General features: G+C 71.9%; 52 protein-coding genes (2 of these 52 running past the window's edge). 28 read left to right on the forward strand and 24 right to left on the reverse strand.

Translation table 11 applies throughout. The features are described from left to right. The 4 genes from AB0D99_RS12710 to AB0D99_RS12725 all read left to right on the forward strand — a co-directional run. A protein-coding gene (locus AB0D99_RS12710; protein WP_362359582.1) for a hypothetical protein crosses the window boundary here: on the forward strand, window positions 1–826 show its 3' portion. 278 nt of this gene lie to the left of the window's left edge; the window shows 826 of its 1,104 coding nt (coding positions 279–1,104); its start codon lies beyond the left edge, outside the window; its stop codon occupies window positions 824–826. Between the two features lie 257 nt (window positions 827–1,083). Then, on the forward strand, window positions 1,084–2,532 hold the full coding sequence (locus AB0D99_RS12715) for a DUF2252 domain-containing protein (protein ID WP_362359584.1): 1,449 nt from the start codon (window positions 1,084–1,086) through the stop codon (window positions 2,530–2,532). Between the two features lie 133 nt (window positions 2,533–2,665). Then, window positions 2,666–3,490, forward strand: coding sequence for a J domain-containing protein (locus AB0D99_RS12720; protein ID WP_362359779.1), 825 nt, complete (start codon window positions 2,666–2,668; stop codon window positions 3,488–3,490). A 43-nt stretch (window positions 3,491–3,533) separates the two neighbouring features. After that, on the forward strand, window positions 3,534–3,878 hold the full coding sequence (locus AB0D99_RS12725) for a rhodanese-like domain-containing protein (RefSeq protein ID WP_362359586.1): 345 nt from the start codon (window positions 3,534–3,536) through the stop codon (window positions 3,876–3,878). An 8-nt stretch (window positions 3,879–3,886) separates the two neighbouring features. On the opposite strand, the gene AB0D99_RS12730 is transcribed toward AB0D99_RS12725, so the two are convergent. The 6 genes from AB0D99_RS12730 to paaA all read right to left on the reverse strand — a co-directional run bounded on the left by AB0D99_RS12730 (window position 3,887) and on the right by paaA (window position 8,717). Continuing rightward, window positions 3,887–5,020 (reverse strand): acyl-CoA dehydrogenase family protein, encoded by a 1,134-nt coding sequence (locus AB0D99_RS12730; RefSeq protein ID WP_362359781.1) that lies wholly within the window; start codon window positions 5,018–5,020, stop codon window positions 3,887–3,889. A gap of 79 nt (window positions 5,021–5,099) precedes the next feature. Then, window positions 5,100–6,188: a 2Fe-2S iron-sulfur cluster-binding protein gene (locus AB0D99_RS12735; RefSeq protein WP_362359588.1), complete on the reverse strand. Its 1,089-nt coding sequence runs from the start codon at window positions 6,186–6,188 to the stop codon at window positions 5,100–5,102. Next, window positions 6,189–6,686, reverse strand: a complete 498-nt coding sequence (gene paaD / locus AB0D99_RS12740; RefSeq protein WP_362359590.1) for a 1,2-phenylacetyl-CoA epoxidase subunit PaaD — start codon at window positions 6,684–6,686, stop codon at window positions 6,189–6,191. Next, window positions 6,680–7,405 carry a 1,2-phenylacetyl-CoA epoxidase subunit PaaC gene (gene paaC / locus AB0D99_RS12745; RefSeq protein WP_362359592.1) on the reverse strand — a complete coding sequence of 242 codons (726 nt, stop codon included), beginning with the start codon at window positions 7,403–7,405 and terminating at the stop codon, window positions 6,680–6,682. Before paaC ends, paaD begins: the two co-directional genes overlap by 7 nt. Beyond that, window positions 7,402–7,689, reverse strand: coding sequence for a 1,2-phenylacetyl-CoA epoxidase subunit PaaB (gene paaB / locus AB0D99_RS12750; protein WP_260228409.1), 288 nt, complete (start codon window positions 7,687–7,689; stop codon window positions 7,402–7,404). Before paaB ends, paaC begins: the two co-directional genes overlap by 4 nt. After that, window positions 7,686–8,717: a 1,2-phenylacetyl-CoA epoxidase subunit PaaA gene (gene paaA, locus AB0D99_RS12755; protein WP_362359594.1), complete on the reverse strand. Its 1,032-nt coding sequence runs from the start codon at window positions 8,715–8,717 to the stop codon at window positions 7,686–7,688. The genes paaB and paaA overlap by 4 nt, the downstream gene beginning before the upstream one ends. 113 nt (window positions 8,718–8,830) lie before the next feature. Between paaA and AB0D99_RS12760 the strand changes: the two genes are divergently transcribed. The 3 genes from AB0D99_RS12760 (at window position 8,831) to AB0D99_RS12770 (ending at window position 11,609) form a co-directional block, all read left to right on the forward strand. Further along, window positions 8,831–9,559 (forward strand): DUF5819 family protein, encoded by a 729-nt coding sequence (locus tag AB0D99_RS12760; protein ID WP_362359596.1) that lies wholly within the window; start codon window positions 8,831–8,833, stop codon window positions 9,557–9,559. Between the two features lie 200 nt (window positions 9,560–9,759). Then, window positions 9,760–10,932, forward strand: a complete 1,173-nt coding sequence (locus AB0D99_RS12765; protein ID WP_362359783.1) for an HTTM domain-containing protein — start codon at window positions 9,760–9,762, stop codon at window positions 10,930–10,932. Beyond that, window positions 10,929–11,609, forward strand: a complete 681-nt coding sequence (locus tag AB0D99_RS12770) for a TrmH family RNA methyltransferase (RefSeq protein ID WP_362359599.1) — start codon at window positions 10,929–10,931, stop codon at window positions 11,607–11,609. The genes AB0D99_RS12765 and AB0D99_RS12770 overlap by 4 nt, the downstream gene beginning before the upstream one ends. A 20-nt stretch (window positions 11,610–11,629) precedes the next feature. Here AB0D99_RS12770 and paaN read toward each other — a convergent pair whose 3' ends face one another. Then, window positions 11,630–13,327, reverse strand: a complete 1,698-nt coding sequence (gene paaN / locus AB0D99_RS12775; protein ID WP_362359601.1) for a phenylacetic acid degradation protein PaaN — start codon at window positions 13,325–13,327, stop codon at window positions 11,630–11,632. Between the two features lie 124 nt (window positions 13,328–13,451). On the opposite strand from paaN, the gene AB0D99_RS12780 reads away from it, so the two are divergent. Together AB0D99_RS12780 and AB0D99_RS12785 are read left to right on the forward strand one after the other, a co-directional pair. Continuing rightward, the gene (locus tag AB0D99_RS12780; protein WP_362359603.1) at window positions 13,452–15,077 is read left to right on the forward strand and encodes a 3-hydroxyacyl-CoA dehydrogenase; all 1,626 of its coding nucleotides are present in this window, start codon (window positions 13,452–13,454) and stop codon (window positions 15,075–15,077) included. Then, on the forward strand, window positions 15,074–15,667 hold the full coding sequence (locus tag AB0D99_RS12785) for a TetR/AcrR family transcriptional regulator (RefSeq protein ID WP_362359605.1): 594 nt from the start codon (window positions 15,074–15,076) through the stop codon (window positions 15,665–15,667). The genes AB0D99_RS12780 and AB0D99_RS12785 overlap by 4 nt, the downstream gene beginning before the upstream one ends. A 233-nt stretch (window positions 15,668–15,900) precedes the next feature. Here AB0D99_RS12785 and AB0D99_RS12790 read toward each other — a convergent pair whose 3' ends face one another. Then, on the reverse strand, window positions 15,901–16,431 hold the full coding sequence (locus AB0D99_RS12790) for an Lrp/AsnC family transcriptional regulator (RefSeq protein WP_362359785.1): 531 nt from the start codon (window positions 16,429–16,431) through the stop codon (window positions 15,901–15,903). A 190-nt stretch (window positions 16,432–16,621) separates the two neighbouring features. Between AB0D99_RS12790 and pdhA (AB0D99_RS12795) the strand changes: the two genes are divergently transcribed. The 7 genes from pdhA (AB0D99_RS12795) to AB0D99_RS12825 all read left to right on the forward strand — a co-directional run bounded on the left by pdhA (AB0D99_RS12795) (window position 16,622) and on the right by AB0D99_RS12825 (window position 24,921). Further along, window positions 16,622–17,782: a pyruvate dehydrogenase (acetyl-transferring) E1 component subunit alpha gene (gene pdhA / locus AB0D99_RS12795; RefSeq protein WP_362359607.1), complete on the forward strand. Its 1,161-nt coding sequence runs from the start codon at window positions 16,622–16,624 to the stop codon at window positions 17,780–17,782. Beyond that, window positions 17,782–18,807 carry an alpha-ketoacid dehydrogenase subunit beta gene (locus AB0D99_RS12800; protein WP_362359609.1) on the forward strand — a complete coding sequence of 342 codons (1,026 nt, stop codon included), beginning with the start codon at window positions 17,782–17,784 and terminating at the stop codon, window positions 18,805–18,807. The genes pdhA (AB0D99_RS12795) and AB0D99_RS12800 overlap by 1 nt, the downstream gene beginning before the upstream one ends. Beyond that, complete coding sequence (locus AB0D99_RS12805; RefSeq protein WP_362359611.1) at window positions 18,807–20,153, forward strand: dihydrolipoamide acetyltransferase family protein; 1,347 nt, start codon at window positions 18,807–18,809, stop codon at window positions 20,151–20,153. The genes AB0D99_RS12800 and AB0D99_RS12805 overlap by 1 nt, the downstream gene beginning before the upstream one ends. A gap of 134 nt (window positions 20,154–20,287) precedes the next feature. Beyond that, window positions 20,288–21,166: a DUF6457 domain-containing protein gene (locus tag AB0D99_RS12810; RefSeq protein WP_362359613.1), complete on the forward strand. Its 879-nt coding sequence runs from the start codon at window positions 20,288–20,290 to the stop codon at window positions 21,164–21,166. Continuing rightward, on the forward strand, window positions 21,163–22,842 hold the full coding sequence (locus AB0D99_RS12815) for a molybdopterin-binding protein (RefSeq protein ID WP_362359615.1): 1,680 nt from the start codon (window positions 21,163–21,165) through the stop codon (window positions 22,840–22,842). The genes AB0D99_RS12810 and AB0D99_RS12815 overlap by 4 nt, the downstream gene beginning before the upstream one ends. Continuing rightward, window positions 22,839–23,924, forward strand: coding sequence for a potassium channel family protein (locus AB0D99_RS12820; protein WP_362359617.1), 1,086 nt, complete (start codon window positions 22,839–22,841; stop codon window positions 23,922–23,924). The genes AB0D99_RS12815 and AB0D99_RS12820 overlap by 4 nt, the downstream gene beginning before the upstream one ends. A gap of 10 nt (window positions 23,925–23,934) precedes the next feature. Next, window positions 23,935–24,921 (forward strand): NAD(P)H-quinone oxidoreductase, encoded by a 987-nt coding sequence (locus tag AB0D99_RS12825; protein WP_362359619.1) that lies wholly within the window; start codon window positions 23,935–23,937, stop codon window positions 24,919–24,921. A 269-nt stretch (window positions 24,922–25,190) separates the two neighbouring features. Here the strand turns inward: AB0D99_RS12825 and AB0D99_RS12830 are convergent, their stop codons facing one another. From AB0D99_RS12830 to AB0D99_RS12855, 6 genes are all read right to left on the reverse strand, one after another. After that, window positions 25,191–25,733 (reverse strand): bacterial proteasome activator family protein, encoded by a 543-nt coding sequence (locus AB0D99_RS12830; protein ID WP_362359621.1) that lies wholly within the window; start codon window positions 25,731–25,733, stop codon window positions 25,191–25,193. A gap of 101 nt (window positions 25,734–25,834) precedes the next feature. Next, on the reverse strand, window positions 25,835–28,690 hold the full coding sequence (locus AB0D99_RS12835; RefSeq protein WP_362359623.1) for an ABC transporter permease: 2,856 nt from the start codon (window positions 28,688–28,690) through the stop codon (window positions 25,835–25,837). Beyond that, window positions 28,687–29,421, reverse strand: a complete 735-nt coding sequence (locus AB0D99_RS12840) for an ABC transporter ATP-binding protein (RefSeq protein WP_329118566.1) — start codon at window positions 29,419–29,421, stop codon at window positions 28,687–28,689. The genes AB0D99_RS12835 and AB0D99_RS12840 overlap by 4 nt, the downstream gene beginning before the upstream one ends. Window positions 29,422–29,561: 140 nt before the next feature. Continuing rightward, window positions 29,562–30,227, reverse strand: coding sequence for a PadR family transcriptional regulator (locus AB0D99_RS12845; protein WP_362359626.1), 666 nt, complete (start codon window positions 30,225–30,227; stop codon window positions 29,562–29,564). 96 nt (window positions 30,228–30,323) lie between these two features. Then, window positions 30,324–30,737 (reverse strand): hypothetical protein, encoded by a 414-nt coding sequence (locus tag AB0D99_RS12850; protein WP_362359628.1) that lies wholly within the window; start codon window positions 30,735–30,737, stop codon window positions 30,324–30,326. Between the two features lie 630 nt (window positions 30,738–31,367). After that, complete coding sequence (locus AB0D99_RS12855) at window positions 31,368–32,984, reverse strand: protein kinase (RefSeq protein ID WP_362359630.1); 1,617 nt, start codon at window positions 32,982–32,984, stop codon at window positions 31,368–31,370. A 270-nt stretch (window positions 32,985–33,254) separates the two neighbouring features. Between AB0D99_RS12855 and AB0D99_RS12860 the strand changes: the two genes are divergently transcribed. Continuing rightward, window positions 33,255–34,922 (forward strand): protein kinase, encoded by a 1,668-nt coding sequence (locus tag AB0D99_RS12860; RefSeq protein ID WP_362359632.1) that lies wholly within the window; start codon window positions 33,255–33,257, stop codon window positions 34,920–34,922. 15 nt (window positions 34,923–34,937) lie between these two features. Here the strand turns inward: AB0D99_RS12860 and AB0D99_RS12865 are convergent, their stop codons facing one another. From AB0D99_RS12865 to AB0D99_RS12875, 3 genes are all read right to left on the reverse strand, one after another. Further along, complete coding sequence (locus AB0D99_RS12865; RefSeq protein ID WP_362359634.1) at window positions 34,938–35,954, reverse strand: phosphotransferase; 1,017 nt, start codon at window positions 35,952–35,954, stop codon at window positions 34,938–34,940. 15 nt (window positions 35,955–35,969) lie between these two features. Continuing rightward, window positions 35,970–36,386 carry a pyridoxamine 5'-phosphate oxidase family protein gene (locus tag AB0D99_RS12870; protein WP_362359636.1) on the reverse strand — a complete coding sequence of 139 codons (417 nt, stop codon included), beginning with the start codon at window positions 36,384–36,386 and terminating at the stop codon, window positions 35,970–35,972. 132 nt (window positions 36,387–36,518) lie between these two features. Further along, window positions 36,519–37,178: a response regulator transcription factor gene (locus AB0D99_RS12875; RefSeq protein WP_362359638.1), complete on the reverse strand. Its 660-nt coding sequence runs from the start codon at window positions 37,176–37,178 to the stop codon at window positions 36,519–36,521. A gap of 335 nt (window positions 37,179–37,513) precedes the next feature. On the opposite strand from AB0D99_RS12875, the gene pdhA (AB0D99_RS12880) reads away from it, so the two are divergent. From pdhA (AB0D99_RS12880) to AB0D99_RS12890, 3 genes are read left to right on the forward strand one after another with little or no spacing between them, the layout of a single operon-like run. Then, the gene (gene pdhA / locus AB0D99_RS12880) at window positions 37,514–38,674 is read left to right on the forward strand and encodes a pyruvate dehydrogenase (acetyl-transferring) E1 component subunit alpha (protein ID WP_362359640.1); all 1,161 of its coding nucleotides are present in this window, start codon (window positions 37,514–37,516) and stop codon (window positions 38,672–38,674) included. A gap of 2 nt (window positions 38,675–38,676) precedes the next feature. Beyond that, complete coding sequence (locus AB0D99_RS12885; protein ID WP_362359642.1) at window positions 38,677–39,657, forward strand: alpha-ketoacid dehydrogenase subunit beta; 981 nt, start codon at window positions 38,677–38,679, stop codon at window positions 39,655–39,657. A gap of 31 nt (window positions 39,658–39,688) precedes the next feature. Beyond that, window positions 39,689–41,056, forward strand: a complete 1,368-nt coding sequence (locus tag AB0D99_RS12890; protein ID WP_362359787.1) for a dihydrolipoamide acetyltransferase family protein — start codon at window positions 39,689–39,691, stop codon at window positions 41,054–41,056. A 79-nt stretch (window positions 41,057–41,135) separates the two neighbouring features. On the opposite strand, the gene AB0D99_RS12895 is transcribed toward AB0D99_RS12890, so the two are convergent. Further along, window positions 41,136–41,981: an NAD(P)H-binding protein gene (locus tag AB0D99_RS12895; RefSeq protein ID WP_362359645.1), complete on the reverse strand. Its 846-nt coding sequence runs from the start codon at window positions 41,979–41,981 to the stop codon at window positions 41,136–41,138. A gap of 99 nt (window positions 41,982–42,080) precedes the next feature. Here AB0D99_RS12895 and AB0D99_RS12900 point away from each other — a divergent pair, with 99 nt between their 5' ends. From AB0D99_RS12900 to AB0D99_RS12910, 3 genes are all read left to right on the forward strand, one after another. Then, window positions 42,081–42,473, forward strand: coding sequence for a helix-turn-helix domain-containing protein (locus AB0D99_RS12900; protein ID WP_362359647.1), 393 nt, complete (start codon window positions 42,081–42,083; stop codon window positions 42,471–42,473). A gap of 68 nt (window positions 42,474–42,541) precedes the next feature. Continuing rightward, the gene (locus AB0D99_RS12905; RefSeq protein WP_362359649.1) at window positions 42,542–43,183 is read left to right on the forward strand and encodes a GntR family transcriptional regulator; all 642 of its coding nucleotides are present in this window, start codon (window positions 42,542–42,544) and stop codon (window positions 43,181–43,183) included. Further along, window positions 43,180–44,493: an MFS transporter gene (locus AB0D99_RS12910; RefSeq protein ID WP_362359652.1), complete on the forward strand. Its 1,314-nt coding sequence runs from the start codon at window positions 43,180–43,182 to the stop codon at window positions 44,491–44,493. The genes AB0D99_RS12905 and AB0D99_RS12910 overlap by 4 nt, the downstream gene beginning before the upstream one ends. Window positions 44,494–44,683: 190 nt before the next feature. On the opposite strand, the gene AB0D99_RS12915 is transcribed toward AB0D99_RS12910, so the two are convergent. After that, a complete protein-coding gene (locus AB0D99_RS12915) occupies window positions 44,684–45,511 on the reverse strand; it encodes a maleylpyruvate isomerase family mycothiol-dependent enzyme (protein ID WP_362359654.1) in 828 nt (275 codons plus the stop codon). 155 nt (window positions 45,512–45,666) lie between these two features. Here AB0D99_RS12915 and AB0D99_RS12920 point away from each other — a divergent pair, with 155 nt between their 5' ends. Further along, a complete protein-coding gene (locus tag AB0D99_RS12920) occupies window positions 45,667–46,464 on the forward strand; it encodes a carbon-nitrogen family hydrolase (protein ID WP_362359656.1) in 798 nt (265 codons plus the stop codon). Window positions 46,465–46,820: 356 nt separating this feature from the next. Here the strand turns inward: AB0D99_RS12920 and AB0D99_RS12925 are convergent, their stop codons facing one another. Continuing rightward, on the reverse strand, window positions 46,821–47,312 hold the full coding sequence (locus AB0D99_RS12925; protein ID WP_362359658.1) for an LURP-one-related family protein: 492 nt from the start codon (window positions 47,310–47,312) through the stop codon (window positions 46,821–46,823). A gap of 97 nt (window positions 47,313–47,409) precedes the next feature. Between AB0D99_RS12925 and AB0D99_RS12930 the strand changes: the two genes are divergently transcribed. Beyond that, on the forward strand, window positions 47,410–49,209 hold the full coding sequence (locus AB0D99_RS12930; RefSeq protein WP_362359660.1) for an NHL domain-containing thioredoxin family protein: 1,800 nt from the start codon (window positions 47,410–47,412) through the stop codon (window positions 49,207–49,209). Window positions 49,210–49,319: 110 nt separating this feature from the next. Here the strand turns inward: AB0D99_RS12930 and AB0D99_RS12935 are convergent, their stop codons facing one another. From AB0D99_RS12935 to AB0D99_RS12950, 4 genes are all read right to left on the reverse strand, one after another. Next, a complete protein-coding gene (locus AB0D99_RS12935; protein WP_362359662.1) occupies window positions 49,320–49,664 on the reverse strand; it encodes a hypothetical protein in 345 nt (114 codons plus the stop codon). Window positions 49,665–49,829: 165 nt separating this feature from the next. After that, window positions 49,830–50,057 (reverse strand): DUF6458 family protein, encoded by a 228-nt coding sequence (locus tag AB0D99_RS12940; RefSeq protein ID WP_362359664.1) that lies wholly within the window; start codon window positions 50,055–50,057, stop codon window positions 49,830–49,832. A gap of 53 nt (window positions 50,058–50,110) precedes the next feature. Beyond that, window positions 50,111–51,400, reverse strand: a complete 1,290-nt coding sequence (locus AB0D99_RS12945; RefSeq protein ID WP_362359666.1) for a M18 family aminopeptidase — start codon at window positions 51,398–51,400, stop codon at window positions 50,111–50,113. Window positions 51,401–51,509: 109 nt separating this feature from the next. Further along, on the reverse strand, window positions 51,510–53,339 hold the full coding sequence (locus AB0D99_RS12950) for an acyl-CoA dehydrogenase (RefSeq protein WP_362359668.1): 1,830 nt from the start codon (window positions 53,337–53,339) through the stop codon (window positions 51,510–51,512). A 346-nt stretch (window positions 53,340–53,685) separates the two neighbouring features. On the opposite strand from AB0D99_RS12950, the gene AB0D99_RS12955 reads away from it, so the two are divergent. The 3 genes from AB0D99_RS12955 to AB0D99_RS12965 form a co-directional block, all read left to right on the forward strand. Beyond that, entirely contained in the window at window positions 53,686–54,189 is a 504-nt protein-coding gene (locus AB0D99_RS12955) for an SseB family protein (protein ID WP_362359670.1), read from the forward strand. A gap of 114 nt (window positions 54,190–54,303) precedes the next feature. Then, window positions 54,304–55,266: a pirin family protein gene (locus tag AB0D99_RS12960; protein WP_362359672.1), complete on the forward strand. Its 963-nt coding sequence runs from the start codon at window positions 54,304–54,306 to the stop codon at window positions 55,264–55,266. Between the two features lie 323 nt (window positions 55,267–55,589). Continuing rightward, a protein-coding gene (locus tag AB0D99_RS12965) for an AI-2E family transporter (RefSeq protein WP_362359674.1) crosses the window boundary here: on the forward strand, window positions 55,590–55,770 show its start. The gene runs 908 nt beyond the window's last position; 181 of the gene's 1,089 nt are visible here — the first part of the coding sequence; the start codon lies at window positions 55,590–55,592; the stop codon falls past the right edge of the window.

Here is a 55,770-nt window from a genome sequence, read left to right on the forward strand (position 1 = left end):
GGCCTACATCCCCGGCCCCCACCCCGAACTCCTCGTCGCCACCGCCTCCTCGGACACCAGCGCCATGGCCGTCGAGAAGGTCTTCACCAAGGTCGCCGCGGGACAGGACGCGCCCCTCGAAGTCACCGACGTCGCCCCCGTCTCCGACGGCGACCCCACCGGACAGGGCGTCTTCTTCCTGCTCGTCGCCCTCAGCATCGGCTCGTACGCCTCCGTCGCCGTCATCGGCGGCGCGGGCGCCGTCCTCCCCCTGCGGATCCGCGCCCTGCTCGCCGCCGGAACATCGCTCGCCGTCAGCCTCATCGGCACCGCCTTCGCCGGACCGATGTTCCACCTCGTCGACCACGGACTCGGCGGAGTCTGGGCGATGTCATGGCTCTACTCGGCCGGGATCCTGCTGATCGGCGTGGGCCTCCACACCTTCCTGCGCCGCTGGACCACCCTCGGGGTGATGGTGCTGTTCGTCATGCTCAACTTCACCAGCTCCGGCGGCATCTACCGCCCCGAACTCCAGCCCGGCCTCTTCGCCGCCCTGCACGCCTTCTGGAACGGCGCCGGCTTCGTCGAGGGCGTCCGCAGCCACGTCTACTTCGACGGCCACGCGCTCGGCGGACACCTCCTCGTCCTCGCCCTGTGGCTCCTCGCCGGAGTCGCCCTCATGACCGTCGCGGCGCTCGCCGAGGCACGCCGACGAACCGCCGCCGAACCGGACCGGGCCGCCGAAGCCGCCACGGCGCACGGCATCGCCGAGGGCGGCGCGAAGACGCCGACGACCGAGGAGGAACGCACGGCGGAGGAGGAGCTGGAGGAGACCGTCGGGGTCTGAGCCTCCCTCGGCGTCCACGGCTCGTGGGCCAGGGCTCGCTTCCCACGCCCGTGCTCACCGCTCGCCGTCCACGGTCCGTCCTCCCCAGGGTGTCGTCGACGGCACGTCGTCCACCGACCGTTGTCCACCGACCGTTGTCCACCGACCGTTGTCCACAGAGCGTTGTCCACAGGGGAAGACGGGCCACCTGACCCGGCGGTACCGTCATGCCCGGTTGATGTTGAACAGCGCCACACCAAGTCGGGGGAGGACGTCTCATGGGCGAGATCCGGGCGGTCGTACCGGAACAGCGAGGCACGGACAGCGGACGCGTCCCGCACGTGCCCGGCTTCGCACAGCGGGCAGCCGCAGGGGCGACCAACACCCCCAAGGAGCAGGGCAAGTTCCTGCGCGACCGCGTCCCACGCTCCACCCACAGCACGCTCGACCTCACCGACGACCGGCCCGACGCCGTCCGCGCCGTCGAGGAATCCAGCCGCGACCGCGTCAAGGAACTCGCACCGATACGGGTCGGCCGAATGGCCGCCAGCCCCTTCGCTTTCCTGCGCGGCTCCGCCGGACTCATGGCCCACGACCTCGTCGGCTCCCCCGTCACCGGCATCGCCGCCCAGATATGCGGCGACGCGCACGCGGCCAACTTCGGCCTCTACGGCGACGCCCGCGGCCGCCTCGTCATCGACCTCAACGACTTCGACGAAACCGTCGTCGGCCCCTGGGAGTGGGACCTCAAGCGCCTCGCCACCTCCCTCGTGCTCGCCGGACGGGAAGCGGGAGCGAGCGAAGACACCTGCCGGGCCGCCGCCTTCGACACCGTCGGCGCCTACCGCCGCACGATGCGCCTGCTCGCCAAGCTCCCCGCACTCGACGCCTGGAACGCGATCGCCGACGAGGAACTCGTCTCCCACACCGACGCCCGCGACCTGCTCGGCACCCTCGAACGGGTCTCGGAGAAGGCCCGGAACAACACCAGCGCACGCTTCGCCGCCAAGTCGACCGAGTCCGTGACCGACGCCGACGGCGGAGGCCGGCGCTTCGTCGACGCACCACCGGTACTGCGCCGCGTACCGGACCAGGAAGCGGAGGCGGTCGCCGCCTCCCTCGGCGACTACCTGGCCACCGTCTCCGAGGACCGGCTGCCGCTGCTCGCCCGGTACGCCGTCCACGACGTCGCCTTCCGTGTCGTCGGAACCGGCAGCGTCGGCACCCGCTCCTACGTCGTGCTGCTCCTCGACCACCGGGGAGAGCCCCTGGTCCTGCAGGTGAAGGAAGCCCGGCCCTCGGCCCTGCTCCCCCACCTGCCGGCCGTCGGCTTCGCCGTCCCGGACGAGAGCCACGAAGGACGGCGTGTGGTCCTCGGCCAGAAGCGGATGCAGGTCGTGAGCGACATCCTGCTCGGCTGGACCACCGTGCAGGGGCGCCCCTTCCAGGTGCGCCAGTTCCGCAACCGCAAGGGCAGCGTCGACCCGGCCGCCCTCGCACCCGACCAGGTCGACGACTACGGCCGCATGACCGGCGCGCTGCTGGCCCGCGCGCACGCGCACAGCGCCGACCCGCGCCTGATAGCCGGCTACTGCGGAAAGAACGAGGAGCTCGACGAGGCGATCGCGGCCTTCGCCGTCGCGTACGCCGACCGCACCACGGCGGACCACACCGACCTGGTCACAGCGGTGAACAACGGCCGGATAGCGGCCGAGCTCGGAGTGTGACGGCCGACGCCTGCCCGCCCACGGGCCGACGTCGCCGACAGGGGGACGGGGGCGGGGCGGGGGGAGGGAGGGGGAGGGGCCCCCGAAGGGATCGTAGGCTGGTGGGGTGACGGACCGGAGCGAGGACGTAGGCGTGGACCAGGACGTGGAGCCGGGCGCGAGCCCGGGTGCTGACGCCGGCGCGGAGCGGCCCGAGGCGCGGCTGGAGAAGGCCGTGCGGGTGGCCGAGCAGGCGCTGATCGAGTTCGAGATCGCGGTCGAGACGTTCCGGGTCGAGGTGGACAACTTCTCCCGGCTGCATCACCAGCGGCTCGGCCCGATGTACACCCGTCTCGACGAGCTGGACGCGCAGATCGCCGAGGCGCGGGCGGCGAAGACCGGGGATCCTGAGGATCTGCGGCGGGCGCAGGAGGCGCGGGCCGTCGTGATGCCGATGCCCGGCGTCGAGGAGCTCTTCCACGACTGGATCGACTCCGACGGGCTCTCCCCCGAGGCCGCCGCGATGCTGACCGAGCAGCCGGTGCAGCCGCCCAAGCGGGTCCGGCCCAGCGAGGAGGCCCGGAAGCAGTATCGCGAGCTGGCTCGGCAGGCCCACCCGGATCTGGCGCGCGACGAGGACGAGCGCAAGCGGCGCGAGGCGTTCATCACGCGCGTGAACGCCGCGTACGCGCGTGGCGACGTGGCGCTGCTGCGTGAGCTGTCCGCCGAGTGGGCCGCGGGTCCGGTGCCGGAGGAGGAGCGGCTCAGCGAGAGCGAGGAGCTGTATGCCCGCCTTGAGTGGCTGACGCAGCGCAAGGAGCTGTTGACGCTGGTGGCGCGGGAGCTGGAGGAGAGCGCGATCGGCGCGATGCTGCGGATGGCGCCGGACGACCCGGACCAGTTGTTGGAGGAGATCGCCGAGCAGCTGCTGGCGCAGGTCTCCGAGCGTGAGGCGGAGCTGGCCGCGCTGGTGCAGTAGGTTTTTGTCCGACCTTGGTTCTGAACGAGAGAAGGCCCGTCCCATGAACTTCGCCCCGCTGCCCTCGGTGGAAGCGGCCTCCGTGCCGGCCGATGCCCTGGTGCTGGATGTCCGGGAGGACGACGAGTGGGCGGCGGGTCATGTCGTGGACGCGCTGCATGTGCCGATGAGTGACTTCGTGGCGCGGTTCGGTGAGGTGACCGAGGCGGTGGCGGACGGCCGTCGCGCGTATGTGATGTGCCGGGTCGGTGGCCGTTCGGCGCAGGTCACGCAGTATCTGGTGCAGCAGGGGATCGACGCGGTGAACGTCGACGGCGGGATGCTCGCCTGGGACGGTGCCGGGCGGCCGGTCGTGGGGAACGACGGCGGCCCGGGCTTCGTCCTGTAGGGGTCGGTTCAGCCGAGGGGGTGGGCGGCCAGGAGGTCGCCGAGGGCTTCCTCGTGGGCGGCGGCGGGGCCGAGGGCGAGTTCGAGCTGTTTGGCCCAAGCGTGGTAGCGGTGCAGGGGGTAGTCGGTGTCGGCGCCGAAGCCTCCGTGGAGGTGTTGGGCGGTCTGGACGACGCGGCGGACGCCTTCGGATGCCCAGATCTTGGCGACGGCGATGTCCGCGGCGGCGGGCAGTGGTCCGCCGGCTCCGGTGCTGATGCGCCAGGCGGCCTGCCAGAGGGTGACTTCCATGGCGCGCAGGTCGATGTAGCGGTCGGCGGCCTGGACGGCGACGGCCTGGAAGGTGGCCACGGGGTGGCCGAACTGTTCGCGTTTGCCGGTGTACTGGCTCGTCATGGTGAGGACGTTCTCGCCGAGGCCGAGGGCGAGGGCGCAGGTTCCGGTGGCGAGGACTCCGCGTAGCCATTCCCAGGCGTCCTCGGTGTCGATGACGTCGGCGCTGTCGAGGCGTACGGAGTCGAGGTGGAGTTCGGCGAGGAGTTCGCCGTTCGTGGAGTACTGCTCGGCCAGGGTGAGGCCGTCGTGGGTGCGGGGGAGCAGCGCGAGGACGGTGTGTCCGTCGGCGGTGTGGGCGGGGACGGCGATGCGGTCGGCGCCGTGGGCCCAGGGGACTGCGCTCTGGAGGCCGTCGAGGATCCAGTCGGTGCCGTCGTGGTGGGCGGTGACGGCGAGTTCGGCGGGGTCGTGGCCGGTGCGGCCGTTCGTGGCGGCGGTGAGGACGAGTTCGCCGCGGGCGACGCGGGGAAGGAGCGCGGCCGCTGTGTCGTCGGTGGCGTAGCGCTGGATGGTCATGGCGACCGCGCTGGTCTCCAGGAGGGGGACGCGGGCGAGGACGCGGGCGGATTCGCGCAGGACGAGGCAGAGGGCGGTGGTGTCGAGGCCGGCGCCGCCGTGTTCGGGGGCGAGGACGAGGCCGAGGAGGTCGGAGGCGGCGAGGCGGGACCAGAGGGGTCGGTCGAAGTCCTCGGCGACGGCGTGGGGGGTGAGCGCGGGGCTCGGTACGGCGTCGGGTGTGACGCCGGAGAAGACCGCTTTGGCCGCTTCGACGGCCGCCTGCTGTTCTTCGGTGAAGGTGAAGTCCACGGCCATGCCCTCCCATTGGCGATCTGACGGATCGTCAAGATAGAACAGGTTCTAGGTGAAGGGAATGGCCGCGGGGGCTTCAGCGGTCGAAGTCGAGTTCCACTTCCGCGGTGGCGGGGTGGGACTGGCAGGCCAGGACGTATCCGGCCTCGGTCTCTTCCGGTTCCAGGGCGAAGTTGCGGTCCATGCGGACCTCGCCGTCGACGACGAAGGCGCGGCAGGTGCCGCAGACTCCGCCCTTGCAGGCGTAGGGGGCGTCGGCGCGGGCGCGAAGGACGGTGTCGAGGAGCGTTTCGCCTTCCTGTACGGGCCAGTTGCCGGAGCGGCCGTGCAGGGTGGCGGTGAGGGTGGCGTGGACGGGTGCGTCGGCGCGGGGTGCCGGCGCGGGTGCCGAGCCGTCGTCGACGTGGAAGATCTCCTGGTGGATCCGGGTGCGGTCGACGCCGAGTCCGCGCAGGGCGTGCTCGGCGCTCTGGACGAGGCCGAAGGGGCCGCACAGGAACCAGCCGTCGATGTCGGTGACGGGCAGGAGCGCGGGGAGCAGGGTGGTGAGGCGTTCCTTGTCGAGGCGTCCGGAGGGGAGGCCCGCCTGCTGCTCCTCGCGGGAGAGCACGGTGATGAGCTGGAAGCGGTCGGGGTAGCGGTCCTTCAGGTCGGCGACCTCGTCGAGGAACATCGTGGAGGAGGCGGTGCGGTCGCTCCGTACGAGGCAGAACCGGGCGTCCGGTTCGGCCGCGAGGAGGGTGGCGGCCATCGACAGGACCGGGGTGATGCCGCTGCCGCCGACGACGGCGGCGAAGCGGCCGGGCCGGGGGGCGAGGGTGAATCGGCCCATCGGTTCCATGACCTCGACGGTGTCGCCGACGGACAGTTCCTTGAGGGCGTAGGTGGAGAACTCGCCGCCGTCGACGAGTCGGATGCCGACGCGCAGGACGGGGTCCTGGCCTTCGGGGGTGGCGGCGGCGCAGATCGAGTAGGTGCGGCGGATCTCCTGGCCGTCCTGGGAGGTGCGGCGCAGGGCGAGGTGCTGGCCGGGGGTGTGGCGGTAGGCCTCGCGCAGCTCGGGCGGGACTGCGAAGGTGACGGCCACCGAGTCGTCCGTGAGCTGCTCGACCTCGCTCACCCGGAGCGGATGGAACCCGGCCCGTCCGGGGCGTGAGGACTGCATCTACAACTCCTTGAAGTGGTCGAACGGTTCGAGGCAGGCCGTGCAGCGGCGCAGCGCCTTGCAGGCGGTGGAGGAGAACCGGCTGAGCAGTTCGGTGTCGGTGGAGCCGCAGTTCGGGCAGCGGATCGCCAGGGTGAGGGCGACGGGCCCGTCGGCGGGGCCTTGGGGTCGAGGTGGGGCGATGCCGAACTCGGCGAGTTTGCGCCGTCCTTCGTCGCTGATGTCGTCGGTCGACCAGGCGGGTGCGAGGACGGTGACGACGGTGACCTCGGGGACGCCGTGCTCGTGCAGCGCGTGCTCGATGTCGCTGGTCATCGCTTCGATGGCGGGGCAGCCGGTGTACGTGGGGGTGAGCTCGACCTCGACGCGGCCCGGGCCGAGGACCTGGACGCCGCGCAGGACGCCGAGTTCGCCGAGGGTGAGGACGGGCAGCTCGGGGTCGGGGACGGCGCCGGCGATCCGGCTCAGTTCCTGCTCCAGGTCCGTCATGGTCACCATGTCGCCCCCGGGTGGCTGCGGTGCAGGTGCTGCATCTCGGCGAGCATCCGTCCGAAGGACTCGGTGTGCAGGCCCTGCCGGCCCGCTCCGGCGGCCCAGGCACCGGTGCGGGGGCCGTCGGGGACGGTGAGGGTGGCCTTTTCGAGGACGGCGGTGACGGAGGCGAGCCAGGCGCTCTGCAGCGTCTCGTGGTCGACGTCGAGGCCGTCGACGGGCTGGAACAGCTCGCCGGTGTAGCGCCAGAGAGCGTCGCAGGCCCGCTGCATCCGGTCGTGGCTCTCGGGGGTGCCGTCGCCGAGGCGCAGGGTCCAGTGCTCGGCGTGGTCCTGGTGGTAGGCGACTTCCTTGACGGCCTTGGCCGCGAGTCCGCTCAGGGGGCCGTCGCCGGCCGCCAGCTGTGCGTAGAGGAGCCGCTGGTAGGTGGAGAAGTAGAGCTGCCGGGCGATGGTGTGGGCGAAGTCGCCGTTGGGCTGTTCGACCAGCTGGGTGTTGCGGAAGGCTCGTTCTTCGCGGAGGTAGGCGAGTTCGTCCTCGTCGCCGACGAGGGAGAGCAGGATCCGTGCCTGGCCGAGCAGGTCGAGCGCGATGTTGGCGAGGGCGACCTCCTCCTCCAGGACGGGGGCGCTGCCGGCCCACTCCCCCAGGCGGTGGGAGAGGACGAGGGCGTCGTCTCCGAGGGCGAGTGCCGCGGCCGTGGTCGGGGTGGTCCTCGTGGTCACAGGTGCTTCACTCCCTCGGGGATCTCGTAGAAGGTCGGGTGGCGGTAGGGCTTGTCCGCCGACGGTTCGAAGAAGGGGTCCTTCTCGTCGGGGGAGGAGGCGGTGATCGCGGCGGAGGGGACCACCCAGATCGAGACGCCTTCGTTGCGCCGGGTGTAGAGGTCGCGGGCGTTGCGCAGGGCCATTTCGGCGTCGGGCGCGTGGAGGCTGCCCGCGTGGGTGTGGGAAAGGCCGCGGCGCGAGCGCACGAACACCTCCCACAGGGGCCATCCGTCGGTGGTCATGCGCCTGCCTCCCCGTGCTTCTGCTGCTGTGTGTGCTTGTCGGCGTATGCCGCGGCGGCTTCCCTGACCCAGGCGCCGTCCTCGTGGGCCTGGCGGCGCTTGTCGAGTCGCTGTTCGTTGCAGGGGCCGTTGCCCTTGAGGACGTCCCAGAACTCGGTCCAGTCGATGGCGCCGAAGTCGTAGTGCCCGCGCTCCTCGTTCCACTTCAGGTCCGGGTCGGGGAGGGTGAGTCCGAGGGCTTCGGCCTGCGGGACGGCGATGTCGACGAAGCGCTGGCGCAGCTCGTCGTTGGAGTGGCGCTTGATCTTCCAGGCCATGGACTGGGCGGAGTGCGCCGACTCGTCGTCCGGGGGGCCGAACATCATCAGGGAGGGCCACCACCAGCGGTCCACCGCGTCCTGGGCCATGGCGTGCTGGGCCTCGGTGCCGCGGGAGAGGGCGAGCAGGGCTTCGTAGCCCTGGCGCTGGTGGAAGGACTCCTCCTTGCAGACGCGGACCATCGCGCGGGCGTACGGGCCGTAGGAGCAGCGGCAGAGGGGGACCTGGTTGGTGATGGCGGCGCCGTCCACGAGCCAGCCGATCGCGCCGACGTCGGCCCAGGTCAGCGTGGGGTAGTTGAAGATCGAGGAGTACTTCTGGCGGCCGGAGTGGAGCTTGTCGAGGAGCTCGTCGCGGCTGGTGCCGAGGGTCTCCGCCGCGCTGTAGAGGTACAGGCCGTGGCCGGCCTCGTCCTGGACCTTGGCCATGAGGATGGCCTTGCGGCGCAGCGAGGGCGCGCGGGTGATCCAGTTGGCCTCGGGCTGCATTCCGATGATCTCGGAGTGCGCGTGCTGCGCGATCTGGCGGACGAGTGACGCCCGGTAGGCGTCGGGCATCCAGTCGCGTGGCTCGATGCGCTCGTCGGCGGCGACGGCGGCGTCGAACACCGCCTCGTAGGCGGCCTGGGTCGCCGCCGTGGCCGCGTCCCGCGCGGACTGTGTGTCCTGCGCGCCCGCGGTCACCGCTGTCGCTGACGTCCCTGTGGTCATCGGACCCCCTACCGACCGATCGTTCGGTTGAATGACTTCAATGGTCGGTCGGCGGCCCGTATGGTGTCAACCCTGTGGATAACCGCGGTGGACGAATCGGGGATCGGGGCCGGATGGACGCGTACGACGACACGGGCGCGCGTGAGGCGCGCCCAGCCACCGGACCGGAGCCCCGCACAGGCCCCGGGATCGCCTCGCTCTCGCTTCCGTACCAGGTCGTCGCGGCCGTCGCGCTGGCCGGCGTCGGCGTGTTCGCCCTGGCCCATCTCGCGATGGTGTTCCTCCACGTAGCGCCGTCGAACACGCTCACCAAGCAGCACGGAGCGGTCGTCGACGACTGGATATATCCCGAGTTCGAGCAGAACTGGAAGCTCTTCGCGCCCAACCCGCTCCAGCAGAACAACGCCGTCCAGGTCCGCGCGGAGATCGCCGGCGCCGACGGCTCGCGGCGCACCACCGACTGGATCGACCTGACGGCGCGGGACACCGAGGCCATCCGCGGCAGCCTCCTCCCCAGCCACACGGAACAGAACGAGCTCCGCCGGGCCTGGGACTTCTACCTGAACACCCACACCGAGGACCACCGGGCCCAGGGGATGCGCGGCCGGCTCTCCGAGAACTACATCCGCCGGATCGTCATGCTCCGCCTCGACGAGCAGCGCCTCGACGGCACGGTGGAGCGGATCCAGCTCCGCTCCACCGTGCGCCCCGTCCCGGCACCGTCGTGGAGCAACGAGAAGATCTCCACCGACCCCGTCCACCGGGAGTACCCGTGGTGGAGGGTGACCCCCGCCGATCTGCCCGGCGGCGCCAAGGACGACCGCACGGAGGCGGCCCGGTGAACCAGCCGCCCCACGACCAGGCCGCGGAGAACCAGCTCCCCGGCGCCCACCCCGCCCCGGGCGCCCACCCCGCCCCGGGCGCCCACGCCGCCCCTGCTGCCCACACCGCCCCGGACGCCCCTGCTGCCAAGGCCGCCCCGGGTGTCCACGCCGTACCCGGCCCGGGCCCCGAGCCCGTCGACCGGCGGCTCGCACGCGCCATCCAGCGGGTCACCGCCGTCGCCCTCGGGCCGTACCAGAGCGCGATCATCCGGATCGGCTTCTCGCTCACCTGGCTGCTGTTCCTGCTGCGCGAGCTGCCCCACCGCCATGAGCTGTACGGCCCCGGCAGCCCCTGGTCGTGGGAGATGGGCCGGCAGCTGATCGCCGACAACAGCGCGTTCACCGTGCTGATGTGGTCGGACGGCGGGCTCTGGTTCGAGTTCGTCTACGTGATCGCCGTGCTCTCCGCCGCGCTGATGCTGGTCGGCTGGCGTACCCGCGCCATGTCGGTGGTCTTCATGGTCGGCGTGCTGTCCCTGCAGAATCGCTCCGTCTTCGTGGGCGACGGCGGCGACAACGTCATCCACCTCGCCGCGATCTACCTCGTCCTGACCCGCTGCGGACAGGTCTGGTCCCTGGACGCCCGCCGGGCGGCCCGCGCGGCCCGTGACGCGGCCGACGGTCTGCCGCCCCGCCGCGACGTCGTCGGACCGCTGCTGTGGGTGGTCCTCGGCGGCTTCCTGCTCGTCGCCACCTCCTTCCTCGACGCCACCGGATCCACCTGGCTGCTGGTGCTGATGTGGGTGCTGTGGCTGGCGCAGGCGCTGTGGTGGGTGGCATGCCGCTACGCCCCGGGCGAGCCGCGCACCCTCCTCGACGTCCTCGCCAACCTCGCCCACAACGCGACACTCGTCGTGATCATGGCCGAGGTCTGCCTCATCTACGCCACGGCCGGCTGGTACAAGATCCAGGGCTCGCGCTGGCAGGACGGCACCGCGCTGTACTACCCGCTCCAACTGGACTACTTCACGCCGTGGCCCGCGCTCTCCGACTTCCTGGGCGCCAGCGGCGTCATGGTGATGGTGCTGACCTACGGGACCGTGCTGATCCAGGTCGCCTTCCCCTTCGCCCTCTTCAACCGCAAGGTCAAGAACGTCCTGCTGGTGGCGATGATCCTGGAGCACGCCGGGATCGCGGTGCTGCTCGGGCTGCCGCTGTTCTCGCTCGCGATGATCTCCGCGGACGCGGTGTTCCTGCCGACGGCGTTCCTGGTCTGGCTGGGCGCGCGGGTGGGACGGGGCCGGGACCGGCTGCTGTCGCGTGGCCGTGCCAAGGTGCCCGACCAGCGCCGTTCGGGTGAGGAACCCGCCGCCCGTACCCTCGTGGGGTGAGCACCGCAGAGCAGTCCGAGCCGATCCAGTACGACGAGGGGTACGCCCCCGAGGTCGGTGTCGGGCCGCATCCGCTGCCCTGGCCGGACGGCGAGCGCTACGACCCCGAGCTGCTGGCGGGCGGGGACCGGCGCAACGTCGTCGACCGGTACCGGTACTGGACGCGCGAGGCGGTCGTCGCCGACCTGGACACCCGTCGGCACGACTTCCACGTCGCGGTGGAGAACTGGGGCCACGACTTCAACATCGGGTCGGTGGTGCGGACCGCGAACGCCTTCCTGGCCAAGGAGATCCACATCGTGGGCCGCCGCCGCTGGAACCGGCGCGGGGCGATGGTCACGGACCGCTACCAGCATGTGCGCCACCACCCGGACACCGAATCGCTGACGGCGTGGGCCGCGGCCGAGGGGCTGCCGATCATCGGGATCGACAATCTGCCGGGGGCGGTTCCGCTGGAGCGGACCGTGCTGCCGCGCCGCTGTGTCCTGCTCTTCGGGCAGGAGGGACCGGGCCTCACCGAGGAGGCCCGGAACCATGTGGAGAAGGTCTGCTCGATCGCCCAGTTCGGTTCGACCCGGTCGATCAACGCGGGCGCCGCGGCGGCGATCGCGATGCACGCGTGGGTGCAGCGGTACGCCGAGATCGACGGCCCGGTGGGGCTCGCGGAGACCCCGTAGGGCCTCCGCGAGACCGTGGGTCACGCCTGGCGGCGGACCTCCACCACCCGGAAGCGGTTGGCGACGAAGGCCGCGTCGCACAGGGCCGCGTTCGCGGCCGGGTTGCCGCCGGAGCCGTGGAAGTCGGAGAACGCCGCCGTCTGGTTGACGTAGACCCCGCCCGTCAGGTTCAGCGAGAGCTGGGCGGACTCCTCCAGACAGACCTCCTCGACGGCCCGCTCGGTGTCGGCCGAGGTGGTGTACGCCCCGACCGTCATCGCGCCCTTCTCGCGGACCGTGCGCCGCAGCAGTTCGAGGGCGTCGGCGGTCGAGTCGACGGCGACGGCGAAGGACACCGGGCCGAAGCACTCGGAGAGGTACGCGGCGTCCGCGTCGGGCTTGGTGCCGTCCAGCTTCACGATGACCGGCGTACGGACGACGGCGCCCGGGAAGTCCGGGTTCGCGACCTCGCGGGAGGCCAGCGCCACCTCGCCCAGGCCGGCCGCCGCCTCGAGGCGCGCCTTCACGTCCGGGTTGACCAGCGCGCCGAGCAGCGCGTTCGCCCGGGCGTCGTCGCCGAGCAGACCGCCCACGGCCGAGGCGAGATCGGCGACCACCTCGTCGTACGACTTGGTGCCCGCGTCGGTGGTGATGCCGTCGCGGGGGATCAGCAGGTTCTGCGGGGTCGTGCACATCTGGCCGCTGTACAGGGACAGGGAGAAGGCCAGGTTGGAGAGCATCCCCTTGTAGTCGTCGGTGGAGTCGACGACGACCGTGTTGACGCCCGCCTTCTCCGTGTAGACCTGCGCCTGGCGCGCGTTGGCCTCCAGCCAGTCGCCGAAGGCGGTCGAGCCGGTGTAGTCGATGATCCGGATCTCGGGGCGGACGGCCAGGGTCTTGGCGATGCCCTCGCCGGGCCGCTCGACGGCCAGCGCGACCAGGTTCGGGTCGAAGCCGGCCTCGGCGAGGACCTCGCGGGCCACGCGGACGGTGAGCGCCAGCGGGAGGACGGCCCGGGGGTGGGGCTTGACCAGCACCGCGTTGCCCGTGGCCAGGGAGGCGAAGAGGCCGGGGTAGCCGTTCCACGTCGGGAAGGTGTTGCAGCCGATCATCAGCGCGATGCCGCGGGCGACCGGCGTGAACTGCTTGGTCAGCTCCAGCGGGTCCCGCTTGCCCTGGGGCTTGGACCAGTGGGCGGCGTCGCCGGGGGTGCGGGTCTGCTCGGCGTACGCGTACGCCACCGCCTCCAGGCCGCGGTCCTGGGCGTGCGGGCCGCCGGCCTGGAACGCCATCATGAAGGCCTGGCCGCTGGTGTGCATCACCGCGTGGGCGAACTCGTGGGTGCGGGCGGAGATCCGGGCGAGGATCTCGACGCAGACCAGGGCGCGGGCCTCGGGTCCCGCGTCACGCCAGGCGCCCATGCCGGCGCGCATCGCGGGCAGCAGGACGTCGATGTCGGCGTGCGGGTACTCCACTCCGAGCGCCGGGCCGTAAGGCGAGATCTCGCCACCGGTCCAGCCGTCGGTGCCGGGCTGGTCCAGCTCGAAGCGGGTGTCGAGCAGTGCCTTGTACGCGTCGAGACCGGCGGCGGCGTCCAGCGAGCCGTTCTCGCCGTACGCCTTCGGGTGCTCGGGGTGGGGCGACCAGTAGGCACGGGTGCGGATGGTGTCGAGAGCCTGGTCGAGTGTGGACCGGTGCTTCTCGGCCAGAGCGTCGGTGGTCAGCTGAGCGGCGGCCATGGCAGGACCAACTCCTCGTCGAGCTGGGCAGGAAGGGACGGACAGAGTTAGAGTAACCGAACGATCGGTCGGGACAAGGGGGTCTGTCGAAGCTGTGGACAACCCATCGGGGAGGATCAGTCGCATGACCGCCAATGTGAGCGATTCCGCGCCGGACGCCGTCCCGGATTCCGGGCCGGTTTCCGTGCCCGCGCCCGGCACCGACGCCATCGACCGGAGCCGGACCGTCGCCGTCGTCGGCACGGGGACCATGGGCCAGGGAATCGCGCAGGTCGCCCTGGTCGCCGGCCATCCCGTCCGGCTCTACGACAGCGCCCCCGGCCGCGCCGCGGAGGCCGTCACCGCCCTCGCCGCCCGCCTGGACCGCCTCGTCGAGAAGGGCCGCATGGAGCGGACCGAGCGCGACGCGGCCGTCGCCCGGCTGCACGCCGCGGCCGAGCCGGCCGAACTGGCCGACGCCGCGCTCGTCGTCGAGGCGATCGTCGAGCGCCTCCCGGTCAAGCAGCAGCTCTTCGCCGAGCTCGAGGAGATCGTCGGCGACGACACCCTGCTCGCCACCAACACCTCCTCCCTCTCCGTCACCGCGATCGCGGGAGGGCTGCGGCTGCCCGGCCGCTTCGTCGGGCTGCACTTCTTCAACCCCGCCCCGCTGCTCCCGCTCGTCGAGGTCGTCAGCGGCTTCGCCACCGACGCGACCGCCGCCACGCGCGCGTACGGGACCGTGAAGAGCTGGGGCAAGACACCGGTCCGCTGCGCCGACACCCCTGGCTTCATCGTCAACCGGATAGCCCGCCCCTTCTACGCGGAGGCACTGCGCGTCCACGAGGAGGGCGCGGCCGACCCCGCCACGATCGACGCGGTGCTGCGCGAGTGCGGCGGATTCCGGATGGGCCCCTTCGAGCTGACCGACCTCATCGGCCAGGACGTCAACGAGGCCGTCACCCGGTCCGTGTGGGACTCCTTCTTCCAGGACCCGAAGTTCACGCCGTCCCTCGCCCAGCGGCGCCTCGTCGAGTCGGCGCGGCTCGGCCGCAAGTCGGGCCAGGGCTGGTACCCGTACGGGGACGGCGCGACGGCACCCGAGCCGCACACCGCGCCCCCGGCCGCCCCGCCCGCCTCCGTGACGGTCCAGGGCGACCTGTACCAGGCGCGGGCCCTGGTGGAGCTGTTCGAGAAGGCCGCGATCGAGGTCGAGTTCGGGGACGACGCCGTCGCCGGCTACCCGGGCTGGATCGAGCTGCCGAGCGGCATCCGGCTGTTCCTCGCCGACGGGACCTCGGCCGACGACGCCGAGATGCCGGTCGTCCACTTCGACCTGGCGCTGGACTTCTCCACCTGCGAGCGGATCGCGCTCGCGCCCTCGGCCACGGTGGACGCGAGTGGTCTCCAGGAGGCGATCGGCCTCTTCCAGGCGGTGGGCAAGAAGGTCAGCGTCATCCGCGACATCCCCGGCATGATCGTCGCCCGCACGGTCGCGATGCTCGCCGACTTCGCCCTCGACGCCACCGCGCGCGCGGTGGCCGACGCCGCCGACATCGACACCGCCATGCGGCTCGGCGTGAACTACCCGCGCGGACCGCTCGCGTGGGGCGAGGAACTGGGCGCCGACTGGGTCCTCGAGACGCTGTCGAACCTGCACGAGGAGTACCCGACGGGCCGCTACGCCCCCTCGCAGGCGCTGCGCCGCCGGGCCGCGGCCGAACGGGCCGCCGCCGAGGCGGACGCGGCCGCACAGGAGGCGACGGCATGACCACGGCGAAGCGCGACACGTACACCCCTGAGACGCTGCTCTCCGTCGCCGTGCGCGTCTTCAACGAGCGCGGCTACGACGGCACGTCCATGGAGCACCTCTCCAAGGCCGCGGGGATCTCCAAGTCCTCGATATACCACCACGTCACGGGCAAGGAGGAGCTGCTGCGGCGGGCCGTCAGCCGGGCCATCGACGGGCTCTTCGCGATCCTCGACGAGCCGGGCGCGGGGCGCGGCCGGGCCATCGAGCGGGTCGAGTACGTCACCCGGCGCACCGTCGAGGTGCTGATGGCGGAGCTCCCCTACGTGACGCTGCTGCTGCGGGTCCGGGGCAACACCGACACGGAGCGGTGGGCGATGGAGCGACGGCGGGAGTTCGACCAGAGGGTGGCCGAGCTGCTGAAGGCGGCGGCGGCCGACGGCGACCTGCGGGCCGACGTGGACATCAAGCTGGCCACCCGACTGCTCTTCGGCATGATCAACTCGCTGGTGGAGTGGTACCGGCCGCTGCCGGGCGCCGACGCGGTGCGCGAGCAGCTCGCCGACACCGTCGTGCACCTCGCGTTCGACGGGCTGCGCACGGCCCGCTGAAGCCCTCCAGGGCCCCGAGAGCTTCACGAAGGCCCACCCGGGGCCACCGGGGCCACCCGGGCCACCCGGGCCCCCGTGGCGGGCGCAGAGCTCCTTTGGCGGGCGCTCAGAGCCCCGTACGGCCCCATGACCCCGTGACCCCGTAAGCCCCCCCAGAGCCCCACACGGCCCCACGACCTGCGTGGGCCCCCAAGAGCCCCGTACGGCCCCGAGGGGCCCCGTGCGGGGCTCTCTCAGTGGTCGGGGTCGAGGTCCGTCTCCTCGAAGACCAGCAGCGTCCGGGTGGAGAGCACCTCGGGGATCGACTGGAGTTTGGTCAGCACCAGCTCGCGCAGGGTCCGGTTGTCGGGGGTGTGGACCAGGAGCAGGACGTCGAAGTCCCCGCTGACCAGCGCGATGTGCGCGGCGCCGGGCAGGGCCTGGAGCTGCTCGCGCACCGTGCGCCAGGAGTTCTGGACGATCTTGAGGGTGATGTAGGCGGAGGCGCCCTGGCCCGCGCGCTCGTGGTTGACGCGGGCGCTGAAGCCGCGGATCACCCCGTCGTCGATCAGCCGGTTGATCCGCGCGTAGGCGTTGGCCCTGGACACATGGACCCGCTCGGCCACGGAGCGTATCGAGGCGCGACCGTCCGTCTGGAGGATGCGCAGGATGTCGCGGTCGATGGAGTCCAGCGGGCGCGCCGGAGGGCCCTGGGGCCCCTGGGGCGCCCCGCCGGGCGCCGTGCCCGGCGGCTGGGCGAGCTCCCGCTCCCAGGTCTCGGCCATTTGTTCATCCGCCATGTCCCCCCGCCTCTCTCCCATGGACGACATGCTCCTATCCCAGGCTGTGGAGAACCGATTGTCCACAGGCTGAGGGTGCCTGTAGCCAAAATGCCTCCACGACCGAACAATCGGTAGGTGAGGCGCGCCACTCGCGCCACCCGCCTTCGGGTCTTATGCCCGCTCCCACGAGGAGGTGGACTCGTTGCAACAGCGCAGTTCGACAGTCCAAGAGCCGCCCGGTGTCACTTCTGTCTACCGGCCCACCCCGCCCCCGGCGTGGAAGCCGCGCACCGACCCGGCCCCCCTGCTGCCCGACGCCGAGCCGTTCCGTGTGCTCGGTACGGACGCGGTGGCCGCCGCCGACCCCGAGCTGCTGCGGCGGCTCTACGCCGAGCTGGTGCGCGGCCGGCGGTACAACGCGCAGGCCACCGCCCTCACCAAGCAGGGCCGGCTCGCCGTCTACCCGTCGACGACCGGCCAGGAGGCCTGCGAGGTCGCGGCCGCGCTGGCCCTGGAGGACCGGGACTGGCTCTTCCCCTCGTACCGCGACACCCTCGCGGCCGTCGCCCGCGGCCTTGACCCGGTCCAGGCGCTGACGCTGCTGCGCGGCGACTGGCACACCGGATACGACCCCCGCGAGCACCGCATCGCGCCACTGTCCACGCCGCTGGCCACCCAGCTCCCGCACGCGGTGGGCCTGGCCCACGCCGCCCGGCTCAAGGGCGACGACGTGGTCGCGCTCGCCATGGTCGGCGACGGCGGCACCAGCGAGGGCGACTTCCACGAGGCGCTGAACTTCGCGGCCGTCTGGCAGGCCCCCGTGGTCTTCCTGGTGCAGAACAACGGCTTCGCGATCTCCGTGCCGCTCGCCAAGCAGACCGCAGCCCCCTCCCTGGCCCACAAGGCCGTCGGATACGGCATGCCCGGTCGGCTCGTCGACGGCAACGACGCCGTCGCCGTCCACCAGGTGCTCACCGAGGCCGTGGCACGCGCGCGCCGCGGTGGCGGACCGACCCTGATCGAGGCGGTCACGTACCGCATCGAGGCCCACACCAACGCCGACGACGCCACCCGGTACCGCGGTGACAGCGAGGTCGAGGCGTGGCGGGCACACGACCCGATCCTGCTCCTGGAGCGGGAGCTGACGGAGCGCGGGATGCTCGACGAGGACGGCAAGCGGGCCGCGGCCGAGGCCGCGGAGACGATGGCGGCGGCGCTGCGCGAGCGGATGAACGCCGAGCCGGTGCTCGACCCGATGGACCTGTTCGCGCACGTCTACGCCGAGCAGACCAGCCAGCTGCGTGAGCAGGCCGCGCAGCTGCGTGCCGAGCTCGACGCCGAGAGCGAGGCGTGATGACGACCCAGGTGGCGGCCAAGCCCGCCAAGCCCGCGAAGCCGGCCACGATGGCGCAGGCGCTGCAGCGGGCGATGCGGGACGCGATGGCCGAGGACCCGACCGTGCACGTCATGGGCGAGGACGTCGGCACGCTCGGCGGTGTCTTCCGGGTGACCGACGGCCTCGCGAAGGAGTTCGGCGAGGACCGCTGCACGGACACCCCGCTGGCCGAGGCCGGCATCCTGGGCACGGCCGTCGGCATGGCGATGTACGGGCTGCGGCCGGTCGTGGAGATGCAGTTCGACGCCTTCGCCTACCCGGCGTTCGAGCAGCTGATCAGCCATGTCTCGCGGATGCGGAACCGCACGCGCGGTGCGATGCCGATGCCGATGGTGATCCGGGTGCCGTACGGCGGCGGGATCGGCGGCGTCGAGCACCACAGCGACTCCTCGGAGGCGTACTACATGGCGACCCCGGGTCTCCATGTCGTCACCCCGGCCACCGTCGAGGACGCCTACGGGCTGCTGCGTGCGGCGATCGCCTCCGACGACCCGGTCGTCTTCCTGGAGCCCAAGCGGCTCTACTGGTCGAAGTCCGACTGGTCGCCCGAGGCGCCCACGCAGGTGGAGCCGATCGGCAAGGCCGTCGTGCGGCGCCGCGGCACCAGCGCCACGCTGATCACGTACGGGCCGTCCCTGCCGGTCTGCCTGGAGGCCGCCGAGGCCGCCCAGGCCGAGGGCTGGGACCTGGAGGTCATCGACCTGCGCTCGCTGGTCCCCTTCGACGACGAGACCGTCAGCGCGTCGGTGCGGCGCACCGGACGGGCGGTCGTCGTGCACGAGTCGGCAGGGTTCGGCGGGCCGGGCGGGGAGATCGCCGCCCGCGTGACCGAGCGCTGCTTCCACCACCTGGAGGCGCCCGTGCTGCGGGTCGCCGGCTTCGACATCCCCTACCCGCCGCCGATGCTGGAGCGGCACCATCTGCCGGGCGTGGACCGCGTGCTCGACGCGGTGGCGCGGCTGCAGTGGGAGGCGGGGAGCTGATGGCCCAGGTGCTCGAGTTCAAGCTGCCGGACCTCGGCGAGGGCCTGACCGAGGCGGAGATCGTCCGCTGGCTGGTGAACGTCGGCGACGTCGTCGCCATCGACCAGCCGGTCGTCGAGGTCGAGACCGCCAAGGCGATGGTCGAGGTGCCGTGCCCCTACGGCGGTGTGGTGACCGCCCGCTTCGGCGAAGAGGGCACCGAACTGCCTGTCGGCGCCCCGCTGCTGACGGTCGCCGTGGGCGGCGCGGAGGCTCCCGCGGCGGCGTCGGCGCAGCCGAAGGCTGCGGCCGAGGACGCCGAGTCCTCGGAGTACTCCGGCAATGTGCTCGTCGGCTACGGCACGGCCGGGCCGGCGGCGAGGCGGCGCCGCGTCCGCAGGGACTCCGCCCCGGCGGCCCGCGCCGCGCGGGTGGAGGCGCCCGTGAAGCCCGCGCTTCCCGAGGGACCCGTGCCGGTGATCTCCCCGCTCGTGCGGAAGCTGGCCCGGGACAAGGGGCTCGATCTGCGCGAGGTGCGCGGCTCCGGTCCGGCCGGGCTGATTCTCCGGGCGGACGTCGAGTCGGCCGTGGCCGAGCGCCTGACGGCTGCTCCGGCCGCCGCCCCGGCGCCGGCCGCCGTCGGCGGGCGGAGCACGACGGGGACGTCCCCGGTCGAGGGCGGCGAGAGGGTCCCGCTGCGCGGGGTCCGCGGAGCCGTGGCCGACAAGCTCTCGCGCAGCCGTACGGAGATCCCGGACGCGACCTGCTGGGTCGACGCCGACGCCACCGAGCTCATGGCGGCGCGGGCGGCGATGAACGCGGCGGGCGGGTCGAAGATCTCGCTGCTCGCGCTGCTCGCCCGGATCTGCACCCACGCCCTCGCCCGCTTCCCGGAGCTCAACTCCACGGTGGACACCGAGGCCCGGGAGATCGTCCGGCTGCCGTCGGTGCACCTCGGGTTCGCGGCGCAGACCCCGCGCGGGCTGGTCGTCCCGGTGGTCCGGGACGCGGGCACGCGGACGGCGGAGTCGCTGACGGAGGAGTTCGCGCGGCTGACCGAGTCCGCTCGGCAGGGGACGCTGACGCCGGCGGACCTGACCGGTGGGACGTTCACCCTGAACAACTACGGGGTGTTCGGGGTCGACGGCTCGACGCCGATCATCAACCACCCGGAGGCGGCGATGCTCGGGGTGGGCCGCATCATCCCCAAGCCGTGGGTCCACGAGGGACAGTTGGCCGTCCGCCAGGTCGTCCAGCTGTCGCTGACCTTCGACCACCGGGTCTGCGACGGCGGCACCGCGGGTGGCTTCCTGCGCTACGTCGCCGACTGCGTCGAACGCCCCGCGGTCCTGCTCCGCACGGTCTGACGCTCCCGTCCCCGCCGACGGGGGACGTGGCGCGGGAGATCGCGCCGAACACCCGGATCGCCGTCCGTCTCCCCAGGTGAGACAGGCGGCGATCTTCGGGCTCTCACCGGGCGGGCGCGGATCATACTGCTGGGATGACGACCGTGTATGACGCCATCGTGCTCGCGGGGGGCGCCGCGAAACGGCTCGGCGGGGTGGACAAGCCCGCGGTACGGGTCGGGGGCCGGGCGCTCCTCGACCGGGTCCTCGCGGGATGCCGGGGCGCCGCGCGCACCGTGGTCGTCGGCGGTCGCCGGGCGACGGTGCGCCCCGTGGTGTGGGCCAGGGAGGATCCCCCCGGCGGGGGACCGCTGGCAGCGCTCGACGCCGCGATGCGCGAGGTGCAGGCCGGCACGGCGCTCGTGCTCTCCGCCGACCTGCCGTTCCTCGACGAGGGCACCGGCCGGCGGCTCCTGGCCGCCCTGTCCGCGGCGCCCGACGCCGGGGCCGCGCTGCTCGTCGACGCCGACGGCCGGGACCAGCCGCTCGTGGCCGCCTACCGCACCGACGCGCTCCGGCGTGAGCTGGCTCTCATCGCCGCCGCGCACGGCACCCTCGCCGGGCTCCCGTTGCGTCTGCTCATGCGGGACCTCCACATCGTCCGGGTCACCGCGGAGCCCCTCGCCTCCTTCGACTGCGACACCTGGGAGGACATCGCCACGGCCCGGGCACGCATCAGGGAGCATGGGAACGTGCTGGATGAATGGATCACCGCAGTCAAGGACGAGCTGGGCATCGAGATCGACGTCGACACCGGCGTGCTGCTCGATCTGGCCCGGGACGCCGCTCACGGGGTGGCGCGCCCTGCCGCACCCCTGACCACCTTCCTGGTCGGGTACGCGGCGGCGCAGGCGGCCGGAGGCGACGGAGGCCCCGAGGCGGTCGCCGAGGCCGCCCGCAAGGCCGCCGCCCTCGCCAACCGCTGGGCCGCCGAAGCGGAGCGGGGCGAAGGGGAGCAGGGCGAAGCCGGATGACCCAGCAGGAGCGTGCGGCCGAGCCCGGGACCGACCCGCAGGCCGCCACCGCCCCGGAGCACGAGAGCGACGGAGTCGACGAGGCCATCGCCCTCGTGTCCCCGCCGCGCGCCGTCCCGTACCGGCCCGCCCACGCCGCGTCGCCCACCCCCGGGGCCACCGGGCCCGGTACCGGCGCCCCGGCGTCGGCCTCCCATGAGCCCCGTAACGGCGCCCCCGGTACCGGCGCCCCCCGCTCCGGCCCGGCTTCCGGTTCGACCTCCGGTTCGACCTCCGGTCCGACTTCTGGCGCGGCTTCCGGCCCGGCCTCCGGCCCGGAGCCCTCCGGCGCCGATTCCGCCCGAGCCGAACCCTCCCGTACGGACCCCTCCCGTACGGACCCCTCCCGAGCCGAGTCGCACCGTGCCGACGCGCACACCGCATCGCACCCCGCCGAGGCGCACCGCGCCACCGCCTGGACCGCCGCCCGGGCGGTCGCCGCGCGCGCCGGGGCCGCGGGCGGGACCGGCCGGGAACCCCGCCGTACACCCCTCGCGCAGGCGCTCGGCCAGGTCCTCGCCGAGCCGCTGCGTGCCCTCACCGACCTGCCGTCCTTCGACACCTCGGCCATGGACGGCTGGGCGGTCGCGGGCCCCGGCCCGTGGAAGATCCACGAGCAGGGCGCGGTACTCGCGGGCCACGCCCCCCACGCGCCGCTCGCGGACGGCACGGCGGTGCGGATCGCCACCGGTGCCCGTGTCCCGCCCGAGGCCACCGCGGTCATCCGCAGCGAACACTCCCGCACGGACGCGGGCGGCCATCTGCATGCCCGGCGCGAGGTCCTGCCCGGTCAGGACATCCGCCCCCGCGGACAGGAGTGCCGCTCCGGTGACCGGCTGCTGCCGGTCGGGACCGCGGTGACCCCCGCCGTCCTCGGTCTCGCCGCCGCGGCAGGCTACGACGAGCTGGCGACGCTGTCCCGCCCCCGTGTGGAGGTCCTCGTCCTCGGTGACGAGCTGCTGACCGCCGGACTCCCCCACGACGGGCTGATCCGTGACGCCCTCGGCCCCATGCTCGGCCCCTGGCTGAACGCGCTCGGCGCCGACGTGCTCGCCACCCGAAGGATCGGTGACGACGCCGACGCCCTCCATGCCGCCGTCAGCGGTTCCGAGGCCGAGCTCGTGATCACCACCGGGGGCACGGCCGCGGGGCCCGTCGACCACGTCCACCCGGTTCTCGCCAAGGCCGGAGCCGTCCTCCTCGTCGACGGGGTGAAGGTCCGCCCCGGCCACCCGATGCTGCTCGCCCGCCTCGACGGAGACCGGCACCTGGTCGGCCTGCCGGGCAACCCCCTCGCTGCCGTCTCCGGGCTGCTCACGCTGGCCGCTCCGCTGCTGGGCGCCCTCGCGGGCGCCCCGGTCCAACCGCCCTACCGCGTCTCCGTACGGGACGAGGTCCAGGGCCATCCGTACGACACCAGGCTCGTCCCGGTCGTCCATCGGGGTGACGAGGTCGTGCCGCTGCACTACAACGGCCCGGCGATGCTCAGGGGCATCGCCGCCGCGGACGGGATGGCCGTCGTGCCGCCCGGAGGCGCGCGGCCGGGGGACGCACTGGAAATCCTCGACCTCCCCTGGCCGGTGGCCCCGGGACAGGAACCAGGCCATGGCGCGTCTCAAGGAGCGTGTTTCACGTGAAACTTCCCAGCCGTGACGTCATGGCCCGGAACGCGGAGGAGAAGACGTCTCCGTCCCGGATCCGGATGCCCCGGCGCGTCGTCGAGAAGCCCCTGCGGCAGGTGACCAAGAGGTTGCTGATGGCTCTTGGCGTGCTGGCCCTCACGACCTTGATCGTCTATGCCGACCGTGACGGCTACAACGACAACTCCGACAGCACCCTGGACTTCCTCGACTGCGCCTACTACGCGACCGTCACCCTCTCCACCACGGGATACGGCGACATCGTCCCGTACAGCGACTCGGCGCGGCTCATCAACATCCTGGTGATCACGCCCCTGCGCGTCATGTTTCTGATCATCCTGGTCGGCACCACCCTTGAGGTCCTCACCGAACGGACCCGGGAGGAGTGGCGACTGAATCGCTGGAGGTCCACCTTGCGAGAACACACCGTCGTCGTCGGCTTCGGCACCAAGGGACGCTCCGCGATCCAGACGCTCTGCGCGACGGGACTGCGGAAGGAACAGATCGTCATCGTCGACCCCTCGACCAAGGTGATCGAGACGGCGAACGGCGACGGGTTCGTCGGTGTGGTCGGCGACGCCACCCGGAGCGACGTCCTGCTCCGCGCCGAGGTCCAGAAGGCCCGTCAGATCGTCATCGCCACCCAGCGGGACGACACCGCCGTCCTGGTGGCGCTCACCGCCAGGCAGCTCAACAAGGGCGCGAAGATCGTCGCCGCGGTCCGCGAGGAGGAGAACGCGCCGCTGCTGCGTCAGTCCGGAGCGGACGCGGTGATCACCAGCGCCAGTGCGGCCGGCCGACTGCTCGGACTCTCCGTGCTCAGCCCCAGCGCGGGCACGGTGATGGAGGACCTGATCCAGCAGGGTTCGGGCCTCGATCTGGTCGAACGGCCGGTGATAAAGGCCGAGGTGGGCAAGAACGTACGGGAGACCGATGACCTCGTGGTGAGCGTGCTGCGTGGGCACCGGCTGCTCGGATACGACGATCCCGCCGCCAGCCCCCTGCAGTTGACGGACCGTGTGATCACGATCGTCCGGGCGGCGGCGCCCGTCACTCCGTTGTCGACGCCTCCCGAGTAGCCTCGCCGCCATGCATGCGATCACGATTCCGGAACCCGGCGGCCCCGAGGCTCTCGTCTGGGCCGAGGTGCCCGATCCCGTGCCCGGTGAGGGCGAGGTCCTCGTCGAGGTGGTGGCGAGCGCCGTCAACCGCGCCGATCTGCTCCAGCGCCAGGGCTTCTACGACCCGCCGCCGGGCACGTCCCCGTACCCCGGTCTCGAATGCTCCGGGCGGATCACGGCACTCGGGCCGGGGGTGTCCGGCTGGTCCGTCGGCGACGAGGTGTGCGCGCTGCTGGTGGGCGGCGGCTACGCGGAGAAGGTCGCCGTGCCCGTCGGCCAGCTGCTTCCCGTCCCGGACGGGGTGGACCTGGTCACGGCGGCGGCGCTGCCCGAGGTGACCAGCACCGTCTGGTCGAACGTCTTCATGATCGCCCACCTGCGGCCCGGCGAGACGCTCCTCGTGCACGGGGGCGCCAGCGGCATCGGCACGATGGCGATCCAGCTGGCGAAGGCGATCGGCGCACGGGTCGCCGTCACCGCCGGCGGCCCGGAGAAGCTGGCGCGCTGCGCCGAGCTGGGTGCGGACATCCTGATCGACTACCGCGAGCAGGACTTCGTCGAAGAGCTGCGGAAGGCGACCGACGGTGCCGGGGCGGACGTCATCCTCGACATCGTCGGAGCGAAGTACCTGGAGCGCAATGTGAAGGCCCTCGCGGTCAACGGCCGTCTGGCCGTCATCGGGATGCAGGGCGGTGTGAAGGGCGAGCTGAACCTCGGCGCGCTGCTCTCCAAGCGCGCGGCGATCACGGCGACCACGCTGCGTGCCCGCCCGCTGCACGAGAAGGCGGCCATCGTCGCCGCGGTGCGCGAGCACGTCTGGCCGCTGATCGGCGCGGGGACGGTACGCCCCGTGGTCGACCGTACGGTGGCGATGGCCGACGCCTCCGAGGCCCACCGGGCGCTGGACTCGGGTACGCACGTGGGCAAGGTCCTGCTGCTGGCCCCGCGGGCCTGACGACCGCCCCCCCCCCGCGAGACCCCGCGGGCCTGACCACCGCCCCCCGCGAGACCTCGCGGGCCGGGGCCTCCCCAGGAGCGACCTGACCGCCCCGTACGAGCAACCACCGGACCTCCGGACCCCCGAACCCCCGAACCCCCGCCCCCCCCGGACCCCCGGACCTCCGAACCACCGGACCCCCGTACACGGAAGGGCCCGGCACACGTCGTGTGCCGGGCCCTTCTCACGCCTGCGCGTCGAACGTCCCGCCGGGACGTCCCGCAGTCCTACAGATACGGTCCCGAGCGGACCGCGTGTCCGTGGTCCTGGTCGTCCTCGTCGTGCGGCGCACCGGGCGGAAGCGCCCGACGCATCTGCTCCAACTGGGCGCGGGCCGCCATCTGCTGGGCGAACAGCGCCGTCTGGATGCCGTGGAACAGGCCCTCCAGCCAGCCCACCAACTGGGCCTGCGCGATGCGCAGTTCCGCTTCCGAGGGAATCGCCTCGTCCGTGAACGGCAGGGAGAGGCGCTCCAGTTCCTCGACCAGTTCGGGCGCGAGCCCGTCCTCCAGCTCCTTCACGGAGCTGGCGTGAATGTCCTTGAGCCTGACGCGGCTGGCCTCGTCGAGAGGTGCCGCGCGTACTTCCTCCAGGAGCTGCTTGATCATGCTGCCGATGCGCATGACCTTCGCAGGCTGCTCGACCATTTCCGTCACCGGGACCTCGCGGGATTCGTCGTCACCCTGAGTGCCGCCGAGCGCCATTCCGTCCTGTCCCACGATGAGGACCTGGGGGCTCTCCTGCGACCGTTCATTCCTCGGCATCTCCATGCCGCCATTCTCTCGCACACGTGCCTCACCACACGGTGTGCCCCCGGAGGAGGGTGATCCACCCTCCTCCGGGGGCACAGGACGACAACGGTCCGGTCGGGTCAGGTCGCGGCGCGGCGGGCCAGGGCCCCGCGCGAGCGCGTCACCAGGGCCGCCAGGAGCGCGGCGCCGAGCGGCACGATCACCAGCAGCGCCAGCAGCGTCTCCCAGGGGACGACGATCGGCACGTACGGGGGCGCTTCCATCGCGCCCCAGCCCTGGTCGAGGCTCTCCTGGTAGAAGCGCTCGCGTGCGCGCCCCTCCGTGAGCCGCAGGCCCATCGCCGGCAGCACTCCGGCCGCCGATCCGAGGATCACGCCCATCGCGGCGACCACCCCGCACTGGAAGCCGCTCAGGGTGCGGCGCACCCGCGGGGGTGCTCCGACGGCGGAGAGCGTCTTGAGGTCGGCCTCCGCGTCGGCCTGCGCGAGACCGGTCGCGATACCGGCGGCGCCGATGGTGACGAGACCGGCGAAGACGGCCAGCGAGAGGAGCACGATGCTGTTCTTGCCGACGAAACCTTCCTCCAGGTGCAGTTCGACATCGCTGCCGATCTTGGCGATCTCGCCGTCGAGCTTCTGGCGCTGCTCGCTGGTCGGCATCGTGTCGGTGGAGAACAGCGAGCCCAGCGGCACCGTGGTGAGGCCGGCGGCCTTGGCGGCGGCGGGGGTGAGGAGCGCCTGGACGCCGTACGACTTCGTCCCGTCGGGCACCAGGTGGGCGGGGAGGGACGTGATCTCGCCCGGGACGGGCTTGCCCGCCTCCTCGGCCTCGCGCGCCTTCATCGAGTCGGCGATCAGCTTGACGTCGATCTTGCCGCCCTGAGTGACCAGGGGCTTGGAGAAGGCAACGATCTTGCCCTCGGCCAGTGCCTTCTCGGCGCCCGCGTCCTTGATTCCGAGGACCTTCAGGACGGTGGCGTCGCCGATCATCAGCCCGCCGTCGACGTAGATGCCGCCGTCACCGTTCGGCTTGCAGCGCCAGTCCTCGGCGAGCTTGCGGCGCTGTTCCTTGGAGAACTTCGCCGCGGGGTCCTCGCCGTTGTCCGAGCTCCACAGCGGGCACTCGTTGGCCTTGGGGACGAGGACCTCGTACCTGCCGCAGCCCGGGGAGTCGGCGTACGGCGGGCAGCCGGCCTTGCCGACCTGCACGCGTTCGACGTCGGCGCGGGTGTCGATGGGCAGATGGCGCTGGACGGCGTCGCGGACCGCGGGGACGTCCCGGCCGCCGTCCTCCGTGACGAGGGCGGAGACCGCGCCGTGCGGCAGGCTCGCCCGGTACTCGGCCCGATTCTGCGCGTCGGAGCTGGCCGTGTAGGTGGAGACGGCGACGGTTCCGGCGACGGCGGCGAGGACGGCGGCGACGGCGGGCGCCGTACGCCCCCGGTTGCGCACGGCGTCACGCAGGGCGAGACGCGGCGACAGGGGGAGCCAGCGACCGGTGCGGCCGAAGAGACCCACGAGGGCGGGGGTCATGGCGACCACGCCCAGCTCGGCGATGGCGCTGCCGCCCGCGACGATGACGAACTGGTCGGAGACCACCGATCCGTAGAGCGCGATCGCCGCGCCCAGGAGCAGGGCGCCCAGGCCGACCAGCGGCAGTACCCGGCTGCCGCGGCGGACACCGCGACGGCCGGTGAGGGAGGCCAGGACGGTCTGCCGGGAGGCGGTCACGGCCGGGACGATCGCGGCCAGGACACCGGTGAGAACGGCGAGCAGCGCGATGGCGAGCAGTTCCATGGGGCGTACGTCGAAACTGCCGAACCGCTGCCCGAACGCGTCCTCGAGGACCGGCTGGAGGGCGAAGGTCAGAATCAGCGCGAGGACCGTGCCGATCACGGCGGCGGCGGCACCGATGACGAGACCGCCGCCGAGGACGATGGCCCGGATGTGACGCCGGTCGCCGCCGTTGGCGCCGACGAGCCCCAGCTGACGGCGCGAGCGGCGCGCGCCGACGGCGAACGCGGGTCCGGCCAGTAGGCAGATCTCCAGCATCGCGAGGCCGACGACCGTGCCGAGTGCCGCGAGTTCGGCGGCCTGGGCGCCCGTGCTGGAGTTGTAGTTGCCCCAGCCCTCCCTCTGGTACAGCGGGACCTCGGAGTCCGCGGGCGGGGCGAGGAGCACGGCGCGCGAGACGACGGCGACACCCTTGGTGTTGATCTGCTGCACGCTGTTCCACGTGAAACCACCGGGGGTCTTCACGAGGTACGTGGTGTCGACGCCGGCCCGGGACATGCCGGCCTTCTCGGCCACCTTCGCGTACGGGGCGAGGAAGGCGCCGGGCAGGGCGTTGACCTGGTCGGCCTTCAGATCGTTGGGGAGCTCGTAGGAGCCGACGATCCGGTAGACCCGGTCGTAGCCGCGGGCGGACAGGGTCGAACCGATCGACAGGCCGCTGGTCTCCAGGAAGTGCGTGGTCGCGGCGAACTCGTCCGCCTTCTCCGGGAAGCGTCCCTCCTGGAGGGTCATGATGCCCCGGGCGATCGGGTCGGCGGCCTTCAGCTCCCGGACCTCGGTCTGGAGCAGTCCGTGGACGGTGGTGAGCTTCGCGTTTCCGGAGCTGTCCGTCAGGTGGGTCGACCCGGCGGGGAAGGTCTTGGTGACCTCGGTGGTGCCGCTGGGCCAGACCTTGTCCCCGTAGTCCTTCGCCGGTGTGTGCATCTCGCCGTCCGGCGACTGGAGGATCGGCACACCGGCTACGGCGGCGTCGGTGAACCGCGCGTCGGCGGCGCCGATCGTCCGGTCCAGGCTCTCCTCGGTGGACAGCTGGGAGCTGCGCAGGGTCAGGTCGGCGGCGCTCACGCCCAGGATGGGCAGGGCGATCATGGCGAGGACCAGGAAGCTGCGGCCCTTGTAGCGCCAGGCGTCTCGGCGGGCTATGCGGATCGCGGCGCGCCAGGAGTGGAACCAGTTGTTCACCGCTCGGCCGCCTGGCCGGAGAGGAGCGAGTCGGCGTCGCTGCGTACGGTCTGGTCGACGACGGCGCCGTCGCGCAGGAAGACGACGCGGTCGGCCCAGGCGGCGAACCGCGGCTCATGGGTGACGAGCACGCCCGCGGCGCCGGCGTCGCAGCGCGAGCGGAGCAGGGCGAGGACGGACTCTCCCGTCTCGGAGTCCAGGGCGCCGGTGGGCTCGTCGGCCAGGACGAGACGGCGGTCGCCGACCAGGGCGCGGGCGATGGCCACCCGCTGCTGCTGGCCACCGGACATCTCGTCGGGGAAGCGGTCGGCGAGGTGCCCCAGGTCCATCTCCTCCAGCGCGGCGAGGGCCTCGCCGCGCGCCTTGCGCGCGGAGGTGCCGTCGAGTTCGCGGGGCAGCGCGACGTTCTCGGCGGCCGTGAGGGCGGGGATCAGGTTGTAGTCCTGGAAGACGTACCCGATGCTGCGGCGGCGCAGGGCCGCGAGGGCCTTGCGGCCCGCGGTGGTGATGTCGGTGTTCTCGACGATCACCCGGCCGGAGGTGGGGGTGTCCAGGCCGCCCGCGATGGTGAGCAGGGTGGACTTGCCGGAGCCGGACGGGCCCATGACGGCGACGAGTTCCCCGGGGAAGACATCGAGGTCGATGCCGCGCAGGGCGTGGACCTCGGTCTCGCCGGAGCCGTGGACACGGGTCAGGTTCTGCAGTTGCAGCACGGGCTGCTGTGTGGACATGGAGGGGTCCCCCTTGGACGTACGCCGCGGTGCGGGCGCGTGACGGGTCGTCATGTGCGGCCGCGTGCGGTGTCGTACGGAGCGTGGTCGCGTACGGAGCGGTTGAGGTGGTGGTACGTGTGCGGTGTGCGGGCCGCGGGTCAGCGCAGCGGCGCCGAGCGACTGCCCTGGGTGGTGGTGCCGGCGGAGTCGGGCGGTCGTGCCTCACCCGCGCCGGTCCCGGAGGCGGGCGGGGCGGAGGAGCCGGTGGTGGCGACGCCGGCCGCCGAGAGCCGGATCAGCCGGGCCTCGCAGTGGTCCAGCCAGCGGGCCTCGGCCTCGGTCTGGAAGATCAGCTGCTCCAGGACGAGGAGCCAGGCCACGTCGTCGCGTTCCCGGGACTCGCCGCTTTCGAGGGCGGCGAGCGCCTGGGCCTTGAGCCGGGTGTAGTCCTGCATCGCCTTCACGGTGTGGTGGCGCTGGGACTGGATGACGGCACGGATGTCGACTCCGGGCGCCCCGACGGCCATGGCGAGCTTGATGGCGAGCTCGTCACGGGCCGGGCTGGTGCGGTCCACGGGCTTCTCGAACCACGTCCTGAGCTCTTCGCGACCGATGTCGGTGATGGCGTAGAGCGCGTGGCCGGCGTCGTCCTGGCCGCCCTGCGCGACCATGCCGTCCCGTTCGAGACGGTTGAGGGTCGTGTAGACCTGGCCGACGTTGAGGGGCCAGGTGGAGCCTGTGCGGGACTCGAACTCCGTACGGAGCTGCGAACCGTAGCGAGGCCCGCGTTCGAGGAGGGCGAGAAGCCCGTGGCGGATCGACATACTCAGTATGTATACCGGGTATGCCCGCGCGGACAAGGGACCTGAGTCGGAACCTCCGGGTCCGACTCAAGGGGGACGAGCCGGGGGCCGGACCGTTCAGCGGCGCCGCATCCGCACCCCGAGGAAGCCGATGCCGAGCCCCATCATCGCGAGCCCCGCACCGAGGGTGAGGACGGGAATCTGCCGGTCAGCGGAGGTGGCGGTGGTCCGGGAGTCGAGCCGCGGGGCGACGGCGGGCGCGGACGCGGGTGGGGGCGTGTCGGCCGTGGAGTCCGTCTCCGGTACCGCTTCGAGGCCCTCGTCCGCCTCGCCCTCCGCCTCGGGAGGCTCGTCGGCTGTTGCCGTTTTGGTACGCGCGGGGCCGTCCGGCTCGGGGGCGGCGGTCGATTCCCGGGGTTCGACCGGGCGGCCGGGGCGCTCGCGCCCCTCCGCGGCGGGGCGCCCCGCCAGGGAGCCGGCCGGGGCGGGTTCGCCGGCTTCGGAGGGCCAGGGCCGCCATGAGGTGGCCACCGCGGGCGGACCGGGAGGGCCGGAGGCGCCGCTCGTGGCGGAGGGCCTCGGCCGGGGCGCGGGGGTCGAGGAGGGGGAGGGGGAGGGGGAGGGCGGTCGGGTCTGCGTGGCCGACGGGGTCGGCGAGCTCGGCCTCGGGCCCGGCGCGGTCGGCGTGGAGGGGGCGGTCGTCGACGCCGGGGGTCTCGGGTCCGCCGTGGGGCCCCTCTCCGCCCCGAACGCGACCGGTGCGGCACCCACCATCAGCCAGCACATGACCATCGGGCCGATGGCCCGTGTCCGCGTACCGCGGAGTCGTGGAGTCACCGGGGGACCCCCTCCCGTACCGAGCCGCCGAGTTCCAACTCAGCGTCACATGTCGGGACACATCCGGCATCCCGGACGGGAGGAGGGGGTGAGAGCGCCGCTCAGGAGGTCCTGCCCGGGCGCCCGGAAGGCGCCCGGCACGGCGGGGCCGCCCACGTCGACAGAGGGCCGCCGTCACCACGGAGCGCCGCCCACGTCGACGGAGGGCAGCCCTCACCACGGCGGCCGCCGATGCCGACGGAGGGCTCCGTTCCTACGGCGGTAGCCGCTGCCGCGAGGGGCAGCCGCTACCGCAAGGGGCCGCCGCTGCCGCGAGGGTCGCCGTTACTGCGGCGGGTTGCCCGTCGAGACCTTGAGGGTGAACTCGGCGCCGTCCTTGGTGACGTCCTCACCGATCGGCGGGTACTGCTCCAGGACGGTGCCGTCGCCGTAGGTGTTCTCGTCCACCGGGGTCTGCGTCTTGATCTGCCAGCCGGCGGCTTGGATGCACGCCTTCACCGACTGGATGTTCTTGTACGTGAAGTTCGGGACCTCGAACTTGTCCGGGTCGTCGCTCGACTCGGTCGGCTCCGTGCACTTCTTGGTCTCGATCGCCTTCGAGAGGTCCGGTCCCTTGTACCCCGGGGCCTGCGACTGACCCTGGTTCGTGTTGTCGCCGCCTTCCTTCCCGGAGTCGTCCTTGTTGAGGTTGATCGCCGTGATCACACCGCCGATGGCCACCAGCGCGACGACGATCGCCCCCACGAGGACCGGCATGTTCCGCCGCGAGCCGGAGCCACCGTTCGAGGTCGCCGAGGACTGCTGGGGCACCATCGTGTAGGGCCCGGGAGCCGGCGTCTGGTACGCCGGGGCGGGGGTCGGGGCCTGCTGCGGGTAGCCGTAGGAGGGAGCCGGGGTCGGCGGGCCGTACGGGCCCGGCTGCGGCGTCGGAGGCTGGTACGGCTGCTGCACGCCGTGCAGCGAGGGCGGCGGGGTCTGGCCGACCGGCGGGAAGACCGCCGAGCCCACGCCCGAACCGCTGCTGACCGGACCACCGGCGACGATCACCGGAGCGCCGGTCTGGCCCGCCGACAGCACCCGCAGGCACTCGTCCTGCATCGCCGCCGCGCTCGGGAAGCGCTCGTTCGGGTTCTTCTTCAGTGCGCGGGCGACGAGCGCGTCCATCGCCGGCGTCACCGCGCGGTTGATGGAGGACGGCGCGACCGGCTCCTCCTGGACGTGCGCGTACGCGATGGCGAGCGGCGAGTCCGCGTCGAACGGGAGACGGCCCGTCAGCAGCTGGAAGAGCATGATGCCGACCGAATAAAGATCGGAGCGCGCGTCCACACCGCGGCCGAGCGCCTGCTCGGGGGAGAGGTACTGCGGCGTACCGACGACCATGCCGGTCTGCGTCATCGACGTGACACCGGACTGCATCGCGCGGGCGATGCCGAAGTCCATGACCTTGACCACGCCGCGCTTGGTCATCATCACGTTTCCGGGCTTGATGTCGCGGTGGACCAGGCCCATCTCGTGGCTGGTCTCCAGCGCGGCCAGCACGTCGGCCGTCACCTTCAGCGCCTTGTCGGCCGGCATCGCGCCGAACTGCCGTACGTCGGAGGCGAGGACCGAGCCGAGCGGCTGGCCCTCGACGTACTCCATGACGATGTACGGCATGACGGCGCCGTCGAGGGTGTCCTCGCCGGTGTCGAAGACCGAGACGATGTTGGTGTGCGACAGCTTCGCGACCGCCTGCGCCTCGCGCCGGAACCGCTCGCGGAACGACTGTTCCCGGCCGAGTTCGGAGTGCAGGGTCTTGATGGCCACCTGCCGGTCGAGCGCGCTGTCGTACGCCAGGTAGACGGAAGCCATCCCGCCCTCGCCGAGCAGGTCGCGAAGCTGATAGCGGCCGTTCGCGACCGAACCGCCCGCATAGCGGCCCTGTGCGCCGTCCTGGCTCATTCGTGCTCCCCCTACGCGCGCGTGGCGGCGCTGATCGGAATTTCCTGGCCAAGTCTGCCCCAGGGCAACGACACGTCAAGCCGGGTGCCCGTTCCGTGACCCTCCGCGTAAGAAGCGTCTCGCAAGCGTTACAGGAACTGCGTGGAATTTGCACAGGCGTACGCCGAGAGGGTTGGATGACCGGTCCATCTCGAACCGTGGTGCCGGACGGAGCCTGTAGCGTGACGGCGGTACGGCACTGCACGGTAAGACATACGACGGCGAGGACTGATGGCACCCGAATCCGAAGCAGGCGGCGGCGGCCTGTCGGGCGCCGCCGCCGAGTCCTGGGGCGTCGGCGGAGTGGTCGGCGACGGACGGTACCGGCTGACGCACCGTCTCGGACGAGGCGGCATGGCCGAGGTGTTCGCCGCCGAGGACGTCCGTCTGGGCCGTACCGTCGCCGTGAAGCTGCTCCGCTCCGACCTCGCCGAGGACCCGGTCTCCAAGGCCCGCTTCACCCGTGAGGCGCAATCGGTGGCCGGCCTGAACCACCACGCGATCGTCGCGGTGTACGACTCCGGCGAGGACGTCGTCGGCGACCACTCCGTGCCGTACATCGTGATGGAGCTGGTCGAGGGCCGCACCATTCGCGACCTGCTGATCAGCGCCGAGGCGCCCGGTCCCGAGCAGGCCCTGATCATCGTCTCCGGCGTGCTCGAGGCGCTCGCGTACTCGCACCAGCACGGCATCGTGCACCGGGACATCAAGCCGGCGAACGTCATCATCACGCACAGCGGCGCCGTGAAGGTCATGGACTTCGGCATCGCGCGCGCCCTGCACGGCGCGCAGTCGACGATGACCCAGACCGGCATGGTCATGGGAACGCCGCAGTACCTCTCCCCCGAACAGGCGCTCGGCAAGGCCGTGGACCACCGGTCCGACCTCTACGCGACGGGCTGTCTGCTCTACGAACTCCTTGCGCTGCGGCCCCCCTTCACCGGCGAGACACCGTTGTCGGTGGTCTACCAGCACGTCCAGGACGCACCGGTCCCGCCGTCCGAGGTCACCCACGGGGCGCCTCCGGAGCTCGACGGACTGGTGATGCGCTCGCTCGCGAAGGACCCGGACGACCGGTTCCAGAGCGCCGAGGAGATGCGCGGTCTGATCCAGTACGGCCTGCAGATGCTCCAGCAGGCGGGCGGGCACACCGGCACGTGGAACACGGGGCCGGTGGAGGTGCACGAGGGCGGCCACACGCCGGTCGGCGGCGTCGCGGCGACGACCGCGATGGGCCACCCGATGCACCACGAGACCTCGCAGGGCCCGATCCTGCCGCCGATGAACCCGGAGGACGGCGGATACGACGGTCACGGCGGTCACGGCGGTCACGGCGGCTACGGGCAGGACGGCTACGGCCCGCAGGGCGGCCGCAAGGGCGGCCGGGGCAAGGTGCTGCTGTTCGTGGCGCTCGCGATGATCGCGATCGTGGCGGGTGTCGTGTACGCGCTCGACAAGGCCGGTGAGAAGGGTGGCGGGACGAACAAGCCGCCGGCCGTCACCGACTCGCCGTCCACCTCCCAGGAACCGTCGACGCCGTCCGAGGAGACGCCGTCGCAGGAGACGCAGGAGCCCGACACCTCCACGGGCGGCGACCAGCAGCCCTGGACGCCGTCCTACCGCCCCTCGTACAAGCCGTCGACGCCGTCCACGCCGACGGGCGAGCCGTCGGCCCCGCCCACGGACACCACCGACGGGGGAACGGACACCGAGGGCACGACGGAGGGCACCACCGAGGGCACCACGGAAGGCACCACCGAGGGGACCACCGAGGGCACCACGGACGGCAGCACCAACTCGGGTACGACGCAGGGCAGCACCAACACGGGTACGACGCAGGGCAGCACCAACACGGGCACGTCGCAGGGCGCGACACTCGGTACGACCGCGGGCACCTGATCCGTCCGGTGGGACTCACCCCGTGAACGCGTCGCGTACCGCCTCGTACTCGCGGGTCCACCACACCGCCAGGGCCGACGCCGCAGGAAACTGCGGGTCGGCCCTTCGGTCGTGGAGCTGGTAGCGCCAGCGCAGTATCCAGAAGTCGTTGAGCCGCTCCCACCACACCCGGTGCACCGCCGACGCCAGTTCGGCCGCGTCGGCGCCGGCGGCCCGCCGGTAGGCCCTGGCGTACGCCCGCACCTTCTCCAGGTCCAGTTCGCCCTCCGGCCGTACGAAGAAGATGGCGGCGGCCCTGACGGCCTCCTCGGCGCGCGGCTGGACGCCCAGGCGGTCCCAGTCGACGATCGCGGCCGGCTCGGCGCCTCGGTAGAGCAGGTTCAGCGGGTGGAAGTCGCCGTGCACCCAGCCGGCCGCCGCGGCGGCCGGGGGACGGCGGTGGGCGTGCTCGGCGAGGAGCACCCGGCGTTCCAGCAGACGGTGTTCGGCGAGCGCGTCGAAGCCGGTGCGGGCGCGGCCGGAGCGGGAGAGCCGGAGCAGCTCGTCGATGAGCCGGAGGGTCTCCTCGGGGCGTGCGCTCTCGTGCTCCGCGCCGGGCGGGGGAGACTCCATCACCCGCTCCAGACAGGTGTGGACGTGCCCGAGCAGCGCGCCCAGGCGCCTCGATCCCCCGGCGGACAGCTGGGCGCCGTCGCGGTGGCGGCCGTCGATCCAGGGGTGCAGGGCGTAGCAGCGGCCGCCGATGACGGCGACGGTGCGGCCGGCGGAGTCGGCGAGCGGCGGGGCGACGGGCAGCCCGAGGGCGTGCAGGCGCTGGGTGGCGCGGTGCTGGCGGCTGATGGTGTCCCGGTCGGCCGTCGGGGCGTCGAGGTGCTGCTTGAGGAAGTAGGCGCCGCGGGTGGTGGCGAGCCGGTAGCCGCGGTTGAGGAGGCCCTGGGTGACGGGTTCGCAGGAGAGCGGCTCACCGGCCTCGTGGTAGCGGCGCAGCAGGGCGCCGACGGGCGGAGCGAGCGTTTCAGATGAGCGCGGCACTCCCCATATGTTAGATCACGCTGCGTGGTGGAGTTGTCGCTCCAGGGTGTAGTCCAGTTGGTGCACGGTCACGAACTGGGGCTCTATCCGCATGAAGACCGGGTCGAAGGGCTCGCCGTCCACGATCTTCGGGGCGGAGCCGAAGGCCGCCAGCTGCTCCTCGGTCGGCTCGACGACCTCGGCGGTGCCGGTGAACTGCACGGACCAGAGGTTCTCATCGCCTGAGCCGAAGTTGTCGGCGCCGTAGGCGACGACGCTGCCGGCGCAGGCCCGGTGGTAGCCGAGGCCGCGGTGCATCCGGAGCAGGACGCCGCCGTCGTCCACGATGTGCCGGGCGGGGGCGACGAACGGCATCGCGCGCATGCTCGTCGCCACGCGCCCGTACGACACGCGGTTCAGCAGCTCGATGGCGCGGATCTCCTCGGTGGACATGGCTTCCACTCTCTGCCACCGCCACCGTGCGGGACCAGGGGCCCCCGCCCCGGCCGGGCCGGGACGTAGGTCCCGAATCCCACCGCCGGTCCGGGACGGTCCGTCCGGGCGGCCCGGGGCGGCGGGAGGGTGTCAGTGGCGCTCCGCCTGCAGCCTGGCCACGTACGCGGCGGCCTGCGAGCGTCGTTCCATGCCGAGCTTCGACAGCAGGCTGGAGACGTAGTTCTTGATGGTCTTCTCCGCCAGATGGAGCCGCTCGCCGATGACCCGGTTGGTCAGCCCCTCACCGATCAGGTCCAGGATCTTGCGTTCCTGGTCCGTCAGATTGGCGAGCCTTTCGTCACCCTTCGGATTGTTTCCGTCGCGTAGCCGTTCCAGGACGCGGGCGGTCGCGATCGGATCGAGCAGGGATTTGCCGGCCGCGACGTCCCGGACGGCCGACAGCAGTTCATTGCCGCGGATCGCCTTGAGGACATATCCCGAGGCCCCGGCCATGATCGCGTCGAAGAGCGCCTCGTCGTCGGCGTACGAGGTGAGCATCAGACACTTGATGTCCTCGTTCTGCGAACGGACCTCGCGGCAGACCTCCACGCCGCTGCCGTCCGGCAGCCGGACGTCGAGCACGGCCACGTCGGGCCTTGTCGCAGGGATCCTGACCAGCGCATCCGCGGCCGTACCGGCCTCGCCGACCACGTCGATGTCGTCCTCCACGGAGAGCAGCTCGTGGACGCCGCGCCGGACGACTTCGTGGTCGTCCAACAGAAATACCCGGATTTTTCCATCTTCGCGCACGGAGCCAGTCTCACATATTGGCTCTTCCCGCGCCCGGGGTGGCCGGGATAACGTGCCGGTGTTCCGGCGGCCTGCGAGGCTGTTGGCAGTGCGCTGACCAGCTGTGTTCCCGCATTTCTCGATTTACTTGGAAATCCAAGCAAAATCGCAGGTCAAATGGGGTTTCGCAGGAATGCGACGCACTGGGTAACGTGCCTATGACAGGGCGCTCGCCGGGGCACCTGTCACGCCCGACCCCGGCCAGTCGCACCCACCCCGTGCGCGGGCACGGACAAGGCGAGCCGCACTGGCCTACCCGGCAACCCCGGGGGCCGGACCGACGGAGGAGCACGCACGTGACCGTGGAAAGCACTGCCGCGCGCAAGACGACGCGACGCAGCAGCGGCACCAAGCGCACCGCTAGCGTCAAGAAGAGCCAGGCCACCGAGCCCGAGCTCGTTCAGCTGCTGACGCCCGAAGGGGAGCGAGTCCAGCACCCCGAGTACGACATCGACCTGAGCGCGGACGAGCTGCGCGGCCTCTACCGGGACATGGTCCTCAGCCGCCGCTTCGATGCCGAGGCCACCGCCCTGCAGCGCCAGGGCGAGCTGGGCCTGTGGGCCTCGCTGCTCGGCCAGGAGGCCGCCCAGATCGGCTCAGGCCGCGCCCTGCGCGACGACGACTACGTGTTCCCCACCTACCGTGAGCACGCCGTCGCCTGGTGTCGTGGAGTCGACCCCACCAACCTGCTCGGCATGTTCCGAGGCGTGAACAACGGTGGCTGGGACCCCAACACCAATAATTTCCACCTGTACACGATCGTCCTCGGCTCGCAGACCCTGCACGCCACGGGCTACGCCATGGGCATCACCAGGGACGGCGCGGACTCCGCCGTGATCGCGTACTTCGGCGACGGCGCCTCCAGCCAGGGCGACGTCAACGAGTCGTTCGTCTTCTCCGCGGTCTACAACGCCCCGGTCGTGTTCTTCTGCCAGAACAACCAGTGGGCCATCTCCGAGCCCATCGAGAAGCAGACCCGCGTCCCGCTCTACCAGCGCGCCCGCGGCTTCGGCTTCCCCGGCGTCCGGGTCGACGGCAACGACGTCCTGGCCTGCCTGGCGGTCACCCGTGACGCCCTGGAGCGCGCCCGCCGCGGCGAGGGCCCGACGCTCATCGAGGCGTACACCTACCGGATGGCCGCCCACACCACCTCCGACGACCCGACCCGCTACCGCCGGGACGCGGAGCGCGAGGAGTGGGAGGCCAAGGACCCGATCCAGCGTCTGAAGACGTACATGGAGAACGAGGGTCACGCCGACGCGGCCTTCTTCGAGGAGCTGGAGACCGAGAGCGAGGCGCTCGGCAAGCACGTCCGCGAGGTCGTCCGCGCCATGCCCGTCCCCGAGCACATGGCGATCTTCGACAACGTGTACGCGGACGGGCACGCGCTCGTCGACGAGGAGCGCGCGCAGTTCGCCGCCTACCAGGCGTCCTTCGAGGGCGGAGAGGCCGAGTAATCATGGCTGTTCAGAAGCTTCCCCTTGCGAAGGCGCTCAACGAGTCGCTGCGCAAGGCCCTGGAGACCGACCCCAAGGTCCTCGTCATGGGCCTGGACGTCGGTAAGCTCGGCGGTGTCTTCCGGATCACCGACGGACTGCAGAAGGACTTCGGCGAGGACCGGGTGATCGACACCCCGCTGGCCGAGTCCGGCATCGTCGGCACCGCGATCGGTCTCGCGCTGCGCGGCTACCGGCCCGTCGTGGAGATCCAGTTCGACGGCTTCGTCTTCCCGGCGTACGACCAGATCGTGTCCCAGCTGGCGAAGATGCGGGCCCGTTCGCTCGGCACGGTGAAGATGCCGATCGTCATCCGCATCCCCTACGGCGGTGGCATCGGCGCCGTCGAGCACCACTCCGAGTCCCCCGAGTCGCTCTTCGCGCACGTCGCGGGCCTCAAGGTGGTCACCCCGGCGAACTCCTCCGACGCCTACTGGATGCTCCAGCAGGCGATCCAGAGCGACGACCCGGTCGTCTTCTTCGAGCCCAAGCGCCGCTACTGGGACAAGGGCGACGTCGACACCGAGGCCATCCCGGGCGAGCTGCACAAGGCACGCGTGGCCCGCGAGGGCAGCGACCTCACGCTCGCCGCGTACGGCCCGATGGTGAAGACCTGCCTGGAGGTGGCCGCGGCCGCCGCCGAGGAGGGCAAGTCGATCGAGGTCGTGGACGTGCGCTCGATCTCCCCGCTCGACTTCGACACCATCCAGACCTCGGTCGAGAAGACCCGCCGCCTGGTCGTGGTCCACGAGGCCCCGGTGTTCTTCGGCTCCGGCGCGGAGATCGCCGCCCGCATCACCGAGCGCTGCTTCTACCACCTGGAGGCCCCCGTCCTGCGGGTCGGCGGCTACCACGCGCCGTATCCGCCGGCGCGCCTGGAGGAGGAGTACCTGCCGGGCCTGGACCGCGTGCTCGACGCCGTCGACCGCTCGCTGGCGTACTGAGGAGAGCATCGTGACGATCCGCGAATTCAAGATGCCCGACGTGGGCGAGGGCCTCACCGAGGCCGAGATCCTCAAGTGGTACGTCCAGCCCGGCGACACGGTCGCCGACGGGCAGGTCGTCTGCGAGGTCGAGACGGCGAAGGCGGCCGTCGAGCTGCCGAGCCCCTTCGACGGAGTGGTCCACGAGCTGCTCTACCCCGAGGGGACGACGGTCGACGTCGGCCAGGTGATCATCTCGGTGAACGTGGGCGGGGACGCCCCGGCACCGGCCGCGCCCGCCGCTCCGGCCCCCGCCGCGGCCGCTCCGGCGCCCGCCGCCGAGGAGGCCGAGCCGCAGGGCCGCCAGCCGGTCCTCGTCGGCTACGGCGTCGCCGCGACCTCCACCAAGCGCCGCGCGCGCAAGGGCTCCGGTTCGGTGCCCGAGCAGGCCGCTGCCGCGGTCCAGGGCGAGCTCAACGGGCACGGCGGTGTCGCCACCGCCACCCGGCCGCTCGCCAAGCCGCCGGTGCGCAAGCTCGCCAAGGACCTCGGCGTCGACCTCGCGACGGTGACCCCGACCGGCCCGGACGGGATCATCACCCGGGACGACGTCCACGCGGCCGCCGCTCCGGCGGCCGAGGCCCCGGCCCCCGTGGCCGCGGCGCCCGCGCCCGCCGCGGCACCCGCCGCCGTCCCGGCCCCGGCCGTGTCGGCGGATGCCCGGGAGACCCGTATCCCCATCAAGGGTGTGCGGAAGGCCACGGCGGCGGCGATGGTCGGCTCGGCCTTCACCGCGCCGCACGTCACCGAGTTCATCACCTTCGACATCACGCGCACGATGAAGCTGGTCGAGGAGCTCAAGTCCGACAAGGACATGGCCGGCCTGCGGGTCAACCCGCTCCTCCTCATCGCCAAGGCCGTCCTGGTCGCCACCAAGCGGAACCCGGACATCAACGCGGCCTGGGACGAGGCGAACCAGGAGATCGTGCTCAAGCACTACGTCAACCTGGGCATCGCCGCGGCCACCCCGCGCGGTCTGATCGTGCCGAACATCAAGGACGCGCACGCCCAGACCCTCCCGGAGCTGTCGACGTCCCTGAGCGAGCTGGTCGCCACCGCCCGCGAGGGCAAGACCACCCCGGCGGCGATGCAGGGCGGCACGTTCACCATCACCAACGTCGGCGTCTTCGGCGTCGACACCGGTACGCCCATCCTCAACCCGGGCGAGTCCGCGATCCTCGCGGTCGGCGCGATCAAGCTCCAGCCCTGGGTCCACAAGGGCAAGGTGAAGCCGCGTCAGGTCACCACGCTGGCCCTGTCGTTCGACCACCGTCTGGTCGACGGCGAGCTCGGCTCCAAGTTCCTGGCGGATGTCGCCGCGATCCTGGAGCAGCCGAAGCGACTCATCACCTGGGCGTAACGGACTGAGCGCACCGCGTTGTTTCACGTGAAACGCCCGACCGGGCTCCCCGGTCGGGCGTTTCGCCTCCTCGGGCGGCCTACCGGAACGCGGCGACGTAGCGCCGCGCCCAGTCGGCGAAGGTGCGGGGCGCGCGCCCCAGGACCTGCTCGACCCGCGGGCTGACGCGCTGCTCGGCAGGGTTGGGCTCGCCGAGGATGGCCAGCGTCGTCTCGACCACGGGCTCGGGCATGAAGCGCAGCATCTGGGCCCGGGCCTCCTCCCGGGTCTGCTCCACGAACCGGACCGGCTCGCCCAGCGCGGCGGAGATCGCCTCGGCCCGCTCCCGGGGCGTACTGAGGGCGGGACCCGTCAGCTCGTAGATCTCCCCTCCGTGACCGTCCTTCCGCAGCGCCACGGCGCCGACCTCGGCGATGTCGTCCGGGTCGATGACCGGCAGGCCGGTGTCGGCGAAGGGCGCGGCGACCTCCCTACGGGCGCGGACCGACTCGACCCAGGCGAAGGCGTTGGAGGCGAAGCCGCCGGGGCGCAGGATCGTCCACTCCAGGCCCGATTCCCGAACGGCGTCCTCGATGGCGCGTCCCGTGTCCCCGTGCGAGGCGGAGCCCGGCCGGGTGGCGACGCCCTGGGAGGACAGCAGGACCACCCGGCCGATGGAGCCGGCCTTCGCCGCGTCGAGGACGGCATACGGGTCCAGCCGATGCGCGCTGGGGCCACCGCTCTGCAGGAACAGCGCGTCGGCGCCGTCGAAGACGGGCCGCAGGCTCTCCGCCTCGATCAGATCCGACCGCACGTGCCGGACGCCCGGCGGTACGTCCGCCTCCGAGATCCCCCGGGAGGTCGCCGTCACGTCCTCGCTGGCCGAAGCGAGCAGTCGTACGAGCGATCGGCCGACGTTACCCGTCGCCCCCGTCACCACCATCATCGTGAACTCCCCTGTCGTTCCTCTTGGTTGACATCGGGGACGCTAACAGCCTCGGTATAGTGGGTACCTAGAGGAAAGTGACTATGCCTGGGGGTACGCATGGCTGCCGAGACGATGCCGAGCGCGCCGGCGGACACCGACCCGGAGCTCGCCTGCCCGGTCGCGCCCGTGGTGGACATCGTCTTCAGCCGATGGACCACGCCGATCCTGTGGACCCTCAACGCCCGTGGCCGGCAACGGTTCGTGCAGCTGGAGCGCGCGATCGGCGGGATCACGCCGAAGGTGCTGACCCAGCGGCTGCGCCAGCTGGAGCGCGACGGCCTGGTCGTCCGTACGTACCACCCGGAGGTGCCTCCGCGGGTCGAGTACGAGATCAGTGAACTCGGCCGCAGCCTCGCCCCGCTCTTCGCCCACCTGGCCGAATGGGCCGCCGACAACCTCGACGAGGTCGACCGGGCCCGCCAGGTCTACGACGCCGACCCCGCCCACTAGGGGCCCCGCCCCGTCCGTATCGCGGACGGGGCTGCCTGTTGTACCCCTGTTGTATCTAAGCTGTGCGCATGGCATCCGCACCCCCAGCAGCCGACCGTGTCTACATGCACGTCAAGCAGGCCGTTCTCGAGCGTCGGTACGAGGGAGGCACGCTCCTCACGGAGGGCGAACTCGCCCAGGCCGTAGGGGTCTCACGCACCCCGGTGCGTGAAGCGCTGCTCAAGCTGGAGATGGAAGGACTGCTCAAGCTCTACCCCAAGAAGGGCGCCCTGGTCCTCGCCGTCTCCGCCCAGGAGATCGCCGACGTCGTCGAGACCAGGCTGCTCGTCGAGGAGTTCGCCGTCCGCCGCGCCGTGCCCGCGCCGGCCGCGCTGATCGAACGGCTCGAAGAGCTCCTGGAGGAGCAGAAGCGGCGCGCCGAGGCCGGTGACCTCGCCGAGGTCGCCGTCACCGACCGCTGCTTCCACGCCGAGATCGTCAAGCACGCCGGCAACCAGATCCTCTCCCGCCTCTACGACCAGCTGCGCGACCGCCAGCTGCGGATGGGCGTGGCCGTGATGCAGTCCCAGCCCGACCGCATCACCAAGAACATCACCGAGCACGCCGAGATCCTGGAGCGGATCCGCGAGGGTGACGTCGAGGGCGCGGCCCACTGCGTCCGGCAGCACCTGAGCTGGGTCAAGGTCCTGGTCCGGGGTGAGGACCGGTGAGCGGAAGGGGCTTCCGGCCGGCCGTCACCCTGCCCGGTGACCCTCCCGGCGGCAGGCGGGCCGTCCTGGTGTGGGGTGTCGGCGTCGCCGTCTACTTCGTCGCCGTCATCTTCCGCACGTCGCTCGGCGTCGCCGGGCTCGACGCCGCCGACCGTTTCGACGTCAACGCCTCCGCGCTCTCCACCTTCTCCATCCTCCAGCTGCTCGTCTACGCCGGGATGCAGATACCCGTCGGCCTCATGGTCGACCGGCTCGGCACCAAGAAGGTCCTGACGCTCGGCGTCGTCCTCTTCACCATCGGACAGCTGGGCTTCGCGCTCTCCCCCTCGTACGGCATGGCACTGGCCTCCCGCGCCCTGCTCGGCTGCGGCGACGCCATGACGTTCATCAGCGTGCTGAGGCTCGGCAGCCGCTGGTTCCCCGCCCGGCGCGGCCCGCTCATCGGCCAGGTCGCCGCGCTGTTCGGCATGGCGGGCAACCTCGTCTCCACCATCGTCATCTCCCGCACCCTGCACGGAATGGGCTGGACGACGACGTTCGTCGGCAGCTCGATCGCGGGCGTCGTCGTCCTCGTCCTGCTGCTGCTCTTCCTCAAGGACCATCCCGAGGGCCATGAGCCGCCGCCCGCCGGGCACACCGGCGCCGCGTTCGTCCGCCGCCAGATCGCCGAGTCGTGGCGGGAGCCCGGCACCCGGCTCGGCATGTGGGTGCACTTCACCACCCAGTTCCCCGCCATGGTGTTCCTGCTGCTGTGGGGTCTGCCGTTCCTGGTCGAGGACCAGGGGCTGTCCCGGGGCGTCGCCGGCGAGCTGCTGACGCTCGTCGTGCTCTCCAACATGGTGGTGGGGCTGGCGTACGGGCAGATCATCGCCCGGCATCACGCGGCGAGGGCCCCGCTCGCCCTCGGCACGGTCGCGTCCACCGCGCTGCTGTGGGCCGCCACCCTCGCGTACCCGGGCGACGCGGCGCCGATGTGGCTGCTGATCACCCTCTGCACGGTGCTCGGCGCCTGCGGTCCCGCGTCGATGATCGGCTTCGACTTCGCCCGCCCGGCGAACCCGCCGGAGCGTCAGGGGACGGCCTCGGGAATCGTCAACATGGGCGGTTTCATCGCCTCGATGACGACTCTGCTCGCGGTCGGCGTCCTGCTGGACGCGACCGGCGACAACTACCGGATCGCGTTCTCCTCCGTCTTCGTGCTGGAGGCGCTGGGCGTCGTCCAGATCCTGCGGCTGAAGGCCCGATCCGCCCGCAGGGAGAAGGAACGCCTCGTCGCCAGCCGCGTCGAGGCGGTACACGTCCCGGCATAGCGGTCGGCGCCCCGGACGGCGCACCCGCTCCGAGCGGCAGTCGCCCCGAGCGTCAGTCGCTCCGAGCCGCGGTCGTCCCGAGCCGCGCCCGCTCCGAGCCGCACCCGCTCCCCGGCGCGGCCGTCCCGAGCCGCGGTCGCCCCGAGCCGTACGGGTCGTCCGCCGCGGCCCGTCTCGCGATGCTCGGGAACTACCTCGGCGTCACCACGAAGTTGTCCAGGATCGCCCCCGCCAGGTCGAGGTCGCCCTCGATCTTCATCCGGTCGGCCACATCGGCCGGCCGGACCCGGCCGCATGCCAGGCGGACGTACGTCTCCCAGTCCAGTGCGAGCGTCGCGAGCGGACCCAGCGACGGCGACCCGTCGACCGTCCCGTGGCCGTCGGCGTCCACCCGTACCGTCCGCAGGAACTCGACCGGACCGTGCACGTCGAAGACGACCGCAGAACTCGTCGGCGCGCCCGCGTCCTTGGCGACGACCTTCGGCAGCGCCTCCAGGAGCACGTCACGGGTGACGTGCGCCGCGGGGGAGTCCAGGTTGCCCGGCCGGCCGAGCGTGGTGCGCAGGTCCTGCTCGTGCACCCAGACGTCGAACGCGCGCATCCGGTAGCCCAGCTCCAGCGTCTGCTCGGCGCCGAGCGGCGCGCGGATCAGATGGTCGGGCTGCCGGTTCTCGTTGCGCAGCTGGCGGGCGCGGCGGATGAGGATGTACTCCAGCTCCGAGGTCATCTCGGGGCCGGTGTGGTGCCGCCGCACATCGACCTGCATCTCCATGTAGCGGGCGAACTCACTGCGCACGTGGTAGAGATCGCGGGGCAGCGAGTGGATGGGGCGCGGGTCCCCGAGCATCTCGCACTCCATGCCGATCACATGGGACACGATGTCGCGCACCGACCAGCCCGGGCACGGTGTGGCGCGGTTCCATTCGCCTTCCACGAGCGGCTGAACCAACTCGGATATCGCTTCGATGGAGTGGGTCCAGGCATCGGCGTAGGTCTGAAGGCTGGGATGGACGGTCACGGGACCCCTCGGCGGTTCTGCGGTGCGCGGGCTGAAAACAAGACTGCGTGGGAGGCTCGGACGCTAAGTTACGCTGCCCGAAGGCACCCCGGCAGTGCTTTCGTGTGACGATCGTAGGCCCGTGTTGACGGCTCGAATGCCAGGACGGTGGTAGTGTGCGCGCCTCGCTGATCCAGATCGCAGTAGACCCGGAGGAAACGGTCGAATCTCGCCGGGCGAGAGTGGCCGGTCTCGTACGGCAGGAGCGCGGGGCCGCGGACCTCGTCGTCCTGCCGGAGCTGTGGCCGATGGGGGCGTTCGCCTACGAGTCCTTCGCGGCGGAGTCCGAGCCGCTGAACGGTCCGACCTACCGGGCGATGGCGGCGGCGGCGCGGGACGCGTCGGTCTGGCTGCACGCGGGATCGATCGTGGAGGCGGCCGGAGGGGCGCTCTTCAACACGTCGCTCGTCTTCACCCCGGAGGGTGAGCTCGCCGCGAGCTATCGCAAGATCCACCGTTTCGGCTTCGACAAGGGCGAGGCCGTGATGATGGCGGCGGGGGACGAACTGGTGACGGTCGCGCTGCCGGAACTGACGGTGGGCGTGGGCACGTGCTACGACCTCCGCTTCCCGGAGCTGTTCCGCGGCCTGGTGGACGCCGGCGCGCGGGCCTTCGTCGTCCCGGCGGGCTGGCCGGCCCGCCGCCGCGCCCACTGGACGCTGCTCGCGCAGGCGCGGGCGGTGGAGAACCAGGCGTACATGCTGGCCTGCGGCACGGCGGGCACCCACGCGGGCGTGGAGCAGGCCGGGCACTCGATCGTGGTGGACCCGTGGGGCGAGGTCCTCGCGGAGGCGGGGCCGGGCGAGGAGACGCTGCGGGTGGAGCTCGACCCGGCGAAGGTGACGGAGACACGGGAACAGTTCCCGGCGCTGAAGGACCGGGTGCTGGGAGTGGCGAAGCCGGCGCGGGCCTGACGCGGCCGGCCGTACCGACCGGAGGGGCCCCGCTGACCGGCCCCGCCGACGGGACGGGACCCGGCCTGACAGGTCCGGATCCGTCGCCCGGCCCGGACCGGCCCGACGGACCCGCCGTGCGTGACCGGGTCTGTCTCGCCCGACGGACCCGCCGTGCGTGACCGGGTCTGCCTCGCCCGACGGACCCGCCGTGCGTGACCGGGTCTGTCTCGCCCGACGGACCCGCCGTGCGTGACCGGGTCTGTCTCGCCTGACGGACCCGCCGTGCGTGACCGGGCCTGCCTCGCCTGACCGCCCCGCCGTGTGACTGGTCCGCCGCGCCTGACCGACCCGCCGTGCGTGACCCAGCGGGCGGGTCAGTCCTCCCGCTCCCGCTCCGCCATCCGGATCACGCACACCGCGACCGCGATCAGCAGCGCCACGTCGGCGTCCTCGCGGACGACGTTCACGGCGTAGGTGTCCCGGACCCGGAACCACTGCCGGGAGATGTGGGCGAGGAGTTCACCGTCGTACTCGACGGTGAACTCCCGGTCCAGGATCCTGCCGCTGACGTCGAGCTCGGTGCCCTCGACCAGCGTGACCCGGAAGTGGTTGCGGAGCAGCGAGAGCCGCTTCCTGCGGATCGTCGCGAGCGGGCGCTCGTCCCGCTCGATCGTCATCGCGTCCCGCAGGCTGAACATCTTCTGCCGCAGGGTGACCAGGACCTGCCCGAGCGGGTCCTTCAGCTCCAGGGTGTCGCGCAGCCGGAGGGCCTTGCCGTCGACGAGGAAGGCATGCCGCCCGCTCTCGTCCTCGATCCAGTAGTCGTCGCCGATGGCGAAGATTTTGTCCCGTACGAGGTATTTCATGACATCACGGCTTCCCTGTCGGCCCCCGGTTCACGCAGGGGCGGGACAGGCGTGAGCGTGTCATCCGGTCTTCACACCCGGATGGCAAGCTTGAACCATGAACGATGCCGCCCCGGCGCCCACCCCCGCGCCCCGCCGTGCCCGTGTCCGTGCCCCTGAGCTGATCGGCAAGGGCGGATGGATCAACACCGGCGGGAAGGAACTGACCCTCGCCGACCTCCGGGGTCGCGTAGTGATCCTGGATTTCTGGACGTTCTGCTGCATCAACTGCCTGCACGTCCTCGACGAGCTCCGTGAGCTCGAGGAGAAGCACCGCGACACGCTCGTGATCATCGGCGTCCACTCCCCCAAGTTCGTCCACGAGGCCGAGCACCAGGCCGTCGTCGACGCCGTCGAGCGGTACGAGGTGCACCACCCCGTCCTCGACGACCCCGAGCTCGCGACCTGGAAGCAGTACGCCGTACGCGCCTGGCCGACGCTCGTCGTCATCGACCCCGAGGGGTACGTCGTCGCCCAGCACGCGGGTGAGGGGCACGCCAACGCGATCCGGACGCTCGTCGAGGAGCTGGAGGCCGAGCACGAGGCCAAGGGGACGCTGCGGCGCGGGGACGGTCCGTACGTGCCGCCGGAGCCCGTCGCGACCGATCTGCGCTTCCCCGGCAAGGCCGTCCTGCTGCCCTCCGGGAACTTCCTGGTCTCCGACACCACCCGCCACCAGCTCGTCGAGCTGGCGCCCGACGGGGAGACCGTGGTGCGGCGGATCGGGGACGGGGAGTTCCGTGAGCCGCAGGGACTCGCCGTCCTCCCCGACGGCAGGGTCGTCGTCGCCGACACCGTGAACCACGCGCTGCGCGCCTTCGACCCCGTGAGCGGCACGATCGAGCTGCTCGCCGGCACCGGGAAGCAGTGGTGGCAGGGGTCGCCCACCTCGGGGCCCGCCCTGGAGGTCGACCTCTCCTCGCCGTGGGACGTCGCCTGGTGGCAGGGGAAGGTCTGGATCGCCATGGCCGGTGTCCACCAGCTGTGGACCTACGACCCGGCCACGCGGACCGTCGGGGTCGCCGCCGGTACGACCAACGAGGGGCTCGTCGACGGGCCGGCCGCCGAGGCGTGGTTCGCGCAGCCCTCCGGGCTCGCCGCCACCGAGGACCGGCTGTGGATCGCCGACTCCGAGACCAGCGCTCTGCGCTGGATCGACGTCGACGGCGTCGTCCACACCGCCGTCGGCACCGGCCTCTTCGACTTCGGCCACCGCGACGGCGCCGCCGGCCAGGCGCTGCTGCAGCACCCGTTGGGCGTGACCGCCCTGCCCGACGGGTCCGTCGCCGTCAGCGACACGTACAACCACGCCCTGCGCCGCTTCGACCCGGCGTCGGGCGAGGTGACGACCCTCGCGACGGATCTGCGCGAGCCGAGTGACGCCGTGCTCGTCGGGGACGAGATCGTCGTCGTCGAGTCCGCGCGGCACCGGCTGACGCGGCTGCGGTTGCCCGAGGAGGCCGTCCAGGTCGAGGCCGTCGCCCACCGGACGCAGCGCGAGGCCACCGAGGTGGCGCCCGGCCGGCTCCGGCTCGACGTCGTCTTCCAGGCGCCGACCGGGCAGAAGCTGGACGAGCGCTACGGCCCCTCCACCCGGCTCCTCGTCTCCTCGACCCCGCCCGAGCTGCTGCTCGCCGGCGGGGGCACCGGTACGGACCTCTTCCGGGAGCTGGACCTCGACCCGGAGGTCACGGAGGGCGTGCTGCACGTGTCGGCGATGGCGGCGTCCTGCGACGACGACCCGGCCAACGAGTACCCGGCCTGCCATGTGCACCAGCAGGACTGGGGCGTGCCCGTGAAGGTGACGGCGGAGGGCGTCCGGCGCCTTCCGCTCATCCTGGCCGGGATGGACGCCTAGGCCGTCCCTTCCGGATGGCGCCGGGCTCGCGGCGTGGACGGCGGCCGCCCTCCGGCCGCCGCTTCGGCGCGGTGGACCCGGTGGTGTCCGGCGCACGGGGCCGGACACCCCTAGCGCACGAACCCCTGGTTCCTGGAAGGGTGCCCGGCCGCCCCGTCCAGGCAGCCCCGCACCCATGCCGCGGGGTCGTGGACGGCGCGGTCGCCGCCCATTCCCCAGCGCTCCATCGCGGCGCACTCGCCGGTGAGGAGGGCTCGGGTCCGTTCCCCGTCGATGTCGGCCTTGCGGATCCGCACGGCCTGGAGATAGCCGCCCTCGTAGGCGATGTCCCGGCCCCAGGGCGGGTGTTCGTCGTACCTGGCGATGCCGTAACCCGCCACGGTCGTGCCGATCAGCACGGCCGTGGCGAGACCGGCGATGAACTTCCCCCGGGGAGGGCCCTCATGACGATCCATGAGGCCGACGGTGTCAGCAGCGGCCTTTCCCGGATGTTTCGTCGCCCGACGCCGTAGCCATGCGCCCCGATGCCGGTGCCATGTGCCCCGACGCCGCAGCCGTACGCCCCGATGCCGCCGGCCTCGGCCCCGGCGTCGCCGTACGCCCCGGCCGGGCGGGTGCGGTCAGTAGCCGCCGTCGCGCCGGCTCTCGTCCACGACCGTGGGAGCCGTCGGTGGTACGACGACCCGCCGGCGCCGGGCGATGCTGGTGAACGTGGCCAGGCCGATGAGACCGACCGCCATCATGATCAGTCCGACCAGGTCGAGGTTGATTCCGTCGAGTTCCCAGTCCGTGGCGAACGTGAGGATCGCGCCCACGGTTATGAGGATGATGCAGCCGCCCAGGCCCATGAATCCCGCCTCCTAGTGGGGTGGTCAGGATCGCGTACCCGGGTCTTGGGCGACTATCCCTCCAGGAACGCCAGGAGTGCGTTCGCGAGCAGGTACGGGTCCTTCGCGCCGCACAGTTCGCGGGCGCTGTGCATGGAGAGGATCGCGACGCCGATGTCGACGGTCGTGATGCCGTGGCGGGCGGCGGTGATGGGGCCGATCGTCGTGCCGCACGGCATCTCGTTGTTGGACACGAACGACTGCCACGGCACGCCGGCCTTCTCGCAGGCCGCCGCGAACACGGCGCGGCCGCTGCCGTCGGTGGCGTAGCGCTGGTTGACGTTCACCTTGAGGATCGGGCCGCCGTTGGCGCGCGGGTGGTGCGTCGGGTCGTGGCGCTCGGCGTAGTTGGGGTGGACGGCGTGGCCGGTGTCGGAGGAGAGGCAGACCGTGCCGGCGAAGGCGCGGGCCTTGTCCTCGTAGGCGCCGCCGCGCGCGAAGACGGAGCGTTCGAGGACCGAGCCCAGCAGCGGGCCCTGTGCGCCGGTGTCGGACTCGGAGCCGTTCTCCTCGTGGTCGAAGGCGGCGAGGACCGGGATGTACGCGAGGTCGGGGTGCGTGGAGGCGGCGGCGAGCGCGGCCACGCCCGCGTGGACGGAGATCAGGTTGTCCATGCGGGGGCCGGCGACGAGTTCGCGGTCGCGGCCGAGGTAGGACGGCGCTTCGACGGAGTGGACCATCAGGTCCCAGCCGGCCACGTCCTCGGCGTCGACTCCGGCTTCCTGGGCCACGAAGGAGATCAGGTCGCCCTCGTGGACCTCGCCGAGGCCCCAGATGGGCTGCATGTGGCGCTGCCGGTCGAGCTTCAGGCCGTCGTTGACCTGGCGGTCGAGGTGGATGGCGAGCTGCGGGACGCGCAGCACGGCGCGGTCCACGTTCACGAGGTGGTGGCTGCCGTCGCGGAGGGTGAGACGGCCGGCCAGGCCGAGGTCGCGGTCGAGCCAGGTGTTGAGCAGCGTCCCGCCGTACGTCTCGACGGCCACCTGGCGCCAGCCCTGGGCACCCATGTCGGGCTGCGGCTTGACCCGCAGGTTGGGGGAGTCGGTGTGGGCGCCGACGATCCGGTACGGGGTGTGGGCCTCGGCGCCCTCGGGCACGTACCAGGCGATGAGCGCGCCGCCGCGGATCACGTACTTCCCGCCTGCGGAGGCGTCCCAGGCCGCGGTCTCCTGGACCTGCCGGAAGCCTGCCTTCTCGAGTCGCTCGGCGGCGTTCGCCACGGCGTGGTACGGCGACGGGGACGCCGCCAGGAAGGTCATGAGGTCGTCGGTGTGGCCGCGGTCGAAGCGGGCGGAGCTCGTCATGGGGTTCACCTTACGACCGCGTCGGTATGCGGGAACGCCGCCCCGAAAGACGGAACGGCCCACTCCCCTCCCCGGGAGCGAGCCGTTCGTCAGTGGACGGGGGCGCGTACTAGAACGCGGCCTCGTCCAGGTCCATCAGCGAGCCGTCGACGGCCTCGGCGAGGGCGCGCTCGGCGCCGACGCCCGGCAGGACGTTGGCGGCGAAGAACTTCGCGGCCGCGATCTTGCCGGTGTAGAAGGACTGGTCCTTGGCGGAGGCGCCGGCGGCCAGCTTCTCGGCGGCGACGGCCGCGCCCTTGAGGAGCAGGTAGCCGACGACGACGTCACCGGAGGCCATCAGCAGGCGGGTGGTGTTGAGCCCGACCTTGTAGATGTTCTTGACGTCCTCGCCGGTGGCGGTGAGGTCGGTGAGCATCGTGCCGACGATGCCCTCCAGGTCCACGGCCGCCTTGGCGAGCGCGTCGCGGGCGCCGGCCAGCTCCTCGCCGCCGGTGCCGACCGCGAGGAACTTCTTGATCTCCTCGGCGAGCGCGTTCAGGGACGCGCCCTGGTCGCGGACGATCTTGCGGAAGAAGAAGTCCTGGCCCTGGATGGCCGTGGTGCCCTCGTAGAGGGTGTCGATCTTGGCGTCCCGGATGTACTGCTCGATCGGGTACTCCTGCAGGAAGCCGGAGCCGCCGAAGGTCTGGAGCGACTGGGCGAGCTGCTCGTAGCCCTTCTCGGAGCCGTAGCCCTTCACGATCGGCAGCAGCAGGTCGTTCAGGCCGATCTCGGCCTTCGCGTCCTCGCCGGCGGCCTCCTTGAGCTGGATCGCGTCCTGGACGGCGGCCGTGTAGAGGACGAGGGAGCGCATGCCCTCGGCGTACGCCTTCTGCGTCATGAGCGAGCGGCGGACGTCGGGGTGGTGCGTGATGGTGACCTTGGGCGCCGCCTTGTCCATGAAGTTCGCCAGGTCGGTGCCCTGGACGCGCTCCTTGGCGTACTCCAGGGCGTTGAGGTAGCCCGTGGAGAGGGTGGAGATCGCCTTCGTGCCGACCATCATGCGGGCGAACTCGATGATGAGGAACATCTGGCGGATGCCGTCGTGCTTGTCGCCGATCAGCCAGCCCTTGGCGGGGTGCTGGTCGCCGAAGGTCATCTCGCAGGTGTTCGAGGCCTTGAGGCCCATCTTGTGCTCGACGTTGGTGGCGTAGACGCCGTTGCGCTCGCCCAGCTCGCCGGTCTCCCAGTCGAAGTGGTACTTCGGCACGAGGAAGAGGGAGAGGCCCTTGGTGCCGGGGCCGGCACCCTCGGGGCGGGCGAGGACGTAGTGGAGGATGTTCTCCTCCATGTCGTGCTCACCGGAGGTGATGAAGCGCTTCACGCCCTCGATGTGCCAGGAGCCGTCCTCCTGCTGGATCGCCTTGGTGCGGCCGGCGCCGACGTCCGAACCGGCGTCCGGCTCGGTGAGGACCATGGTGGAGCCCCACTGGCGCTCGACGGCGATCTGCGCGACCTTCTTCTGCGCCTCGTTGCCCTCGTTGAAGAGGATGCCGGCGAAGGCCGGGCCGGAGGAGTACATCCACACGGCGGGGTTCGCGCCGAGGATCAGCTCCGCGTAGGCCCAGATCAGGGAGCGCGGGGAGGTGGTGCCGCCGATCTCCTCGGGCAGGCCGAGGCGCCAGTACTCGGAGTCCATGAAGGCCTTGTAGGACTTCTTGAAGCTGGCGGGGACCGGGGCGGTGTTCGTCTCGGGGTCGAAGACCGGCGGGTTGCGGTCGGCGTCGGCGAAGGACTCGGCCAGCTCGTTCTCGGAGAGGCGGGTCAGCTCCTCCAGGACGCTCTTGGCGGTCTCGACGTCCATCTCCTCGAACGGACCGGTGCCGTACACCTTGTCGCGCCCGAGCACCTCGAAGAGGTTGAACTCGATGTCGCGGAGATTCGACTTGTAGTGCCCCATGGTGACGGCTCCGTAAGGATCGGGGAGGCGGATGTCCTGGTATGCGTGCGTGCTCGTACTACCGGTGAGTAGCCCACGCTTCTCTACGATGATGCTACCCACCGGTAATAAGAGCAACCCCTTTCCGGCCATCTGTGACACGAGCCGCAGAAAAAGGGGCCTCGGGCATGTGCCGCGGGCCTGTCGCCCTTCCCCGGTCAGGGGTGCGGGTCCCCGCCGGTGCGAACGGGTGGAGGCGCCGCCGCGGCCGCCCGGAGAGGGATGGGGCCGGCGGCCGGGGTGTGCGCTCCGTCTCGCCGACCGGATCCGCTCTGCGCGCCCCCGCCCGCTCGCTAGGCTGGGGGCCATGTACGGCTACGACCAGAACCAGGGCGCCCAGCAGCAGTACGCCCCGCCGCCGCAGCAGCCGATGTCGGGTGGTGCGCAGGGCGGCATGCCGGGTGGCATGCAGGGTGGGTACGGGCAGCAGCCTCCCCTGTATCCGGAGCCGTCGCCGCCGTCGCTCGCCGACGCCGTACGGGCCTTCACGACGGGCTCCCTCGCCGCCGAGGACTTCCAGCAGATCTTCGCGACCTCGAAGGTCTACTGCCCGCGGGGGGACAACCCCGGCTTCCTCGCCCTGCACAACACCCAGCAGCCGGTCATCCCGATGTTCACCTCGCTGAAGGAGCTGCGCCGGTACGCGGGCAAGGAGTCGAAGTACTTCGTGATCACCGGCGCCGAGGTGATCGACCTGCTCCCGACCGGCTACGGCTTCGTCCTCGACATGGAGGGCGACCACCGGATGGTCTTCGACGCGAAGGCCGTGGAGCAGATGGTCGACTTCGCGATGCGGCGGATGTACGGCTGACGCACGCTGGAGACGTGGGAGAGCGCCCGGGAGGAATTCCTCCCGGGCGTTCCGTGTTCCGGGTGGCAGGAAGTTCATTGTTCAACTAAACTGGTCGCACAAGGAGGTCCCGCCATGCCCGCAGTGACTGTCGAGAACCCGCTCACCCTGCCGCGCGTCGCCGCCCCGGCCGACGCCGTCAGCCGCCCCGTGCTCGCCGTGACCACGGCCCCGTCCGGATTCGAGGGCGAGGGTTTCCCGGTGCGCCGCGCGTTCGCCGGGATCAACTACCAGTACCTCGACCCGTTCATCATGATGGATCAGATGGGGGAGGTGGAGTACGCCCCCGGAGAGCCCAAGGGCACCCCGTGGCACCCCCACCGCGGCTTCGAGACCGTCACCTACATCATCGACGGCACCTTCGACCACCAGGACTCCAACGGCGGTGGCGGCACCATCACCAACGGCGACACCCAGTGGATGACCGCCGGCTCCGGACTGCTCCACATCGAGGCTCCGCCGGAGTCGCTCGTCGTGAGCGGCGGCCTCTTCCACGGGCTCCAGCTGTGGGTGAACCTTCCGGCCTCCGACAAGATGATGGCCCCGCGCTACCAGGACATCCGCGGCGGTCAGGTGCAGCTGCTGACCTCCCCCGACGGCGGCGCGCTGATCCGCGTGATCGCCGGCGACCTCGACGGACACGCGGGCCCGGGCATCACGCACACCCCGATCACGATGATCCACGCGACGATCCGGCCGGGCGCCGAGGTGACCCTGCCGTGGCGCGAGGACTTCAACGGGCTCGTGTACGTCCTGGCCGGACGCGGCTCCGCGGGCGCGGAGCGCCGGCCCGTCCACATGGGCCAGACCGCCGTCTTCGGCAAGGGCGGCGCGCTGACCGTCCGGGCCGACGAGAAGCAGGACGGGCACACGCCCGACCTGGAGGTCGTCGTCCTCGGCGGACAGCCGATCCGCGAACCGATGGCCCACTACGGCCCGTTCGTGATGAACACCCAGGCCGAGCTGCGCCAGGCGTTCGAGGACTTCCAGGCGGGCCGCCTCGGCACGATCCCGGCGGTCCACGGGATGGGCGAGTAGCGAAGCCCGGCCGGAGCGGGGTCGGTCGGAGCGGGGTCGGTCGGCACGGGTCGGTCGGCACGGGGTCGGGCGAGGCGCGTCCGGCCCCGTTCCCGCGTCCGGCCCCGTTCCCGTATCCGGACTCGCTCCCGCATCCGGCCCCGTTCCCGTATCCGGACTCGCTCCCGCATCCGGCCCCGTTCCCGTATCCGGACTCGCTCCCGTCCTCGAACTCGAACTCGAACTCGTACCCGCATCCGTACGCGTACCGACTCTGACGGGGCGTCACTCGTCCGGTCCCGTAGCGCAGGACGACACGCCGGGTGCCGTGGTCCGGTGGACGGGTGCAGACGTCGAGCCCCCGCCCCCTCCTCCCCGAGGTCGCCCGCCGGGTCGCCGCCTGGTGCGTCGTCGTGCTGCTCGTCGCGGGGGTCGCCGCCGTCGCGATCTGGCTGTGCGTGGTGTTCCAGACGGCCGTCACCCCCGTCCTGCTCGCGATCCTCGGCACCGCGCTGCTCGGACCGC

Source organism: Streptomyces sp. NPDC047971 (assembly GCF_040653355.1).
In the GTDB taxonomy this organism is placed as follows: domain Bacteria; phylum Actinomycetota; class Actinomycetes; order Streptomycetales; family Streptomycetaceae; genus Streptomyces.

Excerpts from the sequence above, each read along its gene's own strand:
- AB0D99_RS12860 (WP_362359632.1), top strand. The coding sequence starts at position 33,255 with ATGGCACCCGAATCCGAAGCAGGCGGCGGCGGCCTGTCGGGCGCCGCC.
- AB0D99_RS12785 (WP_362359605.1), top strand. The coding sequence starts at position 15,074 with ATGACCACGGCGAAGCGCGACACGTACACCCCTGAGACGCTGCTCTCC.
- AB0D99_RS12925 (WP_362359658.1), bottom strand. The coding sequence starts at position 47,312 with ATGAAATACCTCGTACGGGACAAAATCTTCGCCATCGGCGACGACTAC.
- AB0D99_RS12845 (WP_362359626.1), bottom strand. The coding sequence starts at position 30,227 with ATGTCGATCCGCCACGGGCTTCTCGCCCTCCTCGAACGCGGGCCTCGC.
- AB0D99_RS12905 (WP_362359649.1), top strand. The coding sequence starts at position 42,542 with ATGGCATCCGCACCCCCAGCAGCCGACCGTGTCTACATGCACGTCAAG.
- paaD (WP_362359590.1), bottom strand. The coding sequence starts at position 6,686 with ATGGTGACCATGACGGACCTGGAGCAGGAACTGAGCCGGATCGCCGGC.
- paaA (WP_362359594.1), bottom strand. The coding sequence starts at position 8,717 with ATGACCACAGGGACGTCAGCGACAGCGGTGACCGCGGGCGCGCAGGAC.
- AB0D99_RS12840 (WP_329118566.1), bottom strand. The coding sequence starts at position 29,421 with ATGTCCACACAGCAGCCCGTGCTGCAACTGCAGAACCTGACCCGTGTC.
- AB0D99_RS12780 (WP_362359603.1), top strand. The coding sequence starts at position 13,452 with ATGACCGCCAATGTGAGCGATTCCGCGCCGGACGCCGTCCCGGATTCC.
- AB0D99_RS12800 (WP_362359609.1), top strand. The coding sequence starts at position 17,782 with ATGACGACCCAGGTGGCGGCCAAGCCCGCCAAGCCCGCGAAGCCGGCC.
- AB0D99_RS12945 (WP_362359666.1), bottom strand. The coding sequence starts at position 51,400 with ATGACGAGCTCCGCCCGCTTCGACCGCGGCCACACCGACGACCTCATG.
- AB0D99_RS12900 (WP_362359647.1), top strand. The coding sequence starts at position 42,081 with ATGGCTGCCGAGACGATGCCGAGCGCGCCGGCGGACACCGACCCGGAG.
- AB0D99_RS12895 (WP_362359645.1), bottom strand. The coding sequence starts at position 41,981 with ATGATGGTGGTGACGGGGGCGACGGGTAACGTCGGCCGATCGCTCGTA.
- AB0D99_RS12960 (WP_362359672.1), top strand. The coding sequence starts at position 54,304 with ATGCCCGCAGTGACTGTCGAGAACCCGCTCACCCTGCCGCGCGTCGCC.
- AB0D99_RS12885 (WP_362359642.1), top strand. The coding sequence starts at position 38,677 with ATGGCTGTTCAGAAGCTTCCCCTTGCGAAGGCGCTCAACGAGTCGCTG.
- paaB (WP_260228409.1), bottom strand. The coding sequence starts at position 7,689 with ATGACCACCGACGGATGGCCCCTGTGGGAGGTGTTCGTGCGCTCGCGC.
- AB0D99_RS12815 (WP_362359615.1), top strand. The coding sequence starts at position 21,163 with ATGACCCAGCAGGAGCGTGCGGCCGAGCCCGGGACCGACCCGCAGGCC.
- AB0D99_RS12855 (WP_362359630.1), bottom strand. The coding sequence starts at position 32,984 with ATGAGCCAGGACGGCGCACAGGGCCGCTATGCGGGCGGTTCGGTCGCG.
- AB0D99_RS12890 (WP_362359787.1), top strand. The coding sequence starts at position 39,689 with ATGCCCGACGTGGGCGAGGGCCTCACCGAGGCCGAGATCCTCAAGTGG.
- AB0D99_RS12725 (WP_362359586.1), top strand. The coding sequence starts at position 3,534 with ATGAACTTCGCCCCGCTGCCCTCGGTGGAAGCGGCCTCCGTGCCGGCC.
- AB0D99_RS12825 (WP_362359619.1), top strand. The coding sequence starts at position 23,935 with ATGCATGCGATCACGATTCCGGAACCCGGCGGCCCCGAGGCTCTCGTC.
- AB0D99_RS12950 (WP_362359668.1), bottom strand. The coding sequence starts at position 53,339 with ATGGGGCACTACAAGTCGAATCTCCGCGACATCGAGTTCAACCTCTTC.
- AB0D99_RS12805 (WP_362359611.1), top strand. The coding sequence starts at position 18,807 with ATGGCCCAGGTGCTCGAGTTCAAGCTGCCGGACCTCGGCGAGGGCCTG.
- AB0D99_RS12760 (WP_362359596.1), top strand. The coding sequence starts at position 8,831 with ATGGACGCGTACGACGACACGGGCGCGCGTGAGGCGCGCCCAGCCACC.
- AB0D99_RS12830 (WP_362359621.1), bottom strand. The coding sequence starts at position 25,733 with ATGGAGATGCCGAGGAATGAACGGTCGCAGGAGAGCCCCCAGGTCCTC.
- AB0D99_RS12955 (WP_362359670.1), top strand. The coding sequence starts at position 53,686 with ATGTACGGCTACGACCAGAACCAGGGCGCCCAGCAGCAGTACGCCCCG.
- AB0D99_RS12930 (WP_362359660.1), top strand. The coding sequence starts at position 47,410 with ATGAACGATGCCGCCCCGGCGCCCACCCCCGCGCCCCGCCGTGCCCGT.
- AB0D99_RS12790 (WP_362359785.1), bottom strand. The coding sequence starts at position 16,431 with ATGGCCGAGACCTGGGAGCGGGAGCTCGCCCAGCCGCCGGGCACGGCG.
- AB0D99_RS12735 (WP_362359588.1), bottom strand. The coding sequence starts at position 6,188 with ATGCAGTCCTCACGCCCCGGACGGGCCGGGTTCCATCCGCTCCGGGTG.
- AB0D99_RS12810 (WP_362359613.1), top strand. The coding sequence starts at position 20,288 with ATGACGACCGTGTATGACGCCATCGTGCTCGCGGGGGGCGCCGCGAAA.
- AB0D99_RS12935 (WP_362359662.1), bottom strand. The coding sequence starts at position 49,664 with ATGGATCGTCATGAGGGCCCTCCCCGGGGGAAGTTCATCGCCGGTCTC.
- AB0D99_RS12870 (WP_362359636.1), bottom strand. The coding sequence starts at position 36,386 with ATGTCCACCGAGGAGATCCGCGCCATCGAGCTGCTGAACCGCGTGTCG.
- AB0D99_RS12940 (WP_362359664.1), bottom strand. The coding sequence starts at position 50,057 with ATGGGCCTGGGCGGCTGCATCATCCTCATAACCGTGGGCGCGATCCTC.
- AB0D99_RS12715 (WP_362359584.1), top strand. The coding sequence starts at position 1,084 with ATGGGCGAGATCCGGGCGGTCGTACCGGAACAGCGAGGCACGGACAGC.
- paaN (WP_362359601.1), bottom strand. The coding sequence starts at position 13,327 with ATGGCCGCCGCTCAGCTGACCACCGACGCTCTGGCCGAGAAGCACCGG.